The organism is Pelagibacterium sediminicola, assembly GCF_003390885.1.
GTDB classification, from domain to species: Bacteria; Pseudomonadota; Alphaproteobacteria; order Rhizobiales; family Devosiaceae; genus Pelagibacterium; species Pelagibacterium sediminicola.
The window spans coordinates 1-54,806 of sequence record NZ_QMEL01000012.1 but is presented as its reverse complement, the minus strand read 5'-3'; the positions used below and the strand labels follow the sequence as shown (position 1 = coordinate 54,806).

Genomic DNA, 54,806 nt, shown 5'->3' with positions numbered 1-54,806 from the left:
ACCATCGCGGCGCTGGCCGAATTCACCGGGCTCGATACGGACGGACTGGCCGCGATATTGCGCCGGCTCGAGGACAAGGGATTGCTGCTGCGCCTTGCCGTGGGGCCAGAGATGGAGCCCGGCGCACGGCTCTCCCAACAGGGGCACCTGATGCGGCAATCGATCGAGGAGCACTGGCGGCACCTCGAAACCGTGCTGGCCGAGGACCTCGGCGATAAACGGCACAAGCATCTGCGCAAGGGCCTCAAGCGCATCATCGGCCTGTTGCGGTTTTAAGAGCGCCTATCGCATTTCATGTCAGTGCGCGTGGCTTCACCCCACCCCAGCCCTCCCCATCAAGGGGAGGGTGTTTCCTTTGCTTGGCTATCTCCTTACGCACAATGGTCAGCATGGGCGGCAACCCTGCGGTGAAACGGGTGATATCGGCATCTGCAATCCGCCTTGGTCATAGGTTGGACGTGTTCTAAAAATACGGTTGCGCATCGGGGGCGGCTCCCATAGGTTCCGCCCCCCAAATCCGGACATCCGCCATGACGCCCTTCCATCGAATTCTCGGCAACAACCTCGTTGCCAACATCACCAATTTCACCGTCTGGTTCGCCATAACCTTCTGGATCTTCATCGAGACCCAATCGGTGTTCGCCACGGGCATGGTAGCGGGTATCTATCTGGTGTTCACCGCCGGGCTGGGCTTCTGGCTGGGTTCCATCGTCGACCACAACGGCAAGAAGATCTCGATGCTGGGCTCGAGCCTCGTTTCGTTCATTTTCTATGCCGCCGCTTTCGTGATGGTCCTCGCAGCGCCCGAAGGCGCCTTTGCCGACCCCTACGGAATTTATCTCTGGACCTTCGTGCTGCTGGTGATGCTGGGGGTGATCGCGGGTAACATCCGCGCGATTGCGCTCCCTACCCTCGTCACCATCCTCATCCCCGCCGAAGAGCGCGACAAGGCCAACGGGCTGGTGGGCATGGTGAGCGGCATCGGCTTTCTCATCACCTCGGCCATTTCGGGCTTTCTGGTTGCCTGGGGCGGCATGTACCTCACGCTAATCATCGCGCTTGGCGCCACGGGACTGGTTTTCTTCCATCTTCTGGGCATCCGGATCGACGAGGACCGCCCCGTTCCGGCCCAGAACGCGCCGCAGGAACCCAAAAGGGTGGACATAGCCGGCACCATCGCCGTCATCGCCGCCGTGCCGGGGCTGTTCGCGCTGATCTTTTTTTCGACCTTCAACAATTTCCTGGGCGGCATCTTCATGGCGCTGCTCGATGCCTATGGGCTATCGCTGGTTTCGGTCGAGATCTGGGGCCTGACCTTCGCGGTGCTGTCGACCGGCTTTATCATTTCCGGACTCGTCATCTCGCGCTACGGGCTGGGCAGGAACCCGCTCAAGACGCTTCTGATGGTCAACCTCATCACCTGGAGCGTGTGCTGCGTCTTTACCATCCAGCCCAATTTCTGGCTGCTGGTCGCCGGGTGTTTCGTCTGGATGCTGCTCGGCCCGGCCGCCGAAGCGGCCGAGCACACGACGCTGCAAAAAGTGGTCCCGCTCGAGCGGCAGGGGCGGGTCTTCGGCTTTGCCCAGTCGATCGAACAGGCCGCCTCCCCGCTGACGGCCTTTCTCATCGGGCCCTACACCCAGTTCATCGTCATCCCCTTCATGACCGACGGGGCGGGCGCGCGGACCATCGGGGGCTGGTTCGGCACCGGGCCCGATCGCGGCATGGCGCTGGTCTTTACCGTTGCGGGCCTGATTGGCGTTGCCGTGACGTTGTTGGCCTTTGCCTCCAAAGCCTATCGCCGGCTGTCGGCCTTTTATCTCGGGGTGCCCGACAGTGGAGAACTGAGGGACGATACGAGGCCGGCTTAGCGTATATAGGGGGCACCGCAGCCCCCTCACCCCCCACCCCTCTCCCACGAGGGGAGAGGGGGCAAAGATGGCCACCCCACGGTTCCCCTTCTCCCCTCGTGGGAGAAGGTGGCCCGGCAAAGCCGGGTCGGATGAGGGGGGACTGGCCCTAAGGCCCAAGCCTGCTTGCCCGGCGGTCGGCGCCCATGGTGAGGGCCAGGGTGAAGAACGCAAAGATCAGCATGCCGAACGCAACGATATGGGCTTCGGTCCAGCGCAATTGCTCGACATAGTCGAAGATGGCAATCGAGAGCACCTTGGTGCGGCCCGGAATATTGCCGCCGATCATCATCACGACGCCGAACTCGCCCACCGTATGGGCAAAGCCCAGCACTGCCGCCGTCAGATAACCGGGCCGGGCCAGCGGCAGGATGACGAGCACGAATGCCTTCCTGAAGTCGAACCCGAGCGAAAACGCCGCTTCGAGCGGCTCCTTGCCGATGGCGGCGAACGTATTGCGCAGCGGCTGGACGACGAAGGGCAGCGAATAAAAGACCGATCCGATGACCAGTCCCGTGAAGGTGAAGGCCAGCGTGCGCGCGCCCCAGAACGAGGCCAGCCATCCGCCCGGCCCACTGGGACCGAGCAGGATGAGCATGTAAAACCCCAGTACCGTAGGGGGCAGCACCAGCGGCAGCGCCACCAACGCGTTGACCACCACCGTCCAGCGCGATTTCGAGCGCGCCAGCCACCACGCGATGGGCGTACCGAGGACAAGCAGGATGACGGTCGTGACGAACGCCAGCGATACCGTCAGCCGGACGGCGGGCCAGATATCCCAGAAAAGCTGCATCTACTCCGCCACCGCGTACCCATAGCTTTCGATGATCGCGGTCCCCGTCCCGCTTCTCAAAAAGTCGAGAAAAGCGGCGGCGGCTTCATTATCCGTCGAGAGCAGAATCGCATCCTGGGTGATGGGGCTGTAAAGCGTCTCATCGACCAGCCATTGCGAACCGTCCTCGCGCCCGATGACCTGTGAGTAGGCGACGAAGCCCAGTTCGGCATTGCCGGTATCGACGAACTGATGAGTCTGCGAAATATTCTGCCCGATGACGAATTTGGACCGCAGCGTCTCGGTCAGCCCCAGCGCATCGAGCGTTTCGATGGCGGCGGCGCCATAGGGCGCGGCGGCCGGTTCGGCGATCGCGATGTTGGCGAACTCGCCTTCAAGACTCTCAGGGCCGGTGACCAGCCCTTCGATAGTCGAGAACAGCACCAGCTTGCCGATGGCATAGGAAAAAATGCTTTTGCCATCGCTATGCCCCTCATCGGCCAGCCGGGCGGGGGTTGCAGCGTCGGCGGAAAGCAGCGCATCGAAGGGCGCCCCTTGGATGATCTGGGTGTAGAGCGCGCCGGTCGCCCCGAAGCTGAACCCGATCGTCTGCCCGGTTTCCTCGGCAAAGGCCGCGCCCAGCTCTTCGGCCGCGGCGGTGAAATTGGCGGCGACCGCGATCTGCGCATCCTGCGCAAAGGCGGGAACGGCAAGAAGGGCAACAAGGGCGGAAAGGATGAGGGGCTTTGCGCTGGTCATGGGGCCGCACCGATATGTTTTGTTGAACATATCGATTTGTTACCGCGCGGCGGCACGCAAGGCAATGCGCTATTTCTTTTCGGCAATATCGCTCTTGAGCGCGCGGAGCGCGGCGACGTCCTCGGCGATCGCCGCTGCGGTCTTGTCCTGCATGGCGCGGTAATGGGCCAGCACTTTATGCCCGAGCGCGGTCAGTTCCGCCCCGCCCTGCGCTGCCCCGCCGCGTACGGTCTCGACCAGCGGCGCGCCGAATCCTGCATTGAGGGCCTGCACCAGTCCCCAGGCGCGCTTGTAGCTCATGCCCATCGCCTTGCCCGCCGCCGAGATCGAGCCGGTCTTCTCGATAAGCTCGAGAAGATCGGCCCGTCCCGGCCCGACATAGGCATCCTCATCGAGCGTCACCCGCAAGTGACCGAGGCCGGATGCAGGAACCGGGCGCTTCATCGCGCTAGCGGGCGAGCCCGGCGGCTTCCGCTGCAAGACGGCGGACGGACTCGAAATCCCCAGCCTTGATCGCCGCCTCGGGCACTACCCACGAACCGCCCACGCAGATGACGTTGGGGAGGCCAAGATAGGTCGGCGCATTCGCTATGGTGATGCCCCCGGTCGGGCAGAAAATGAGGTCCGGGAGCGGCGAGGCAAAGGATTTGAGCACCGGCGCCCCGCCCATCGCCTCGGCGGGGAAGAATTTGAGATAGGTATAGCCCATGAGGGAAGCGGCCATCGCCTCGGTGGGCGACGCAATGCCGGGCAACAGCGGGATCGAGACGTGTTCGGCGGCTTCCAGTAAAGCCACCGGCGCGCCGGGCGAGACCATGAACTGGCAGCCTGCATCCTGGGAGGCCTTGAGGTCTTCGAGCGTACGGCAGGTGCCCGAGCCGACCACGGCGCCGGGAACCTTTGCCATTTCCGCCATCACCTTGAGCGCGTTGGGCGTCCTCAGCGTCACTTCGAGATTGACGAGCCCACCCGCCACCAGCGCCTCGGCCAGCGCGCGGGCGCTCGAAACGTCGTCATGGATGATGACCGGCACGACGGGGGCCGCCGAAAGGATGGTCTTGAGCTTGTTTACGTCCTGCGCCATGCGATCCGTCTCCAACGAAAGTCGAACTCCATGGGGCTCCCTCTAACATGCGTTTTATTGAATTGGGAACCGAAACTGCCTAAGTACAGGGCCGGTCGCGTGGGCGGCTGCTCTTTTCTCTCATTGAGGGGCCAGCAATGATCCAGCAAATCAACGCGATCACACCGATGGAGGACGCGCGCGCCGTCCTTGCCGACACCTTCGATCTCAAATTCTCAAAGGCGATTGAAAAGGCGACCCGCCCGATCTTCGAGAAGGTCCGCGACCGCATCCCCAAAGTCGAGTGGCCGTTTTTCGCGCCGCTGATTTTCGAGATCAACCGGCTCAAGAAAGAAAAGAACGCCGTCATCCTCGCCCATAATTACCAGACCCCGCAAATCTATTACGGGGTCGCGGACGTGGTGGGCGACAGCCTCCAGTTGGCGATCGAGGCAACGCGGGTCGAGGCCGACATCATCGTCCAGTGCGGCGTACACTTCATGGCCGAGACCTCCAAACTGCTCAACCCGCAAAAGACGGTACTTATCCCCGACAGCCGCGCCGGGTGCTCGCTCGCCGCCTCGATCACCGCCGACGACGTGCGCGCCATGCGCGCCAGCTATCCCGGCGTGCCGGTGGTGACCTATGTCAACTCCTCCGCCGCCGTGAAGGCCGAGACCGATGTGTGCTGCACCTCATCGAACGCCCTCCAGATCGTCGAGGCGGTCAAGGGCGACACGGTCATCATGATCCCCGACCAGTATCTGGCGCAGAACACCGCCAAAAAGACCAAAAAGAAGATCATCACCTGGGCGGGCGCCTGCGAGGTGCACGAAACCTTCACCGCCGGCGACATCGCCGAATTGCGCGCCGCCTATCCGGGCGCAAAGATCATTGCCCACCCCGAATGCCCCCCCGAAGTGATCGATGCGGTGGATTTCGCCGGATCGACCTCGGGCATGATCAACTGGGTCAAGACCGAAAAGCCCGCCAAGGTGGTGATGGTCACCGAATGCTCGATGAGCGATAACGTCGCCGCCGAGACGGAAGGCGTATCGTTCCTGCGCGGCTGCAACATCTGCCCGCACATGAAGCGCATCAATCTCGAAAACATCCTCTGGAGCCTGCATACGGGCACCGAGGAGGTGACCATTGCCGAGGAATTGATGGAGCCCGCACGGGCCTCGGTGGAGCGGATGATCGAGATGTCGGCGCAGAAAGAGTGAGAGGTCCGGCGGTTGTCGCTAAAATCGCTCTGGTCCCCGGGAATAAATCCCGGGGTGACAAGCGGGCATGGGGCGGGTATCGGCCAAGATCACCAATGTCATTCCGGGGCTCGTTCCCGGAGTCCAGCGCGATCCAGCCCTGATCGCCGGAACAGGCCGCCCCCTTCAAAACTCCCTAAACCACGTCCTGCCATTCCTTGTGCCGCGCGATCTGGGCCTTGGCGAAGGGACAGAGGGGAATGATTTTTATCCCTTCCGCACGTGCGTCCTCGACCCCGCGTTCAACCAGCGCCTGCCCGATCCGCATGCCGCGCAGCGCGTCGGGGACGCTTGTGTGGTCGATGATGATCTGGCGGGTTCCGACCCGGGTGTAGGTCATCTCCGCCTCATGGCCATCGACACGTACGACATAGCGGCCCTTGGACGGGCCGTCCTCGCGCTCGACGGTGAAATTCCGGTCCGGATCGCTCATCGGCTTTCTCCTGTTGCGAGCCAAGTCTAGCAGCAGCATGACCCGGCACAAGCCTCGCCCCCATGCTTGCCAAGCCGGTTTGACGCGCCTAAACCCGTCCCTCCTGATGCCGGGGGACGCATATGGAAATCTTTGACAATACGTTCAACGCCGAAGGCGTCGTGATCGTCGGGGCGGGGCTTGCGGGGCTGTTTTGCGCATTGAAGCTCAGCCCCCGGCCCGTCACCGTTCTGTCTCCCATGCCGCTGGGCAATGGCGCCTCTTCGAGCTGGGCGCAGGGCGGGGTCGCCGCTGCCGTGGGCAAGGGCGATACCGCTACGGCCCACGCCCGCGACACCGAAATGGCGGGCGCGGGGATCGTCGACCACGGCATCGCCGAATCGGTGACCGCCGAAGCCGCCGCGCGCATCGACGATCTTGCCCGCTGGGGCACCCCGTTCGACAGGGACGCGCTGGGCCAGTTCGTCCTTTCCCGCGAGGCGGCCCATTCGGCCAACCGCGTGGTGCGCGTTTCCGGCGACCGGGCGGGGCACGCCATCATGCAGGCGATCATCGCCCAGGTGCGGAAAACCCCCTCGATCCGCGTGGTCGAGGGCATCACCGCCGTCGACCTCGCCCGCGCCGAAGGGCGCGTGGTGGGAGTTTTCTGCCGCAAGCTGGGGGATCGCTATGTCGAGCCGGTCTTCATCCGCGCCCGCGCCACGGTGCTGGCCGCCGGCGGTCTGGGCGGGCTTTATGCCGTCACCACCAATCCGCCCTCGGTGCGCGGGCACGCCATGGGCATGGCGGCGCGGGCGGGCGCCATCATCGCCGACCCCGAATTCGTACAGTTCCACCCCACCGCGATTCTGACCGGCGAGGACCCCGCCCCGCTCGCCACCGAAGCCCTGCGCGGGGAAGGCGCGACCCTCGTCAACGAACGCGGCGAACGGTTCATGATGGACGAGCACCCCGACGCCGAACTGGCCCCGCGCGATATCGTCGCCCGCGCCAGCTTCCGGCAGATCAGGAACGGCCACAGGGTTTACCTCGATACACGCGCGGCGCTGGGCGCACGTATCCTCGATGCCTATCCCACCGTCGTCCAGTATTGCGCCAGGGCCGGGATCGATCCAATGATCGATCCCATCCCAGTCACCCCGGCAGCCCACTATCATATGGGCGGGGTGAAGGTGGATGCCGACGGGCGCTCCTCGCTTCCAGGCCTGTGGGTGTGCGGCGAAGCCTCATGCACGGGGCTTCACGGCGCCAACCGGCTGGCCTCCAATTCACTCCTCGAAGCCATCGTTTACGGCGCGCGCATCGCACAAGACATTTCCGGCCTCGAACCGGCAAGGGCCGCCCTACCCCCTTTCGACGGCATCGCATGGGACGCGGCGAAGGGCGCGGAGGCGGAAACGATCCTGCGCAACCTCAAGGCCGTGCGCGATCTGCGCGAAACGATGAGCGATTTCGTGGGCGTCGAGCGCAATGGGGAGGGGCTGAAGACGGCGCTGCGCACCATCCTCGAACTGGAAGAAACCGCGCAGGGCGTCACCCGCGCCTATCTCAACATGACAACCGCCGCCACGCTGGTCGCCGCCGGCGCGCTCCGGCGCACCGAAAGCCGGGGCGGCCATTTCAGGACCGATTTCCCGCAAACCGACGCCAACTGGCAGACACATACGGAAATGACGCTCGATGAGGCGCTCAGCATAAGGGCCCGGGCCTGAGGGGAATTTTGACGAAAGCAGCCTCACACCCTCCCCTCTCTTTCCCGGCGAACGCCGGGATCCAGAGCGAATTCTCCACGCAACCCGAATGTCAAGAAGTGGACTCCGGCTTTCGCCGGAGAAGCAAGAGGGAGGCGATTTAAACGGCCAGCACCGCCTCGACCTCGGCCCGCCTGGGCGGGTTGCAGCCATGGTGGCCGCAGTTGAGTCCCGCCGTAACCGAACCGAATCGCAACACCGCTTCGAGCGCCTTCGCATCGAGCGCGCCGAGCCGGCCCGCCGCCAGCGCATCGCGGTCGGCCAGCGCGGTGAGGACCCCCGCCATCAGGCTGTCCCCGGCCCCCACCGTATCCCCGAAAACCGGCGGAGCATGAATGGGCGCTCGGGCCGACGCGTTGCGCGTAAAGGCGCGCGAGCCGTTTTCCCCCAGCGTTACGACGACCAGTTCGGCATTGGGCCGCGCCAGGAGCGCCTCGGCGTGCTGCTCGATCGTGAGCGATGTATCGAGATGGTCAAGATCCTCGTCGGAAACCTTGATGATATGGGCAAGGTCGAGAAAAGCCGAAAGCCGGGATTTATAGCCCGCAAAATCGGAAATGAGGCTCGGGCGCACATTGGGATCGATCGAGATGATCGTTCCCGCCGCGGCAACCGCCCCTATCACTGCGGACCAGACGGTAAAATCCTCGGGCTCGATGGGCAGAAATCCCCCGATCTGGAAAAGATCGATCTTTTGGGGCAGCGAGGCGTTGAGCTTTGCAACCGATATGTCGCGCTCGGCCGTCCCCTGCCGATAAAAGGCGTAGGCCGGAAGACCCTTGGTGTTGCGCGTCACCACGGCGAGCGTCGTATTGGCGGACGAACGCTCGGCGACCAGTTGCCTCACGCCCGCCGCTTCGAGCGGCCCCAAAAGCAGGTCCCCGAACGTGTCGGTCGAGATCGGGCATAGATACCCTGTCTCATTTCCCAGCCGTGCCAGCGCAATCGCGCAGTTATAGGGCGATCCGCCCGCATGGGCGCCCATCGTCAATGGTTCGCCCGCCGCCTGTGGCTGTGCCACCAGATCGACCAGACTTTCCCCCGCCACAACCAGCATCGTCAAAATCCCTCTATCCGCTGCGCGATCTATAGAATTGGCTTGGCCGATTGGCAACTTTGTGCGGGCGCCGATCCACGCTTTGCGCTAGGTGATGGGAAAAGACCGAATCTTACCGGAAAGGAGCCGCGATGACCGGGCTTGAAGACCGCATCGAGGCGCTGGAGATTCGCGCCGCCCATCAGGACCGCACAATCGACGATCTTAATACGGTGATCGCCGATCAATGGCGCGAGATCGACCGCCTCAAACGCCTCATCGCACGGATCGACGACCAGATGGCGGCGGTCGAGCTTCTGGCGCGAACCGGCGAAAAAGAACCGCCCCCGCCCCATTATTGAACTAAACGCACCAGTCGCGCCGGGCGCCGTCCCATGCCCGGGCCAGCCCTTCGCTAACCAGCACCATGCCCAGCGATTGGCCGTCCCGTTCGAGGATGCGCAGCTTGCGGCCATAGACGTCCTCGTCGCGCGAATAAGGCGTGGCAATGAACGGGCCCTGGTTGAGCAGCGCAACGAGGCGCACCGTTGCCGCCTGCCCCAGCGCCAGTTCCTGCGGGCAGCCGTAATTGCGCACTTCCGGGGTATCGATATCGGCGATGCGGATCGAGACGCCCTCCACCCGGATGGTATCGCCATCGATGACGCAGGTGCCGCCCGCCCCGCTGCACGGAGCAAAGTGCCGATCGATCGCCTCGCCGCGCGGCGCGGCGCTGGCAAGGGGCGCCCTGTCGAACGGGATGGACACGAATCCGCGTTCGAGCGCCACATAGGCAAGCGCCCCGACCGCGAGGGCGGCGAGAAGGAATTCGGGCACCGGCCAACGGACCGGCTGATGAGTCCGGCCCGCCCCCCTTGCCCGCTGCCGCCCGAATTGCGTCGATTTGTTCACCCCGGCCTCCAGATTGCGCCCAAGGAACGGTATCGGGGGTGTCCTAAGATCGGGTAAGCGCAATCGGGAGGGCTACGGACCGGTAGCGTTGCGTACGGCTTTACCTGCCGATAACGGGACCGCATGGGCATGGCGAACCGGGCCCGCCATGCTATAAGCGAGGCGAAGCAGTATGTTCCATAGCGTCCTGTTAGGTTGAGTTGGGGGGACTCATGAAGGGGAATGCGGCTCCCTATGATTTCCTGGTCCGTCCTGCGCATATGCCGCGAGGATCGCTGGCCAGACACGTCGCCGACCAGTTCCGGGACGCCATCGTATCGCTGAAGCTCCCGCCCGGCACCGTGCTCAACAAGTCCGAGATCTGCACCCGGCTCGGAGTATCACGTTCGCCGGTCGCCGAGGCCATGGCGCGGCTCAAATCCGAAGGGCTGATCGATATCCTGCCCCAGCGGGGCACGGTGGTCTCGCTGGTTTCGATCGGCGATGCCGAGGAATCGATCTTCGTGCGCAAGGGACTCGAATGCGAGGCGGTGCGCCTGCTGACCCAGACCCCTCCCGATGGCCTGTTCGATGCATTAAGGGAGAATCTCGATCGCCAGCGCCACGTCGTCGAGGCCATGGATGCGGCCCTGTTTCATACGCTCGACCTTGGATTTCATGCCCTCATCGTCGATGCGATCGGGCACAGCCGCATAAAATCGATGGTCGAATCGGCCCGCAACAATCTCAACCGCGCAAGGCAGCTCACCAATTCGATCCGCCGGCTTACCGTCGGACTCGACGAACACATTCGGATTGTCCAGGCCATGGAAACAGGTGACCCCGATCACGCCGCCGCCGTCATGCGCCAGCACCTCAATGGGGTGCTGATGGAAATCCAGCAATTCGCCCGGAACTATCCTCACCTGTTTGCCGACGGCGTCATCCTGCCCGCCTCCGGTCTGGACAGGGCGCTCTGACGCAAGGGCGTTTCCGGCGCGAAAAGTGGCGAGGTTGCATTTCCTCATGTGATAGCCTGCGGGCATCGCGCCAAAGGCGAGCGGGAGCATTGCAATGAATGACGAGCACATCATCGAGCGGACCGATACCCCGGCCGGGGGACGATACGAGATCGATCTGGGCGATGGCTACAAGGCCGAGATGACCTATCGCTGGCGCGACGGGGTCATGGTGATCAACCACACCGGCGTTCCCCGCCCCTTCGAGGGGCGGGGCATCGCGCTCAAGCTCGTCAAGCGCGCTATCGCCGACGCCCGCGAGGACGGATTCCGGATCGACCCCGTCTGCCCCTATGTCGACGTCCAGTTCCGCCGCCACGCCGATTGGGGTGATCTGCGGGCGGGGTAGGGTATCCCGGGTTTCCGGCCAGCACCGCAGCCCCCTCACCCCCAACCCCTCTCCCACGGGGGGAGAGGGGGGCTCAAGTGGTAGCCCCACGGTTCCCCTTCTCCCCCCGTGGGATTGAGGAATGTCCCAAAGGGCAAATCGCTCCAGTGGAGCGATTTGAATGACGAAAGTGGGCTTTCGCGAAGCGAAAGGTCGGATGAGGGGGGCGCGATGCTAACGGCCCCGCCAAGCCCGCTTCCTACCGATCGAACCTATTCAACGTCGCCCACAAACCGGGCGATGGCCTGCAACTCCTCGTTGCGGACTTCGTGCCCGCCGCCGTGCCAGAAGGTCTGGGTGCGGGCGTCCTGGGCGGCGAAATAATCGGCCAGTGCACGGGTTTGCGGCGCGGGGCAGATCGGATCGTGCTCGCCGGCGGTGATGAGGATGTCGCGGCCCGCAAGCCCGGCCACGGGCGCCGGCGCCCACGGGATCAGCGGGTGCATCAGCACCGCCGCGTCGAAAAGGCCGGGCGCTTCGAGCATCACCGAGGCAAGGATATTGGCCCCGTTGGAATAGCCGAGCCCGAGAACCTTGCCCTCGCCCTTCGCCTCGGCGACAAAATCGGCCATCGCCTTTGTGCGTTGCGCAAGGTCGTCCATATCGTAGCGGCCCTCACCGGTGCGCCGGAAATAGCGCAGCGCACCGCCTTCCGAGACGTCCCCGCGCGGAGCGATGACCCTCGCATCGGGCCGCAATTGCCGGGCGAGCTCGAAGAACTGGTTCTCATCGCCCCCAGTGCCGTGAAAGACAAAGAAGGTTAGCGCCCCGGCATCGGGCTGCTCGTGGCGCTTGTGAATGTAGTTTTGCGTGCTCATGCCACATCCTTTATCTCGGGCAGATGGGATTGGAGCCAGGACCGCAGATGCTCGTGCTGGCTGGGGAGTTTCAGCGCCTCGCCCAGATGCGCGCTGTCCTCGTCCCGGTCGAACCCCGGCTCATTGGTCGCGATCTCGAACAGCACCCCGCCGGGGGTCCTGAAATAGATCGCATAGAAATAATCCCGGTCGATCACCGGCGTGACGTTATGGCCCGCATCGACCAGCGCCTGCCGGACCGCGAGCTGGTCGGCCCGATTGTCGACGGCAAAGGCGATATGGTGCACCGAGCCGGCCCCCAATTCGCCACGCGGCATGTTGGGCAGGGTCTCGATATCGATGACATCGGCACCATTGCCGCCCGCAAGCGCGAACCGCTTGATGCCCTTGTTCGTATCGGCGTGGTGATAGCCCATGAACTTCAGAAGCTCCTCGGTCGCCCCGCTGTCGCGCAGGCGTAGGGACGCGCCCTGAAAGCCTCGGATCGCCTCGTCGCCCGCCACCGTGCCGCCGGTCCAGGGCGCGCGCGGATCGTTTTCGATTTCGGCCAGCGCGAACATGTCGCCATCCACCGCCTTGAAACGCAGGCGCTTTTCGCCGAACCGTTCATCGGCGGCAACGCCTTCAACGCCTTGGGCAACGAGCCGGTCCTGCCAGAATTTGAGGCTCCCCTCGGGCACCGAGAACATCGTCTCGCCCACTTCGCCGGTGCCGGGGCGGCCCCTTATGATGTGGGGAAAGGGGAAATAGGTCATCACCGAACCGGGCGAGCCCGCCTCGTCGCCATAGTAGAGGTGATAGACGGAAGGCTCGTCGAAATTGACGGTTTTCTTCACCCGGCGCAGGCCGAGCGTTGCGGTGAAAAAGTGGTTGTTGGCGTTGGCATCGCGCGACATGGAGGTGACGTGATGCAGGCCCCTGATCTGTCCGGTCATGGGATCGCTCCTTGCTTGGCCCCCTCGGGGGGCGTTTCATGGAGCAATATAACACCGCTGCCCGGCCCGATAATCGGTGCCCGATCTCATTGTTTATTCGATTTTAGCGAACAATGGGCCGGATGCGATAGGCGCAGCGCCGCGCGCCCGCCACGATATGCTCGATCCGCTCGACGTGGGCATCGGGGCCGAGTACCTCGCGGAACACGGAAAGCTCGGCGCGGCAGAATTTCTGGCAGGCGCTGGCCGCCGCGCAGATCGGGCAATGGTTCTCATAGAGCATGTAGCCCTCGTCGTCCTCGGCCCAGTCGGCCATATAGCCCTCGACGCTGCGCAGCCGGGCGAGCCGTTCGACGCGCTCGCCCAGATCCCTGGCATCGGCCATTTCGGCAAGATAGGCCGCCCGCGTCCGCGCCTCGCGCGTATCGATGAGCTTTTCGAGCATGGCTTCGCCCAATTCGTCGCGCACCATGTCCAAAAGATCGACGGCAAGCGCGGCGTGGGTATCGGGAAAACGGGCCTGTGCCCCGGCGGTCAGCCGCCAGAATTGCGAGGGGCGCCCGACCCCGCTGGCCCGCGACCAGCTTTCGACCAGCCCCTCCTCCGCAAGCCGCACCAATTGCTGGCGGGCCGCTTCGCCCGAGGTGCCCAGAACCCGGCCAAGCCCGGCTGCCGTCTGCTCGCCGTGCATCTTGAGCTGGAACAGGATGCGCTCGGCGGCGCTGCGCGGGGTCCATCCGGTATTGAGTGTCGCGCTGCTTGACATGGCTCCGACGCGAGATTTAGAAAGCACTGACTTGGAAAATACAGTGGCCGAAAGGCAAGATCAAGCCGTTGGCCCGGAAAGCCGAACCCATGCCCCCCAAAAAAGTCCGCACCTTGGGCGCGGACGCCGCTCCGGCGTCCCGTAGCGTCAGCATGTCTCCGGCCTCCGCCGGGGTCGATGACGCGCTCGATCTTGCCCATTTCACCGATACGATGTCGCGGCTTGCCGCAACCGTATGCATCGCCGCGTCGGCAGACGAAAGCGAGCGCCATGCCCGCACCGTCACCGCCGTCACCTCGCTCTCAGCCCAGCCGCCCTCGCTTCTGGTCTCGATCACCAAGGGCAGCGATCTGGCGCACCTGATCGCAAGGACCAACCGCTTCTCGCTCAACCTTCTGGCCGAGGACCAGCAGGAGGTGGGCGACGCCTTTGCCGGAAAGCTCAGGGTCGAGGATCGTTTCTCCGTGGGGCACTGGACGCAATGGCCCTCGGGCCAGCCGCGCCTCGAAGGAGCGGCGACCGCCATCGAATGCCGCGTGGCGGGCAGCATCGATCTGGACACCCATTGCCTATTCGTGGGCGTGCTCACCGGCGCTCAGACGAGCGAGAAAAAACCCCTCGTGTGGTATCGGCGCGGCTATCATACGCTCGAAGGGTAAGGCTGCCGGACCTGTCGGATTTTGTTGGAAACACCAATTCTCAGTCATCCTGACAGCGTGCTGGACCCCGGCTCAGGGCCAGAGTAGCGAAAGGAGCGAGAGACTGGTTCAGATGGTCTCCGCCATCAGCCACTCGCGATAGGGGCCGTGGACGGCGTCGGTGGGGAGCGAGATGATCTCGGGCACATCGTAGGGATGCAATTCCACGATGGCCGCCTGGAGAGCGGGAAATATGCCCGCGCGGGCCTTGGCCAGCAACAGCACCTCCCCGGCGGTTTCGATTTTTTCCTTCCAGCGATAGGTGCTGGTGACCGGCAGGGCCTGCACGCACGCCGCGAGCCGCTTTTCGACCAGCATGCGCGCGATGCGGGCGCCATCCTCCTGGGAGGGCACCGCAATCATCACGACGACGGGGTTGTCTTCCATGGTCCCTACCCCTTTTTCACCTCGGCCCAGCCCCCGCTGCGCTCGCTTTCAAAGATCGCATCGAGCACCCGCATCGAGGCGATGGCATCCTCGATGCCATAAGGCAGTTCGGCCTTGCCCAGCACCGCCAGCGCGAACGCCTCGGCCATTTCGGTATACTGGTCCTGCGCGGGGACGATCTCGCGCCGCGCGAAATGACCATCGGGGGAAAGACCCTCGTCGACGAGCAGCGCGGTCGGCTGGCCCTGCGGGGCGTTGAACGGCACGACGATCTCGACACGGCCCCTGGCGCCCATGATCTCGATCGACTGGGTATTGGCCATCTGGGTCGAGACGAGGAACTGAAGCTGCCGCCCGCCGCCGAAATCGGCGATGACGCTGGCCTGCCGGTCGGTCCTGAAACCCGGATCGCGGTCGATCAGCGCCACGACACGCTCGGGCTCGCCCTCAAAAAAGAACCGTCCCGCCGTTACCGGGTAACACCCGATATCGAGAATGGCGCCCCCGCCGATATCGGCCATGTTGCGCACATTGTTGGGATCGACATTGTAGTAGCAAAAGACCCCGCGCACCGCGCGGATCTCGCCCAGTTCGCCCGATCGCGCAATCTCGCGCGCCCGTAGCCACTGGCCGTGGAAGCGCACCATGAACGCTTCCATCACCAGAAGGTCGGGGCGGCAGGCGCGCAGCCTTTCAGCATCCGCCACATCGAGCGCGATGGGCTTTTCGCACAGCACGTGCTTGCCCGCCGCGTTGGCGGCCAGCGTCATTTCGACGTGGAGATGATTGGGCAGCGGGTTGTAGATCGCATCGATTTCCGGATCGGCCAGCATCTGCTCATAGCTGCCATAGGCCTTTTCGATCCCCAGTGCGTCCGCAGCCGTCCGCGCGCGGTCCGCATCGCGCGAGGCGATGGCGGTGACCTTGGAATGGGGCGAGCCCATGATGGCGGGCGTCACCTTCGTCATGCCGATGTCCGCCGTCGACAATATCCCCCACCGCACCTTGTCGCGCGCCATATCCAACCCCTCCATATCTCAAAATCCTTCCAGAGCGCGGGCTGCTACGTGTCCGGCACGGCCAGAAGCACGATGGTGAGAAGCAGCCGGGAGGCTCTGGCACCATAAACCGAATGCGGCACGCCCCCGCCAAGGTAAAGCCACTGGCCTGCCACGAGGGTGACCGGTCCGTCCGGCAGCCCGATTCTGGCCTCGCCTTCGAGGCAGAAAAGCGTGATCGGCCCCTCGACGGCATGTTCGGCAATCTCGCGGCCCTCGGGCACGACAAGATGAATGGCCTCGAAATGATCGGCCTTGACCAGCGCCGCCGTTTGCGCCGCCAGCGGGCCGTCCGGGGGATCGAGCGTTACCGCCCGCCCCGATGCGGCGCGAGGAAGAGCCATTGATATCCCCCCATGCGTGAGAATGCGGGCGGCCCCGATGGAGCCGCCCGCAGAAAAAAATTATGCCTCTTCGGGGGCGTTGAAGATCTCGGGATTCTCCTCGCCCTCGACGATGAGATAGCCCGCAAGGCCCTTTTCCGCCCGCGAGAGCGCATGGTCGACAAGCACGTAGCGGCCCGGCACTTCGCAGGTGATCTCGACCGCCACAGCGCCCCCCGCCGGCACCATTACCGTCTGGACGCTTTCGAGCGGAGGGCTGACGAGCGAGCCGTAGACATAGGCCTTGTCGAAGATCTCGCCGATGACGTGGAACGAGGACGAGAAGTTCGGTCCGCCTACACCATAATAGATGCGGACCTTCTCACCCACCCGCGCGTGCATGGGATAGTGGTCGGTCAGCGCGCCCACATGGCCATTGAGCACGAAATATTCGGGCTGCTCGGCCAGAAGCTTGTCGTAGCTCTCGGTCAGCAGTCCGCTCGTGCCGAACGGCTCGTTGGTGTAGATCTCGCCCTGCATGACGTAGAATTCGCGGTCGACCGGCGGCAGGCCCTCTTCGGGTTCGACGAGAATCATGCCGTACATGCCGTTGGCAATGTGCAAGGCAACGGGTGGCACAGCGCAGTGATAGACGAAGATGCCCGGATGCACCGCTTTGAAGGAAAAGCTGCGCTCCTCACCGGGGGCGGCAGTGGTCGCCTCGGCGCCACCGCCCGGACCGGTCGCTGCATGAAAGTCGACGTTGTGCATCATCCAGCTATCGGGAGCGTTCTTCAGCGTCACATTGACCGTATCGCCCACCCGCACCCGGATGAACGGGCCCGGAACCGTGCCGTTGAACGTCCAGAATCGGAAGGAGCTGTTATGCGCCAGATGGGCTTCCACCTCGATGGTTTCGAGCTCGACCTCGACGGTGGTGGGCTCGGTCCGCGTGATCGGAGGGGGAATGTTGACGGGGTTCTCGGCGATATCGGCCATGTCCGGGTGCACCGGGTTGACCGAATATATGCGGTCGCTGAGGACGCCCCCGTGCTCGTGGTCGGCGACCAGCAGCCGCTGGTTGTTCTGGGCCAGCGCCGGAGGAGCGCCCAGGATGGCGCCGAGCCCCAGCCCGGCCGTTCCCGCAAGGATCGTCCGCCGGGACAGATTGGGCTGGCCGCTGGCGGGTGTTTCAGGAGAGGTGGGCTTGTCTGGAGAGTTTGGCATTGCATCCATCCGTTTGAAAAAGGTGCGCATCGTCGCGATATAAGTGTACCCGACAATATGGCTTTGGCAACTCGTCAACTGCCGCACGCCCTTTGAGTTCCCCGATATTGACCGGTTGAAATCCAAGCCTTTTCTTGCAAAAATCGGTGGCCGGCCCAAGGCGCCCATCGTTGCCGCCCCGCCGCCCGCGACAGTACGGGAACCAAATGCACTTTGTCGGCTTCCACCCCGTAATGCCAAACTCACCCAAGGAGAAAAAGATGAGAACCACTCTCGCCACCCTAGCTGCCGCAACGTGCCTGCTCGTTGCAATGCCCGCATTTGCCGCCGACCATGAGGTGCAGATGCTCAATCGCGGAGAGGCCGGGGCGATGGTTTTCGAGCCTGCCGCGCTGAAGATCGAGCCGGGCGACACGGTCACCTTCGTATCGGTGGATCCGGGCCATAACGCCGAGACCATCAACGGCATGTTCCCCGAAGGCGCCGAGACCTTCCGCACCGCCATCAGCCAGACCGAAACCGTAACCTTCGACGTCGAGGGCGTTTACGGCATCAAGTGCACGCCCCATTTCGGCATGGGCATGGTCATGCTGGTCCAGGTGGGCGACGACCCCCAGAACCTCGAAGAGGCAAAGAGCGTGACCCTGCCCCCCAAGGCGTCCGAACGCCTTGACGCAGCTTACGCCGAGCTTGGCCTCTAAGAGGGTTTCCAGAATAAGTGGACACCACTTATTCGGTTCGGAAACGCGACAAAACAAAGACTTAGAGCTTTCTCGGGCAGGCCCTCGCAAGGGCCTGCCTTGCTCTTCGGACCCGTTCCGGTTTGCCCCCGATAGTGGTAGACACGTCGACAACGTAACGCTGGACGTGATCGGGGCGCGCATTGGACAGGCTGGAAGCGGACAGGATGTTCGCGGCGGTCATGGAAACGGGCAGTTTCACCGCCGCTGCCGAACGGCTTGGCACCAGTTCCGGCCAAGCCTCCAAACTGGTGTCGCGGCTGGAAACCCGGTTGGGCGTACGCCTGCTCAGCCGCACGACGCGCGCCGTCTCCCCGACCGAGGCGGGGCAGGCCTATTTCGACCGGCTGCGCCCGCTCCTTGACGAATTCGACAATCTGGACGCCTCCATCCGCGATGCCTCGCACGCCCCGCGCGGGCGGCTGCGCCTCACCGCCCCGCTGACCTTCGGGACCATGGAAATCGCTCCCGCGCTCAATAAATTCGCGGGCCAATTCCCCGAAATCGAACTCGATGTCGCTTTCACCGACCGCGTGGTCAACCTCGTTGACGAGGGTTTCGACCTTGCCGTCCGGGTCGGACGTCCCTCCGATTCTTCCATGATCGCGCGCAAGCTGTGCACCGTACGCCTCGTGGTGGTCGGCGCGCCCGATTATCTCGAACGGCACGGCACTCCGGAAACTCCGGAAGATATTTCGGGGTTCGATTGCATCCTCGATGCCAATTTCAGGGAGCCGGGCCGCTGGCCGTTCCGCGCCCCCGATGGCGAGGCGCTGAGCGTTCCCGTCGCGGGCCGGATCCGCTATTCCAACGCCGAGGCCTGCCTTGAAGCGGCCAGGGCGGGGCTTGGGCTGGCGTGCCTGCCCGCCTTCATCGCCGGCGGCGCCCTGCGTGCCGGGGGCGTGAAACGCGTGCTCGAACCTTTCGAGACCGAACCCTATATGGTGCACGCGCTTTATCCCCATAGCCGCCATCTGGCCGGAAAGGTCCGGGTTCTGGTCGATTTCCTCATCGAGCACTATCGCGGCACGCCGCACTGGGAAGCTGGCTGGTAATTTCTTCCTATATGGATGAAATCATCTTCTAAGTGCCCTGATTATCATCCTTTCCGAAAAGGGTCATGTTTCTCCTCGAACGCAGCGCCATTGCGTCATCACATCAAGGAGAACCGACATGAACATTTCCATTTTCGGCACCGGCAACATGGCAAGCGGCCTCGCCGTCCTGTTCGCCAAGGCCGGGCACGCCGTCACCGTCTCATCGCGCGATGAAGCCAAGGCACAGGCCGTAGCGGCTGAACTGGGCAACGGCATCAGCGCAGCCTCGTTCATCGATGCGGCAGGCGCCGCCGAGGCGGTCGTCCTCGCCGTCCCCTATGAGGCCGCAGCCGAGGTCATCAAGGCCGCTGGCGGGCTCGAGGGCAAGATCGTCATCGACATCACCAACCCGCTGTCCGCCGATTTTTCCGGCCTGACCATCGGCCACTCGACCAGCGCGGCCGAAGAAATCCAGAAGAACGCCCCGGCGGCCAAGGTCGTGAAGGCCTTCAACACGGTCTTTGCCTCCGTACTGCAAAATGAGGGCAAGGCCGGCGGCCAGCCCGCAACCGTTTTTGTCGCAAGCGATGACGAAAACGCCCGCAATGCCGTTGCAAACCTTGCCCGCAACGCCGGGTTCAAAAGCGTCGATGCGGGCGGACTTGCCTCGGCCCGTTATCTCGAGCCGGTTGCCGGGTTCAATATCGCGCTCGGCTATGGCCTGGGCCACGGCACCGACATCGCCCCCACCTGGCAGGGCATCGCCTGAGGCTTTAGAAAAGGAAAAACGATCATGACCACCGTAACCTCGACCAACCCCGCCCGCCCTCACCTTCTGGCCGGCGTCTCCAATGCCGATCTCGCCGCCACGCTCCTGCGCGTGACGACCGGCGGGCTGTTTCTGGCCCATGCCTGGCTCAAGCTCGTGATCTACACACCCGCCGGCACGGTCGGCTTTTTCGAGAGCCTCGGCTTTCCGGGCTTTCTGGCCTATCTCGTCATCGCAGCCGAGCTTGTCGGTGGCGTGGCGCTGATCGCGGGCGTCTGGACCCGCTGGGCCGCGCTCGCCCTCGTGCCGGTATTGCTGGGCTCGATCTATGCCCCGCACGGCGCGGCAGGTTTTTACTTCGACAGCCAGGGCGGCGGCTGGGAATTTCCCGCGTTCTGGGCCATTGTGCTTATCGCCCAGGCCCTGCTCGGGGACGGCGCCTTCGCCCTCAAGCGCAATCGCGCCTGACACTTTTGCGCGGCCGCGGTATCAAAAATTGCGGCCGCATCCTTCCTGGGAGCAACCACCATGACCAATGCCACTGAATTTTTCGATATGAACGCCGCCCCGTTGCGGGTCGGCAAGGTCCGGCTCAAGGTCCGCGACCTCGAGACCGTCTCAAGCTTTTACCAGAGTGTTCTGGGACTGGCCCGGATCGGCGGGAGCGAGCAAGAGGCGATCCTGGGTACGGGCGAAAAACCCCTGCTGGTCCTTGAGGCCGACCCGGCGCTGGCCCCCGGCGACCGGCGGCAGGCCGGACTGTTCCACACCGCCTTCCTCATGCCCACCCGCGCCGATCTGGCGCACTGGGTCGCCCATGTCGCCGAAGCGCGCGTGCGGTTGCAGGGAGCATCCGACCATATCGTGAGCGAGGCCTTCTATCTCGCCGACCCCGAAGGCAACGGCATCGAGGTCTATGCCGACCGCCCCGTCGCGCGCTGGCGCGGCGCGGATGGCAACATCGCAATGACCACCGAACCGCTCGACGTGCAGGACCTGCTCGCCGCCGCCGAGGGCCCCGGCTGGGCCGGTTATCCCGAAAACGGCAGCATCGGCCACGTCCATCTGCAGGTCGGGGACACGACGGCAGCCGATGGCTTTTACCGCGACGTGCTGGGTTTCGACATCGCCGCCGATTACCCCGGCGCCAGCTTTTACGGCAGCGGCGGCTATCACCACCAGCTTGCCGGCAATATCTGGAACAGCCGGGGCGCCGCCCAACGGCCCGACAACATGGCCGGGCTCGACATGGTCGAAATCATCGCCCGCGGTCCCGCCGACATCGAAAGGATCGTCGAACGCGCCAAAGCCGCCGGGCTCGAACCGGCCACCGGCCCCGAGGGCACCACGCTCAGGGACCCGTGGGGCACCACCATAGCGCTGAGGGTCTGACAAAAGACCGCAGGGAGGCGGAAGGCGACCCGCATTGAGCCGCCCTGCCCTTGCCGGGAAATCGGCGTTCAAATGCGGCGGGTCGTCGTCTCGTCGAAAAGATGGACATTGTCCATGATCGGCTGCACGAAGATGCGTGACCCGGCGGAGATATCGACGCGCTGCCGGATATTGACGACGATCGGCGTGCTGCCCAAAGTGCCGAAGATCACCGTGTCGGACCCCGTGGGTTCGATCACGTCGGCGGTGACCGGGAGCCCGCTGTCGGCCAAGACCAGATGCTCGGGCCTGATGCCGTAGCGCACGGCCTGGATATCGCCAGCGCGCTGGCGCAGGGCGTCGGGCACCGGAAGGACGATGTCGCCGTGCTGGACGCCGTCCGGGGTCAGCCTGCCCTCGAGGATATTCATGGCCGGGCTGCCGATGAACTGGGCGACAAAGATGTTGGCTGGTGCGTCGTAAAGGTCAAGCGGCGGCCCGACCTGCTCGACCAGACCGTCCTTCATCACGACGATCTTGTCGGCCATGGTCATGGCTTCGATCTGGTCGTGGGTCACGTAGATGGTGGTCGTGCGCAGGCGCTGGTGCAGGGCCTTGATTTCGACCCGCATCTGCACGCGCAGCTTGGCATCGAGATTGGAGAGCGGTTCGTCGAACAGGAACACCTTGGGGTCGCGCACGATGGCCCGGCCCATGGCGACGCGCTGGCGCTGCCCGCCCGAAAGCTGGCGCGGATAGCGGTCGAGCAGATGCTCAAGCCCAAGCGTCGCGGCGGCGGCATTGACGCGCTGGTCGGTCTCGGCCTTGGGCGCTTTGCGCAGGGAGAGCGAAAAACCCATATTGTCGCGCACCGTCAGGTGCGGATAGAGCGCATAGCTCTGGAACACCATGGCGATGTCGCGTTCCTTGGAGGGGATGGCGTTGACCACGCGATCCCCGATGAGCACGTCGCCGGAGCTGATCTCCTCGAGCCCTGCGATCATGCGCAGCAAGGTGGACTTGCCGCATCCCGACGGCCCGATGAGGATGACGAACTCGCCATCGGCGATGTCCACATCGACGCCCTTGATCACCTGGACGGAGCCGAAGGACTTGGTGACGTTCCTGAGCGAAACGGAAGACATGGCAAACTCCGTGGCCAAGCTAGGCGATGAGATGGTGACGCAGGACCTGCTGGTCGAGACTGACGCCAAGGCCGGGCGACTGGGGCACGCGGACGTGACCCTCGACCAGTTGCGTAGAATCCCCCACCAGCGGCTGACACAGCGCGGTGCGCAGCGGATTGTCGAACACCATGCATTCAAACGTGCGGAAGCTTTCCGCCGCCGCCGCCAGATGCAGGCTCGCCGCGACGCAAATGCCGCCCGACCAGCCCACATGGGGCGCATAGGCAACGTTATGGGAAGCGGCCAGTTCGGCGATCCGCCAGGTTTCGGTAATGCCGCCCGACCGGGTGACGTCCGGCTGGATCATGCCAAGACTGCGATCGGAAAGTGAAACCAGAGCCTCGCTGGCAACGAAATCGCTTTCGCCAGCCGCGATACGGATCGGCAGGTGACGGGCCAACTGGCGGTAACCTTCCCGGTCCTCCGGCACGATCGGCTCCTCGAAGAAATCATAGCCGAGATCGGCGAGCGCCCGGCCGATCTGCATCGCCTCGGGCACGTCATAGGCCCAGTTGGCATCGACCCCGAGCAGCGCGTCGGGCGCCAACCGGCGGACCAGACGCGCCCGCGCGATGGCCTCGGGCACATCGCGGCCCAGTTTCACCTTGATCTCACGAAAACCCAGCGCGAGCACATGGGCGACTTCCGCCTCCACGGTCGCATCGTCCAGCCAGTTGATGGAGGAAGCATAGGCCCGCACGCGCTCGCGCCCCATGCCGCCCAAGAGCTTATGCACCGGCACGCCGGCCGCCTTGCCCGCAATGTCCCACAGCGCGATGTCGATGGCGGCGATGGCCTCGATGATCTGCCCGCCGGGCCGTCCGGTGAGGGTGGAGCGCATGAGCTTCCACAGGCGCCGCCGGTCCTGCGCGTCCTGACCGACAAGGCGCGGCACCAGCGCATCGGTGATGAAGCGCGCATAGCCCACAGCTCCGCGCCGTGCCAGCGCCTCCCCGATCCCGACGATGCCATCATTGGTTTCCACCTCGACCACGACGATTTCGAGCGCGTCCCAGAGCGCCTGCGAGGTCTTCTGGGCCTTGGGCAAGCGCACACGCAGCGGATGGACCCGGATTTCGCGGATGACGAGGGGATCGGAAGCGGTGGTCATCGGTCAGCTCTTGAGATGGAGGGTGACGAGGACCCGCACGGAACTGCCCTCCTCGAAATCACACGCGAGGCGCAGCCAGTTGCCGAACTGGCTGACCCGGGCAAAGGTGATGGCATCGCGTTCGGCCGGAAGATCGAAACTGGTGCCCTCGCGAACCCAGCGCATGCCGTCGGGCGAGATCTCCACATGGGCGCGGCCGGGCTTGCCGACTGCCGGCCTTAACGCCCGCACGAAGATCAGGGCGGTTTCGGCCCAGCCGGCCTCGTAAGGCTCGCTCGTTGCGGCGTCGGACCAGTCCAGATTCCGCGTCACAATCGCGGTCGTGCTCATGCGCATCAGAAATCTCCCGAAAGGCAGACCGAGTCGAGATAGAGAAAGGCACGCTTGTCGGTATCGGTCTCGGCGAAAAAGGCGATGTTGAGCATGCACCAGAGGTTCTTCATCGCCGGGATGCGAAGAGAATCGAAGCCCGAGACGTCAAAGACACGGTCGTTGCACTGGAAATGGGTGCACTGCATCGCCGCCAGGTCGAAGTCGAAGCGGAGATAGTGCCAGTTTATCTTGGTCGGAATCTCGTTGTAGCACAGGCGCTGCTCGCCGCCCTCGAGGTCCTCCCAGCCATCCGGCGCCAGATGATAATGCGAGATGGTCTTGTTGTCGGTGCCGATGGGGACGATGGGCACCGCCTGGCGCTTGAACTGCCATTTCTGGACATGCTTGCCATCGCTGGCATTGAGAAAGCGCACATGGGGCATGACGCGCTCGCTGCCCGGCCCGGCCTGATCGCTGCCCTGCAGGTCGAACAGGAAGCCGAACGAGCGGATATCGGTCTCGGACAGCCTGAGTTCGCTCGCCTCGGGCTTAAACGTCACATAGGCTTCAAGCCGGATGGGACCGGGCTGGCGGAACGTCAGCCGCTTGATCGCGACGTTCTGCGCGCCGGCCCTCGGGGGCGTTGCGATCTTGAGGACATAATCGCCATCGACCCCGCCATGCGAACCCGAGTCCCAGTTGCCGATGGTGGAAAGCATGGGCGAGCTGTGCTGGGCATAGCCGGGCAGCATGGCATCAAGGTCGTCCTCGTAATTGCCCACGAGCTGCGTCCATCCGCAAAAGCCACGGTCGAAATCGTCAAGGCAGATGATGCGGGACAACGGATCGAACCGGCTCAGGGTCGCATGGTCATGAGAGCCGATACGCGGATTGGGAGGCATGTAACAGGTCTCCTTGGTCGGATTGGTGGCCTAGCCCTTGGTCGCGCCGGCGGTGAGGCCGGCGACCAGGTGCTTTTGAGCCAGAATGACGAAGATCAGCACGGGCAGCAGTTGCAGGGTGGAGGCGGCGAACAGCACGCCCCATTCCACCCCTTCGACCGCGCCATACATTTCGGAAATCACCAGCGGCGCCGTCTTGGCGTTGGTGGTGGTGAAGATGAAGGCAAAAAGGAACTCGTTCCACGCAAAGACGATGACGAAAACGGCCACCGCCACCATGCCCTGCGCCGAGAGCGGGAAGATGACCTTGCGCAGAATTTGCAGGCGGGACGCCCCGTCGATATGGGCGGCCTCGTCCAGCTCACGCGGAATCTGATCCATGAAGGTGCGCATGACGAGCGTACCCAGCGACACAAAGAAGGTGGCGTAGAGCACGATCATCAGGATGTGCGTGTCGTTGAGGCGCAAGACGTTGACCGCCGGAAACAGCGGCAGGGTGATGACGATGGGCGGAATCAGGCGGATGAAGATGAGAAAGAAGGCGCTGAAGGCCAGCGTGGGACTGCGGAAGCGCGAATAGGCGTAGCCCGCCAGCGCGCTGGTGACAACTGCCAGCAATGTTGCGCCGATGGTGATGATGGCGCTGTTGACGAGGCCATGGAAGAAGTCGCCCCAGTTGTTCCAGAGCGTCAGGTAATTGTTGAAGGTCGGCTCGAACAGCAGGCGTGGCGGAGCGGCGAAGATATCGCGGTCGGCCTTGAACGATGAGACGACGATCATCAGGATCGGCACCAGCGACCAGACAAGCACCAGGGCCACGCAAACGGCCTTGAGCAGTTTTGTAACGGGCTTAGGCATTTGCGGCAAACATCTCCTTGTAGAGACGGCGCAGGTAGAAGACGGCAAGGCCGAGCGATGCCAGAACGAGCAGCCAGCCGGTGGCGGCGGCCTCCCCGAACGCGTTGTAGCGGAAGGCTTCGAGATAGAGGTAGACGGCCAGAACCTCGGTCTGCCGGGCCGGCCCGCCCCCTGTCATCAGCCACACTTCCGAGAACAGGCGAAAGGCAAAGATGTAGCGGAACAGCATGGCGATCAGCATGGCCGGCATCAGCAGCGGCAGGGTGATGCGCCGGAACTTCTGGAAGGCGGAGGCCCCATCGACGCCCGCCGCCTCGTAAAGATCGTTGGGAATGGCAAGGCGCGCGGCATAGAGGATGACGAAGGTAAAGGGCAGATGCAGCCAGATGCTGAGCAGCGCGATGAGGACCAGGCCGTGGAACGGGTTGATCGACCATTCGAGCGCCGGCAGGCCCAGCGCCGTGAGCAACTGGGTGGCAAAGCCCACATCGAGATCGAAAAGATAGCGCCACATCACGACGGCGCTGATTTCACTCACGGCATAGGGCGCCAGCACAGCCGCAAGCAGCAGCGGGCGCATGGGCACGCCGCTGGCGAACAGCAGGGCGACGCCCAGCCCCAGCAGCAGTTCCACATGCACCACGATCAGCACGACAAGGATCGTGTTGCCCATGGCGCGCCAGAAATAGGGGTCGCTCAGCACCTGCACGTAATTCTGCAGACCGACAAAGACCGGCGCCTGACCAAACGAGGATTCGTTAAAGCTCAGCCAGGCCACGAACAGGACCGGCACGAAGATCATGGATATGACCATGAGCTGCACCGGGCCGACCATGAACAGGGCTGGCAGGGCCGACTTGACGCGAGACTGACGACGCAGGTCCAGGCTGGACATGGCACCCCCTTGGGAAATTCGTCCGGCTGAGCCGGTGACTTGTAGTAAAATTAAACTATCAACTCTGTCAACGCGCAAATCTGGTTGATTTTCGCCAGATTATGTAATTATGCTACGAATGTCACCCAGGGAGCAGCGCGCGCAAGGCCAAAGCCATTGCGCCGCGCAACAAGGAGAACCTCAATGCGTATATCGAGACGACATTTTCTTGCCGGTACGGCGGCAGGCTGCGCGCTGCCCATGTTCGGCGGCATCAGCTTTGCCCAGGGCGCGGACCTCAACGTCTTCGCCCACCGGGTCATGCAGAACGTATCGCTGGGCTCGGTCGGCGGGGATGTGACCGCCCCGTTCACGGCGGCCACGGGCAGCGCGGTCAACTGGGTCACCTTTGAAACAGGCCCCTTGCACGATCGCGTCTTCCGCGAGGCATCGCTCGGCCAGTCGACGGTCGATGTCGCTTTCCTGCTCAACACCTACGCCACGCCGCGCGTGACCACGCTGTTCGAGCCGCTGGACGCCTATCTCGAAAGCGATCCGGTGGAAGATTTCGACGACATCTTCCCCGGTCTGGTGGACGCAATGACCTTTGATGGCCAGCTCTTTGCCGTGCCGTTCCGGCACGCCTCGACGGGCCTCCACTACAACGAGGCGATCTTTGAGGAGAACGGCGTCGATGCGCCGCCCCAGACCATCGAAGAGTTCATCGATATCGCCAAGCGCTGCACCGGCACGCGCCCCGACGGCACCCCCGCCGTGGGCTTCATCCTGCCGGGCGTCGCTTATCCGGAGGTCATCGCCTTTGCGCGCGCATGGGACGCCGATTTCATCACGCAGGACTTCAGGGTGGTCGCCAATTCGCCGGCCATGATCAAGGCGCTCACCGCCATCAAGGAACTCTATGACGCCGGCGCGGTGCCGCGGAATCTGGTCGGCATGAAGGCCGAGGACGCCAACACCTGGATGCAGACCGGCCGCGCCGCCATGGCCATGAGCTCGATGAGCCGCAACGGCCTTTATAACGATCCGGAAAAGTCGCAGACCGCCGGGCAGATCAAGACCACCTATTTCCCGGTGGCCGAGGAACTGCTGGGCAAATACGAGGTCGCCCCGGCCAAGGTCGAGTTCTGGAGCATGGCCATCCCCAAGAACAGCCAGAACAAGGAGCTGGCCTGGCAGTTCATCAAGGCCATGTCCTCCAAGGAAGCAACGGTGGCCGCAGCGCTCAACGGCAACGGTCCGATCCGCAACTCGACCTATGACGATGCGCGCATCGTCGAGGCCCTGCCCTATGCCGAAGCCGAGCGGCAGGTGCTGGCCGTATCGCGGGTGCCGCTGCCGGCCTTCGACGAGGCCGCCCGCGCCGCGGACTATTTCAAGGAAGAAGCCGAAACAGTGGTGCTCGGCATGAAGACGCCCGAGCAGGCGATGAACGATCTGGTCGCCCGGGTCGAACCCTTGCTGCCAACGGCCTGATCCACAAAAAAGGGGGGCGAAAGCCTCCCTTTTTCATATGCTGAGCAATTGATCCGGCGTCGCGGGCTCGGCCAGATGCAGCAGCACATCGGCCCTTGCGCAGTTAGCCGGAACCCGCCGGCACACGACGATGCCATCGGCTGGAAGATGCAGCACTTCGGGCGCGCATTCGGGGCGCTCGGCGTTCCACAGCCAGCCCGCAACCTGTCCGGCCTTGACCGTCTCGCCAAGCATCACTGCCGGCTCGAACAACCCCCTGCCCGGTGCGCGCAGGAAATGGTTGGGCCCGACGCCAAGCAGCCGGGTCGGCACGGCCTCGTCATCGGCCCGCTCCAGCATGCCCAGATGCGCAAGGACATTGCCCAGACCCTGCCGCGCCAGGGCGACGCTGGCAGCGGTTACCCCTCCCCCGCCCGCAAGTTCGGTCGCCATCGCAACGATCCCCCTGTCGAGCGCAGCCGATACGAGCGTGGCGCTGGCCTCGGGCCGGGTCATGACAATGGTATGGGGCGCACCGAATGCCGTCATCATCTCAAGCGTAAGCGATGCAAGACCTGCATCGGCGGGCAGGCGCCCGAAGGCGCAAGACAGATAATCAAGCGTCGAGCCGCCACTGTGAAAATCCAGCAGCGCATCGGCCAGAGGCAGCAACAAACGATGGATGCCCTCGGCCAGTTGCTCGGTGAGGCTGCCATCGGCGCGGCCGGGAAAGCAGCGCGCCAGATTGCCGCCATCTATGGGAGACGTGCGCCGTCCCGCTTCGGCGGCGGGCGGATTGGCCACCGGCACGAGGATGACCCGGCCGAAAAGGCGCGCCGGGTCCAACTCGCGGGCGGCGCGCAACAGGGCCATCTGCCCCTCATATTCGTCGCCATGAATGCCCGCCGTGGCAAGAAGGGTCGGCCCCGCGCCGCCCTTGACCACGATGACCGGCACGCTGAGGCGGCCATAAGCCGACCGGTCATGCGAATGGGGGATGAAGAGCTCTCCGAAATGCCGCCCCGGACGGTCGAGCTCCACTGCCAGCCGGGCCGGTCCCGATCGCGCGGTCCCGGTCAAGGACGCAAATCCGTATCAAAGGATGCGGCGTGGGTAAAAAGACCCGGCGTGCCGCCCGAATGGAGGAAAACAACGCTCCTGCCGCTCAACATGCCCCCATCGCCTTCCGCGAGCAGGGCCGCCATGCCCTTGCCGGTATAGATCGGATCGAGCACCAGCCCCGCCAGCCGCCCCGCCAGCCGCACGGCCTCAATGCTCTCCGGCGAGGGTATGCCGTAGCCCGGCCCGATCCTGTCGTCGATAATATCGAAATCCTGATCGGCAAGGCGCGTGGAAAAGCCCAGGTCCGCCGCCGCCTCATTGGTTGTGTCCAATATCCATTGCCGCAGCCGCGCTTCGGGCTGCTGGGCGCTGACGCCGACAACGCGTGTGGTGGCGCCCAGATGCTTGAGGCCCAGTGCCAGCCCTCCGGCGGTGAGGCCCGACCCGCAAACCACTACAACGGCATCGGGCTGGTGGCCGAGCCGGGAAAAATCGTCCAGCAGTTCCGCCGCGCCCGAAACCCAGCCTGCGATGCCCAGCGTGGCGCTGCTGCCGGTCAACTGCGCGATATAGGGCTTGCGGCCAGCCTTCTCGTAGCGCCGGCCGATCTCGTCCAGTTCCGCGCGGATGGTCGGGTCCCAGGGGTCGGTCTTTTCGGTGAAGGTGACCTCGGCGCCCAAAATGCCGTCCAGCAGGAGATTGCCGACCCGCTCGGTGCCCATCTTGGCCCGCAGGTGAAGGTGGCAGCCAAGACCGAGCTTGGCCGCCGCGCCCGCCAGCGAACGGCAGAAATTGGACTGGCTCCCAGCCGTGCTGATGACCATGTCGGCGCCCTGCTCCAGCGCTTCGGCCAGGATGAAATCGATCTGCCGCAGCTTGTTGCCGCCAAGGGCATAGCCGCTCATGTCTTCGCGCTTGATATGAAGCGCGCCCAGCCCCGCATGGGCGGCCAGCCGCGGGGCGGCCTCGAGGGGCGTGGGGAAAGACGCCAGTTCGAGCCTTTTCTGCCCGGTGATCCTGTCGATCGAAACCGGGATGGAATGGGTTGAAGACATCTGATCTATCCACCGATGTTCGGGAAATCCTGGGGCGCGGCATTGCCAAGCCACAGATATGTAGATAAACTACATAAACTAACGCGTCAACGCCGGAGACACCCGCTCGCACACCTCCGGCGCCCGCGATCCCGGTCCATATGAAGGCAGATCGTCACGTCCATGCTCCCTGTCCACGACATCGAATCCCGCATCCGCGAACTCGGATATGAATTGCCCGAAGTATCTGTATCGCAAGGAAATTACGTTCCCTTCAGGATCGAGGGAAAGCTGCTCTACATATCCGGACAGCTTTGCGTGGGTCCGGACGGAAAGCTGGCAGACGCCTATCGCGGCAAGCTAGGGAGTAAAATTACCGAAACGGACGGCTATGCTGCGGCCAAGCTCTGCCTGCTGCAGATTCTGGCCCAGGCGCGCATGGCGTTGGGCTCGCTCGACCGGCTGCGATCCTGCATCCGGCTGGGCGGTTTCGTCAATGCGGAGCCCGATTTCGTCACACCGGGCGCGGCAATGAACGGCGCTTCTGATATGATCGTTGCGATCATGGGAGAGGCGGGGCGCCACAGCCGGACCACGATCGGTGTGGCGACCTTGCCATTGGGGGCCTGCATCGAGGTGGAAGCTCTCTTTGCGATCGATTGAAACGGAGGACGCCAATGCTGGAACTGGACACCCCGGACAACGGCGAGGAGCCCTTTCTCGAAGTGCTTGCCGCGCGCAAGTCGGAACTGTCGCCCTCCGAGCGGCGCGTGGCCGATTTCGTGCTGCAGGAGCCCGACAAGATCATCCGCATGTCCATCGCTTCGCTCGCCGAGACGGTGGGGGTGAGCCAGCCGACGGTCCTGCGCTTCGTGCGCGCCATGGGGCTTGCGAGCTATCCCGAACTCAAGCTGCGCACCGGACAGAGCATCGTCTCGGGCACGCCCTATGTGCATAGCAATGTGGACTCCGACGATCCGCTCGAACGGATCATCGACAAGGTGGTGGATTCCAGCATCTATACGCTGACCGCGATGCGCCGCTCCATCGATCAGGTCACGCTCGAGCGGGTGGTCGACATTCTGACCAACGCGCCCCGGATCGACTGCTACGGCACCGGCGCGGCGCGAATTCTTGCCATGGAAGCCCAGCACAAGCTGATGCGCTTCGGCATTCCCGTGGTTTCCTATGACGATACCCACCTGCAGCGGCTGGCCGCAGCCAGCCTGCGGCCGGGCGACGTGGCCTTGTGCTTTTCCCACACCGGCATGGTGCGCGATACCGAAGCCATGGCGCTCAAGGCGCGCGAATGCGGTGCAGTCGTCGTGAGCGTCACGCGGCCGGATACGGCGCTGTCGGCTGCATCCGACATCGTTCTGGCCATCGATGCCCACGAGAACACCGAAATCTATGCGCCCATGCTGTCGCGGGTGGCGCATGCGGTGCTGCTCGACATCATCACCACCGCCATAGCGCTGCGCGGCGGACCGCAAATGCACGAAAAGCTGCGGGCCGCAAAGAACAGCCTTGCCGATTTGCGCATCCAGTCCAAGGGCGCCAAAGGATAAAAACCATGACCGGTCTGCGCGTCTTCGTGGCTTCGCTCGCCACGGAAACCAATACGTTCTCGCCCATCCGGATCGACAAAAGTGCCTTTGAAGACAGCTTTTACGCCCCGCCCGGCCAGCATCCCGAAACCCCCACATTGTGCTCGGCCGCCTTTGTCGCGGCGCGCCGCCGGGCACGGACGGACGGCTTCACCCTGATCGAGGGCACGGCGACCTGGGCCGAACCGGCGGGGCTGGTTTCCAGGGCTGCTTATGAACACCTGCGCGACGAAATCCTCGATCAACTGGCGCGCGCCCTGCCGGTGCAGGTGGCCCTCTTCGGGCTGCATGGCGCGATGATGGCCGAGGGCTATGACGATTGCGAGGGCGACCTGCTGGCGCGCGCGCGGGCGATCGTCGGGCCCGATACGGTGATCGGAGTGGAGCTCGACCCCCACTGCCACCTGACGCACGCCATGATCGAAGCCAGCACGGTGATCGTGACTTTCAAGGAAGTGCCCCATAGCGACTTCGCCGAGCGGGCCGAGAACATGGTGGACCTTGCCTTGCGCGCGGCGCGTGGCGAAATCGATCCCGTCATGAGCGTGCTCGATTGCCGCGCCATCGCCAATTTTATGACCAGCCGCAGCCCGGGCCGGGAACTGGTCGACGACATGCTGGCCATGGAACAGCGCGGCGAGGTGCTGAGCGTTTCCGTGGTGCACGGGTTTCCGGCAGCGGACATGGCCGATGTCGGCACCAAGATCCTCGTCATCACCGATGGCGACCGGGACACTGGCAGGCGCATCGCCGAAACGCTCGGCCAACGGGTTCTCGGTTTCGGCGCCAATCGCATGCCCTACATGCCCGGCCCGGCCGAGGCCGTGGACATGGCGCTGGCGGCGCCACGCGGGCCCGTCGTCTTGGCGGACCGCTGGGACAATCCCGGCGGCGGCGTTGCGGGCGACAGCACCTTCCTTTTGCACGCCCTGCTCGCCCGGCCCGAGGCATCCTCGGCGCTGGGAGCCCTTTGGGATCCGGTGGCCGTCTCGTTCTGCACTGCGGCGGGCGTCGGCGCCCGTCTCGAAATGCGCCTCGGCGGCAAGGCGGCCCCCAGTTCGGGCCAGCCCGTGGATGCCGAAGTCGAGGTGACGGCGCTGACCGATGATCTCGTCGTGCCCTTTCAGGACAGCCTCGTGTCGCTCGGCGCGGCGGCGGCGGTGAGGATCGGCAATCTCGATCTGGTCCTCGCCAGCAAGCGCGCCCAGACCTTTCATCCACAGGTGTTCTCCAATATGGGCATAAACCTGACGGCCAAGCAGGTTGTGGTGGTGAAATCGGCCAGCCACTTCCACACCGCCTTCGCGCCCCTTGCAGCCGAGATCATCTACGTCAATTGCGGCGGCCCCTACCCCCCCGACCCGTCGAACATCCCCTACCGCAAGATCCGCCGCCCGATCGCCCCGCTCGATCCGGCAGAGCCCGTCTGGATGACGTGAGCGGTGGTGCCGCCTGGTGAGACAGCTTGGCGGTTTGGCTAAGGTGGATCGGGTTCGTTTTTACGCCGCCAACTGCTTCGTCATTTCCACCATAGCATAGACCTCGACAGCGACGGGAGGTGATACCGATGGGGGCGAGGCTTCCCAAACATTATCAGATCACACAAATATCCCCGATACTGTTCAATAGCCTCTATGTCTTCAAGAAGCGCGGCTCCCTTCATACGGATTCAGGCGTGAAGGGGGCCGCAACGTTTGCCGTTATCTCAGAACCTCAACGAATCCAAGCCTTTGATAGCGCGGAAACTGACACGCTAACCTGGTTGGATTGTGGCCCATTGCGGCTAGTCCCCCGAATCTGAAGTTCGGTTCATTGTTTTCTGGCAGAAGCGTTTGACCGACGAAAGGATTTCGTCGGCGGATTTGATCCATTTATAGGGTTTGGGGTTCTCGTTGTGCGCATCCATGAAGGCAGCGATATCGGCTTCCAGTTCGGCGGTAGAGCGGTGGGCACCCCGTTGCAGTTGCTTGCGCGTCAGTTCCGCGAACCCGCGCTCTACCTGATTGATCCAGCTGGCCGATGTGGGGGTGAAGTGAACATGCCAATGCGGGCGGCGCGCTAGCCAGGCCTTGATCTTCGGGTCTTGTGCGTGGCGTAGTTGTCCATCATCAGGTGCACGTCCGGTCCTTTGGGCATGGCCGCGTCGATCTTCTTGAGAAAATCCAGGAACTCGGTCGCTCGGTGGCGTTTGTAGCATTTGCCGATCACTGCCCCCGTCGCGATATCGAGCGCCCCAAACAGCGCGGTCGTGCCATGACGGATGTAGCTGTGGGTTCTGCGCGCGGCCACGCCGGTCGCCATCGGCAGCACCGGCTGCCCGCGATCCAGCGCCTGGATCTGTGATTTCTCGTCCACGCACAACACGATGGCCCGGTTCGGCGGTGACATGTAAAGGCCGACGATATCCTGCACCTTGTCAACGAACAGCGAATCGGTGGAAAGCTTGAACGTCTCTGAGCGATGCGGCTGCAGGCCAAACGCGGTCCAGATCCGGCGGATGGTGGTATGCGACAGCCCCATCGCTGCGGCCATCGAACGGATTGACCAATGGGTAGCGTCCTTCGGCGTGCTATTCAGCGTTCGCTCGATCACCTCGGCCACCCGATCACCCGATACCGTGCGGGGCCGACCGGGTCGATATTCGTCGGCCAGCCCCTCGATCCGGTCCTTCACCAACCGTCTGCGCAACTTGCCCACTGTGTGCTCATGCACCCCGAGCCGCGTGCCGACCTCCTTGCTTTGAAACCCCTCTGCACAGAGCAGGATCATCCGGCACCGGTCCGACAGTGAGCGTGCCGCCTTGTGCCGTCGAACCTGGCTTCCAGAAAGTCTCGCTCCTCGACTGAACCGCCCCGGGTTTGCCGGCAACTGTATTCAGGCTGGCTGAGCTTCTGCGCCATGCCTGGAAGGAGGGCGAGGTCAGACCAACATCACGACGGAAGCCTCCTGTCCCGCGGGGCCGGCGGCGTCCCGACCCGCTCGCGGCAGTGACGCATGAGCTCAGAGCATGGTTCGATGACGACCGCTCCCAGACGGGACGTGAACTGCTCTCCAGACTTCAAGCAGCCCACCCTGGCGAATATCCCGACAAGCTCCTTCGCACCCTTCAGCGGCGCCTGAAGGGTTGGAGAGCCGAAATCGCTACAGAGCTGGTGTTCGGAAACGCCCCAGGTGCTTCAGAAAGGATGGCCGTTGATCCGCTGCGCTACGGGGAGGCTTCGCAGATCAACGTCCACACATCAGCCCTGTCGACCCGAATTCGTCAGGAACAATCGGTTGAGGCAACGGCTCAATCATTCAGGAACATTATGGGATGAGGCAATACGAGTCTCACCTTGATTGCCGCCGCGCATCCTGTTTTGATTCCATCAAACAGGAATTGCTCTAGGCACCTCGGGGCTTACAGAAAAGACCGCCGACCCGGCAAGCCCCATCACATAAACGCGCCCGACCCGTGGGGAGGTCCTTGCAGGGCCGGGCGCGGCTGCGACGTAGTAGGGGGATGTGTCGCAGCACGGTTCACATAGCAGTAACCTTACCGATGTGTGGTCAGACGCTGTAAATGGGTTAGCGAGCGGTTAATTTCCACGTAGCTGGACGGACTCGACCGATCGGGGCTGGCCAAGTCCGTCCGAGGGCTGAGAGAGCAGGGACGAGGGACCCTCCCATCACAACATCCGTCGGCAGGGGCGGCTACCGACATACAACTACTCTCCAATAGAATAAATTGGCAGGTTGTAGGTTCGTTCCGGGGCGGGCGAACTTGTGATCTTGTGCAGGCGAAACCTGCTGCGCTATGAATCCAGCGATGATCAAACCGGCGGAAATGCTGATTGTCGAGGCACCCGAAGATTGCGGTAACGCGCCCCGCAAGCGTATTATTCGTGACTTGATCGTTGCCCTCTATGGGGGCGAGGTGTCCAAAGCGCTTAGTTATCTCAGCGAGAACGTGAACTGGCAAATGATCGGTTCGTGGGGTGCCTCAGACAAAGCCGAGGTTGGTCATCATTTAAGCCAGCAATCCAGGGTCGTTCACCTGCGGATAGGTACGATCATTACACACGGAACCGACTGCGGGATCGATGGTGAGATTACGTTTGAAGATGGGCGGCAGGCTGCCTTTTGCCACGTGTTGATATTTACTGGCGGCGCCAAGTCCGCGACCATTAAAACCGTCAGATCATACCAAATAGCTCGTGCGAATTAGGCGGGCCTGATATTGCGCTGAGCCCACCATGCCCCCTGGGGCGGCTCTTTGCCACCGCCTGGGCTGTCATCGGTTCTACGCGATCAACATCGAACACGTTCTTAGCCAATCCTGTTGCCCTCATCCTTGCCGACCACGCGGAATCGGGGAGCCACTATTTCTGCGACCTTGTTGAGCCCGTCGCGCAACGGGGTGTCGAATAGGTGGGCATAGCGCTGGGTCGTTTTGAACTGCGTATGTTCGAGGATATGGGCATGGCCAGGCTCGATGGTAGATTCCCCCGTCTCGTCGACAAACTCGCCCGCGTCCAGCTCCTGGTGCTCGACGACTGGGGCACCCATACCCTCACCGATCAGCAGCGCCTTGATCTGCTCGAACTCTTCGAAGAGCGCTACCAGCGCAGATCCACAATCATCACCGCCCAGCTTCCGGTCTCGGGATGGCATCAGATGATCGGAGAACCCACCATCGCCGACGCCATCCTCGACAGGATCATCCACAATGCGCATCGCATCGAACTCAAAGGAGACAGCATGAGACGAAAAACAAACCGAGCCGACTTGACCCCGGAAACAAACACCGAAACCATGGCCAACAACACTTAACCGCAGGACGAAGATCAACCCTGCCCAGACTGTCCGGGAATTACTGAAACCGGTGTCCGGGAATTTGCGAAATCACTGTCCCGTATTTCTGAAATCCGCACCAGCGTCCCGCACCAGACCAACAAGACCGTCTGGACCTTTCCTGAAGTCCACGGGCTGGCTGGCCAGATAAACCTTTACACCCGCAGGGATCATGCCGACCGCACAGCGCGGATCACGCGCTGCAGATGGTCTTCCCCGATATCGAGGCCAACCCGGATCACCGCGTCTTTGACCTCGATCTCGATCATCGATCTGGCCCGAGACGTGGGCACCGCGTCCGCAGCTTCATCACGTTTTTCCACCTCGCCCCGTTTGATGGCTTCGGTGCTGTCATTGGTCCTGCAATTCTCCCTAAAAGTGGGCTTTGAAAATTCCCTGGTTGGCGGCCCATCTGCTCCATTGTGCTGGGGTTAACCCCAGCACAATGGAGCCAGCCGATATCGGCCCTGTGCTCGCTGTGGCGAGGGGATGGGCTGATGATCCGACTTGGAGAACTCATGATGATTTTGGAACTGCATCGACAGGGGCTGACGATCACTGCCATTGCGCGGCGAACCGGTCGCGACCCCAAAACGGTTCGTAAATATATCGAACGTGGAATTGAAGCGCCTGTCTATGGCCCGCGCTCTGTGGGTCGGCCGAGCAAGCTGGCGCCGTTTCGGGATTTCCTGAGCGAACGCATCACGGCTTTTCCCGAGTTGAGCGCGGCGCGCCTGACCCGGGAAATTCGCGAGCTGGGCTACACCGGTGCTTATACGGCGGTGAAGCGCTATCTCGCCGCCATCCGACCCGAAGGACAGCCCAAGCCCTATGAGGTCCGCTTCGAGACGCCGCCCGGCGTGCAGGCGCAGGTGGACTTCGCTCGCTTTGTCGTGGAGTTCGCCGACGAGCCGGGCGTCAACAGGATCGTGTGGCTGTTCAGCCTGGTGCTCGGGCACTCCCGCTTTCTGTTCGCCCGCTATGTGCTGCACCAGGACCTGCAGACCCTGCTACGCTGCCACATGCAGGCATTCGACGCTCTGGGCGGCGTGCCGCTCGAGATCCTTTATGATCGTATGAAAACCGCGGTGACCGGTGAGGATGGCTCCGGGCACATCATCTACAACCGCGCCCTTCTGGCGCTGGCAACCCATTACCGCTTTCAGCCCCGCGCCTGTCGTCCCTATCGAGCCAAGACGAAGGGCAAGGTTGAGCGGCCATTCAGCTACATTCGTCAGGACTTTTTCCTGGCCCGCAGCTTCCGCAACCTCGAGGACATGAACGATCAACTGGTCGACTGGCTCGGCACCGTGGCCAATGCCCGGATCCATGGCACCACCCAGAGGATCGTCGCCGAGGCCTTCGCCGTCGAACAGCCCGAACTCCAGACCTTGCCCGAACACCCCTACGGGGCCGTTCTCAAGCTCGAGCGGCGGGTCAGCCATGACGGGCTCGTCTCGATCGGTGGAAACTATTACAGCGTTCCGGACCGAACCCGCCGGGTAGTCGAGGTCCAGCAGATGCCCGACAAGGTTCGCATCCTCGACCAGGGCAAACTGGTGGCTGAACATCGGGTGCTCGAGGGCCGCAAGCAGTATCTTATCGACCGCAGCCACCGGACCGGCGGCAGCATCAGGAGCAAGACGAGCTCGGCATCCGACATCACCTTGGGCCGCATCGGAGAACATGTTCCGGCAAGGTCGCTGGAAATCTATCAGACAATCGGGTCCCACCTGGCGCACGGAGAAAGGCCATGACGCTATCCACATCCTCCGCGCGCGTCGACAATATCCGTCACAGTCTGGTGGGCCTTAAAATGCCCCGTGCCCTGGAAATGCTCGACGCTACTCTGCGTCAGATCGAGCAGGGTCAGATCGATGGCATCGAGGCCATCGACGTTCTGCTCACCGAGGAGCTTTTCCTTCGAGAAAACCGCAGGATCAAGGCCGCTCTGCGCATGGCCCGGCTGCCGGTGGTCAAAACCATTGCAGGGTTCGACTTCTCCTTCCAGCCTTCGCTCGACCGCAACCGCATCATGGCGCTCGCGGGGCTGGACTTCATCGATCGCGCCGAGGTGGTTCATCTGCTCGGTCCACCAGGCACGGGAAAAAGCCATCTGGCCACGGCGCTGGCTGTCGAGGCCGTGCGCGCCGGCAAGAGCGTCTACTTCATACCTCTGGCCGACCTGGTCGCCATCCTGGCCAAGGCCGAGCGCGAAGGCACATTGCGCGAAAAGATCCGCTTCCTGTGTCGGTGTTCACTGCTCGTGGTCGATGAAATCGGCTATCTCCCGGTGACGCCCGGCGGCGGCAATCTGTTCTTCCAACTGGTCAATGCCAGATACGAAAAGGGCGCCATGATCCTCACCTCCAACCGCGGATTCGCCGAATGGGGTGAAGTCTTCGGCGACCCGGTCGTGGCCACGGCGCTCCTCGACCGGCTGCTCCATCATGCCGTCGTGGTTCAGATCGAAGGGTCAAGCTATCGCATGCGTCAGCACGCCAGCCTGCTTCCCGACACCATGAGAACCACCTCTCACATCACCCCTAACCCGCCGAAACGGCGCGGTCGGCCATCAGCCAAAGAGAAACACGATCAAGATCAGGGCTGATGACCCGTCCCTCTCACCGCTGCAAACCAGGGATTTTTAAACGCCCACTTTTGCGGAAACTTCGGCGCCCGTTGACAGGTGCGCCAGCCAAACAACTGCGACGGCGAAATCCCGATCTCGCGCGCAAGGGCCGACACATTGGTCCCAGGCTCCAGACAGCGTGCAACCATCTCGGCTTTGAACGCATCGGACCACCGACGTCGCTGCGCAACCGGCGCACCCTCCATCCGATCGGACACTGCCTCGATCAGATGGAAACTTCTATCCCCAGGCATAGTCGCAGACATAGAACATGACACCCATCACTAACACTGGGATGTCGATATCGCTCACAGGCAGCCGTCACCAGACGGGGTGGGCTTGGCGGTTACGAAGCGGCGGCGATTGGCGCATTGTACATCGTGCTACTAGGTGTCTTCTTCTACCGTAACCTGACCATCAAGGCGCTCTACGAGACTGCAGTGCAGACTGGAGTTTTGAGTGCGGCCGTCATGCTTTGCGTCGGCGCCGCAACGATCTTTGGCTGGCTGTTGACGTACTACGATATTTTGGGTGCCGTCAGCGCCGCGATCAACACCTTCTCGGTAAATCCGACGGCGTTCATGTTCCTTGTAGCAGCCATTTTTCTCATACTAGGCACATTCCTCGATCCGGCGCCAGCCATGCTTATCTTCGTCCCTGTCCTCAGCCCGATTGCACTGAGCCTCGGTATTGACCCGGTCAAGCTTGGTCTGTTGGTGGTCATGACACTGTCGATTGGCAAGATCACGCCGCCCTATGGGATATCGCTGATGCTGGCTTGCTCGATTGCCAAAATACCTCTCGAGCGTAGCCTTGGCTGGACCGGAGTTTTCCTGGCCGCCTATTGCATCCTGCTGTCGCTGATCATTCTAGTCTGAGCGGATCCAACAAAGTCCTCCGCGCGGCGGTCTACCTGACCCGCCGCGCAGGAGGCCGAATCGTTCTTCTCGAGAATGCGGCGAGCCGAGATCGGCGTCTATCATCACATCGCCGATAAATACCTGGATCGTTACGCCGCCGAGATGGCTTGGCGGGAAGACGCCCGCCGCATTCCAAACGGGCACCAGTTCATGCTCCTGCTTGCCTATGCGGCGTGGAGTACCTTCTCTGGCATCTGGAGGGGATACTGGCAGCGAGGTGGCAAGGTCATTGAATCCGGACGAGCCATCCTCAGGACTGATAATACTTGATTTTTATGATTTTTGTAATACTATGTATTCTCATTGTCAGGAGAAGAACGATGTCCAAACAGCAGCTTTCTGATCCCATCACCCTGCGTCTTCCCGTGGAGATTCTGGAGTCGATCGAGCGAATTGCAACGATTTCGGACCGCACCCGGAGTTGGGTGATGGTTCGTGCCATGCGCCTGTACCTCGCCGGTGAAGGACAAGAAATCCTGAACGTGGCCGAAGGTCTCGAACAGTTAGACAAGGGCGAATACGAGGACATGGACGACGTCATCGCTCAAGTCGAGCAGATCGTTCGCGGTAGCGCCGCTTGATGAAGGTTCGTCTTTCCACAAAAGCTTCCGATTACGTGCGTCAGGAAGCGGCTTATCTCAGGCAACACAGTCAAGGAGCCTCTCAGCGTTTCCTGATGGGGGTGAGGGCGGTCAAGCGCGACCTCGCAAGGTTTCCAGAAGCTGGCTTCCCCGATGAAGCCTTGCCAATTCCGGGGCTGCGTCGGCTCATACGAAACGGCTACCGCTACGATTATCGGATACTCGAGGAAGAAGTTCAGGTCGCTGAAATCTCGAGTTCGGTCAATACACCCTTATTGAACCCGTCCGACGACGAGGATTTCGATTTCGAAGATCCTCCCAAAGACGCTTTCGAGCCATAGATGACAGAGTGGGCGGGAAACCGATCACTCAGGTTTCATGTGGTTTTCCATTTCGCCGCAGTATTTCCCAATAGAGGTTCCCTCGGTTGTCGGGGGATGAATGCACCACGCCCTCCTGCTTGAGGTTGCGAAGCGCCTTACTGACCCGCCGCGTCAGTTCAGTCAGGTACTTCCGGTCCCTGGCGTCGTCGCAGCGTAGGGTAATCAGCCCGCGGGCTACATCGCGGCTGCCCATTGGCTCCTCGGCGTGTCGAAGTTCGGTCAGTATGCCGTTCGTCAACTCGCCGCGCCCGAAAACGACCTCCCGTTTCTGCCGCGGCATAGCAGCATCCAGATCGCCGCTGTATCCAAGTGCACTAAGCGTCCGGTCCAAAGCACCGATGTCGTTCTTGATCTCGGCCAGGCGATCACGGATGCGTTCCGCCTCGCAAAATAATTCGGCCCTTTTGGACAGTAACCCAGTGATTGTGTGTTGATAGGTATCGGTGGCGCCGGGTCAGGCGCGAGCTTTGGCGGCGATACAAGGCCGGCGAGTAGGAATAGGACGAAGACGCTTCAGTGCCCAGCCGGCCTGCGGGCAAGCCCCTACGCCAGGCGGGTGATCGGGCCGGAAAATCCCGGCCCGATCTGGTTCGTGGGTTATACGAGCGTCCGCCCTTCTTTCCTGGCTTTGCGCCATTCGCGACTGAAAGCGCGAACCAGTACAAACAGGACGCCTGCCACAAGGACGGGCCACATCAGGACGTATACAGTCAGAAACATGGGCGACATTTAAGGTCTCCTTCAGGTGGTGGCTGGCCTGTCATCGAAGTTGCTAGCCTTCTGTTTGATGGTCGAAAAGTCGAACAGCTTTGTGTTCGTGAACGACAAGGCAACACACAGAATGGCGCTTACGGCGTAAGCCAGCAGCGAGGCGCTCAGAATTGGATAGGTGTGTAGAAAGCCAAGGCCGAACGGCAGCACGGCAATTGCGACGACGATGCCGACAGTGCGGCCAATGATTGCCCCGAAAAACCCGAACGCCATCAGGCCCGCAATCACACCGACGCCGACCGACGCCAGCAGATCGCTCACCAGCGCGGTCCACCCTTGCAGTTCGATAAATTCAAAGCGGACAGGGAAAAAGATCGCAAGGGCTGCGAGGACTGACACCGTAAAGGCCATGTTCGTGACCTTGTTCCAGTAGAAGCTGGCAATCACCGGGAAGACGAGCGCGCCCCAGATGGCCCCAACGAGGACCAGCAGTTCGAGGATGTCGAACTGGTTGCTGGCAAAAAACATCGCAAGTCCAGTCGCGGCAACCATGGTGAGCCGACCAATTAGGAGCATCAGCCGCGGGTTTGCATCCCCATCGGCGACATTTCGCCCGTAGATGTCGGTCATGACGATGGAGGACAGGGCGGAAAGATCGGAATCCGCGGTTGAGGCCAACGAGCCGATGATCATCAGAAAGAAGATGCAAAGCAGCCCGATGCTGAGGTAGCTCGACGCCAATTGCGGGACGAGATTGTTAGCGTCCCCTCCCACTGGTTCGATGCCCAGATAGAGGGCCAGAACCCCAAGCATCCCGACGCCGATCACAGTAGCGCCATAGCCCACTGTCGCAGTGATAAAGGTAGGTTTGATCATGTCCTGGCGAACCGCGAACAGGCGCTGGGCGATCGTCTGGTTGCCGATTGCATAGGCCAGAACCGCCGCGATGTACGGTGCGCCCTGGTTGAAGAACGCGTCCGACGAAAAGAAACTTTGCTGCTGGGGGGTCAGGTTGACCGCGCCGGTCTCGAAGATGGCCGGTCCGCCTGCCAGGAAAAATACCGCAGGAACGATGATCATGACCGCACCGAGCATGGCACAAACCTGAACAAAGTCAGTGAGTATCGAAGCGCGAAGTCCGGACCACAGGGTATAGAGCAGAATGCCCGTCGCAATGATCGCGATGCCGGTCGAAAAGGACAGCGGCGACAGCATGGCGATCAGCGCGCCCCCTGCGATAAAGTTTGAGGTCAGACTCAGTACGCTTCCGAGCACGTTTGAACCGGCCAGGATGAGTTGGCTTGATCGTCCGTGGCGGGCATGGAGGATTTCAGCAAGAGAGTGCGCCTCGGGGGCGAGGGACCGGATGCGCTTCCCGAACGGATAGATGAACAGGATCATGAGCGCGCCCCATAGCCCATAATGTATCGGGCCGGAAACGCCATAGGTGTAGCCCGACGTCGCCGAGGCGTAGAGCGAAGAAGCCCAAATCCAGGTGGCAGTCATGGAGGCGGCCGAGACGCCGAACCCGACGCGGTTGCCGGCGGTCATATAGTTGTCGGCGTTCTCGCGCTTTTTACCGATCGAGAGCGAGATGATGAACGTCACCCCGAAGAAAAGCAAAAGAAGGAAAAGGGTGAGCGGAGTTCCTAGTTGCTGAAGATGCATGTGCCTATTCATATTCAATGCCGCGCAGTGGGACACAAGATGACAAGGCCGGCGTCCAAGCTATGCTGCCAGCTGTCCAGACTATGCGGTCGTTATTACGGCAATAAATGCCGATATAGGGCGCGCCGATTATCGAATCTGATTTAGAGCGAAGCACGGCATGCGCTGCGGGAAGCTGTGAAAGCTGCGCGCTCCTTATAGGCCATTTAGATATTTATTCAACCAGCGGCCATTAATGCTGTGTGTTTCGACCCCGCACAGAGCGTGGGGCGCGGCTGGCGTTATCGCCGATCCTCAACGATTCCAAGCCTCAGAGGGAGCCGCATCCGACACGCGAAAGTTCACCCAAAGTCGTTTCGGCACTCTCTACAGTATTACATACTACGTGAAAGCAGATAAAAGCGAGAGCCCATCGTTAACCATGCGGCTACAAAATAAAATCCACATATTGAACTTGCAGATCACTTAGGCTATTTGATTGCCATGTCGCTTAATTGTGGGCGATAGGCCTCCCCTTGAATGGGGGCGGCCGTTGCGGGTGTTACGAGCACCCACACCGGCCTGGCCACAGCAAGCTTGAAAGGTGCAAGCATACTATGGTTGATTCTATTTTTAACTGCGCGCAGTCGCAGCACAAGTCCTTCGCCGAATCTTTTTCCCTCGGCACCTCCTCTACCCACCCCGCGATCATTAATGGCGTCGTTCAGCACGAGCGTGTCTCTGCTGCCATCCAGATCGCAATTCTCGAAATTGTCGACGAGACGGGCAGCGCAACGATCGGCGATCTCGTCCGCGCCATCCCGTACCACATCGACGTTCCGGGTGCTGTCCTCGCCCTAGCTGGCGCCGGCCTTCTGACTCTGGATCTCAATGGCGGTATTCTTGATACTCATTCAATCGTGCGCCGGAACGCGTTTCCTGCCCCTCGTGGATCGGATTCCACGAATGGCGCACCCAGTGGACCTCTCTCCCCCGCCCCCACGGGGAGTGGCAGCAATGCGGGTGATCGTAAGATCTTCAGCCTGCCGGTGCCGGCCTTCCACCCCGCGATCCTGGTTGCTGCGGCAAGCGAAAGGCGGATGCTGGCAAAAAACCCGGAATTGCAAAAACCTGGGGTCTATATTTTGTTCAACCGTGACGAATTTTACGTCGGCTACGGCGGCAATACAGGCGCCCGGGTTGGGCAGGGCAACCAGCCGATTGAAAATGTAACCTCGATTGTCGCGATCACCGACAGAAACAATCAGCTCGAACCGCGCGATGCCAAAGCGCTCGAGCGCATCCTGTGGTCGCGCGTCGCACTTTCGGGGCTGACCTCAACAAACAGCGAAGCGCCTGAAGGTCCTGCGGTCGACCCGCAGCGCTATTCTGAACTTGAAGCGCTCGCCGGTCAGGTCTGTCTCGCGCTTTGGCACAATGACATGCTGTTTGACCAAATCAGCCCGCGGCTGGCGCTTGCCGGGCCGCAGACCGAGCCCGGCACCAGAGCGCCCAAGCGCGCTTTCAACGAAGTTCCGGACGGTGACGTTCTCGAACTCCAGTTTTGCGGTATGACCGCATTGGCAGCAAGGCAAGCTGATGATCGCTGGGTTCTATTGCGGGGATCGGATGTCAGGCTCGAGACAGCGCCAAGCGCCGACCCTTCGGTCCTGTTCAAGCGCGCAGCATTCCTTCACTCCGGGCATCTCGGTCTGGCACCAGATGGCAAGAGCTATATCGCTTTGAAAGACATTCTCTTCTCAAGTGGCACCGCGATAGCGCAGTTCTGTTCGGGTTCCAAAGGCCGGCGTTTGTCGTCTTGGACGCCCGTCGAAGGCGAGCACGATCCGGATATGTCGGCACTGATCGCCGCTTAGCGCCACGACTTCTCTTATTCCCATTCATCTCGCGCTCCGAACCGGCTTTGTCGGTTCGGGCCAAGAGGAGCATTGTCTCATGTCGAAGTTTTTTGATCTTTATAGCGGTGATCTGGATGACGACCCGCAAGCCGAAAACGAGGCGCAAAAAAGCGCCGCGCGCATTCTCGCCGAGGTTGCGTTGCAGCAAGCACTCGATGCACCAGCGCGCAAAACGCTGAAGACGCACCCCGGTCTGTTCATTTTTGCTGTTCCCACCGAACCGTGGATTTCGCCGATCGCAAAAGAGCTGAAGTCGATGGACCGGGCGCCGCTCATTGTTGAAGCGAGCGAGCAGAGGAAGTCGGGTGGCAAATATGAACGCGTGGGGCTCGATGCGCTCGATATTATCCAACAAGGGCGGAGCGTACTGTTTGTCAGTCAGAATCCTGATGACTTTTTGAGAGAAGAAGTGCTTGCAAGCGCTGATATTTTTGTCCGCATCCCGGCGCTTACCGCTGAATTGTTGCGCGCGGTGATTGGTCAGCTCACGCGGGGCGTTGCTCGTGGCGTCACACAAGAGCATGCCAATCTTGATCTCAATATCGTCCTTGCTTGCCTGCGTCCCGGCACGAGCTCGCGGCAGTGCGTTGATAATCTCAAGCGTGCCGTCGCACGGCTCGAAAATCCGAAAGCTGGCACCGTGCCCACGCTCGACACGCTGCCGCTGACACAAGACGTCCGAGCATGGACAGACAACATGCTAGCCGACCTTGCTGCTGTTCAGGCGGGCGCGCTGTCGCCTGATCGTCTTGCCCACGGCATTCTCGAGGGTCCTCCAGGGACCGGCAAGACGTTGATCGCCAATAGCCTTGCAGTCACCTCGGGCTGGAATTTTGTCGAAAGCTCTGTAGGTTCGTGGTTCACCAGCGGCGACGGTTACCTCGGAGGTGTCGTCAAGAATCTGAAGCGGTTTTTTGACGACGTGCTCGCGGCTGCTCCGGCAATCGGGTTCCTTGACGAGATCGACGCAATCCCCGATCGCGCAGCGCTTGATGATCGCGCACGGGAGTGGTGGACACCCGTTATTACGATGTTTCTGACGCAAATCGACCAGATCAGGAAGTCAGATCGCAAGGTATTGCTGCTTGGAGCAACCAATTACTACACGCGGCTTGATAGCGCCTTGGTGCGGCCGGGTCGCTTGGAGCAGAGGCTCAGCGTCTTTCCGCCGGAAAGCGAGGCCGATGCGCTCTCGCTGCTCGACTATTTTGCGGGCAGCATGATCCCGCGCGACGAGTTGTCCCGCATTGCCAGGCTGGGGATTGGCGCAACACCGGCGACGATTGAGGGGTCATGGAAAGAGGCGCAGCGTCTTGCCAGAACCCAAGACCGTGAACCGCTCCTGCATGATCTTATCGATGCACTGACACCAGCGGAAACGCGGTCAGAGAGCGATCTGCGCGCCATCGCTATTCACGAGATCGGCCACGCCGTCGTTGCGCTTCGCCTTGGTCACAAGCTCGAACGTGTCACGATCTTGCCGGAGGGGAGGAGCGGGGGACAAACCCTAACGCACCTGCCCACAATTATTCCCAATCGGGCGGTCATCGAGGAAATCGTGATGATCGGGCTTGGGGGACGGGCTGCCGACACTATCATCGGCAGCGGCCCCCACGCGGGTGCACAGAATGATCTCGCACGCGCAACGGAATTGTTGCTCGACGCCCGTCTGGCGCAGGGTCTGGGAGAAGCACTCGTTTCCCATGCTGCAGTATCCTCGCGGATCCATCCAACTTTGCTCAACGAGATCGACCGGGAACTGCGGTCATTGCTCGAAAAGGCTATCGCCATCGTCGAGTCGGACCAAGCTATCGTGCTCAGCCTCACAGAGAAACTGCTGAAAGATCGGATCCTCACGGGTGATGAGATCGCAGCGGAATTGGGCTTGAAGCCGGCTGAAAAAGACACGGCAAGGAGTACACCCTCTTCTGACCCCAAACCCCTTGCCGGCGAGGACGACAAGCAGCCGGAAGGCAGCGATGCCGGTCGAGGGGCCAGAGCACCGCATCGGGGAGGCAAGCATGGCCAGCTTTGAGAGCCTTTTTCAAAAGATGGAAGGCGCTTATGCGCCCTCAACAATCTCTGGCTACCGCACTGATTTCTATGATTTTGCTAAATGGGCAAGGCGCAGGCGTTTGCGGGCGCTCCCCGCACAGCCGGAAACAGTCGCAGCTTATATCGACGACGTAATCGAACGGTGTTCACCAGCCACCGTCAAACACCGGCTTGTCGCGATCGCGAAGCTTCATCGCCTGGCTGGCGAAGAATCGCCGACCACGGATGAAGTTGTTGCCCTCGCGATGCGCCGCGCCCGGCGCAAAAAGCCAGCCCGGCCGAATCAGGCGCTCGGCATCACCGCGGAGCGTCGTGATCAATTGATGGCGGTCTGCAGTGATGACCTCGCTGGCCTGCGCGACAAGGTTCTGCTTGCGGTGGGATTCGACAGCTTGTGCCGCCGGTCCGAGTTGGTGGCATTGCGGGTGGAAGACTTCACGCTTGAAGCGAACGGCACCTACACAGTCCTCGTTCGCCGCGCCAAAAATGACCAATTCGGAGAGGGCCGCATCGCTCGACTTTCACTTGCCACCAGCCGACTGGTCGATGAATGGATTGATGCGGCAAGCCTCGAACGCGGCCCCCTGCTCCGCCCCGTTTATAAAGGAAAAATCCGCACGCGGTACCTACATCCCGCGTTCGTGGGCGCGACGTTAAAACGCCTGAGCAAGCTCGCCGGCTATTCAGAACCCGAAATGCAATCGGTGAGCGGTCACTCCCTGCGCGTTGGGGCTGCCCAGACATTAACGGTGATGGGCTATGGCCTCCTTCCGATCATGGCCGCAGGCGGTTGGAGGTCGAGTAACGTCGTGGCTCGCTACGTCGAAAAAGTTGAAATGAACGTATGGGAACGGTAATCGACCGTCCGAATTTACTTGGTCGCGTCAGCCACGCCTGTTCTGCCGGTCGGTAACTTGAAAGACAGTGGCGATGAGCAACCTCGTTATCGGGCGCCAGATCCCAGCAATACCGTCTTTATCGTCCTGACGAGGATTTGAAGGTCCAGATCTAATGAAAGGTGCTTTATATAGTATAGGTCGTATGAGAGTTTCACGCGAGCTTCGCTCGGGTTACTTGTGTAACCGCTGTTAACCTGAGCCCAACCGGTAATCCCCGGCAGCAGAAGCATGCGATAGTCCCACTGGGGAATTTCCCGACGATACCATCTTACGAGATCTAAAGCCTCGGGTCGCGGTCCGATGAGGCTCATATCTCCGATCAATACATTAAAGAGCTGTGGCAACTCGTCGATACGCGTACGACGAAGCACACCGCATCCAGGAATTACCCTCTTGTCGTCCGCGCTTGTTGCACCCCCGCTCTTACCCGAATACATGGTCCGGAACTTGTATAGTCGGAAGGGTCGACCTCCAAAACCACGTCTGTGCTGAACGAACAAGACCGGTCCACCATCACGAAGAAAAATATAGGCGCCCGTGAGCGCAGCAAGGGGGATGGAGAGAGGAAGAGTTACTACGACAAAAGCGAGGTCCAGAATGCGTTTGAAGCGAGCATAAATAAGCTGGCTGGGGCTATAGGAGAGGTGGGAGAGGTCGAAGGTGGCGATGTCGACACGACCCAATCGGATTTCCACAAATCGAGCCCATGGCATGATATCCACGCCGGAGAGGTAGCTGCGGGTCAACATCCCGGACCATTGAGTCGTATGGTGATGGCGCGGCTCGATCAGGATTGCGTCGAACTCCCCAACGTCCGCATCGGGACTATCAATGAGCGCAACGCCGGTGCCGAGCAACTCCAAAACGGTGGCAGCATTTTTGAATCTGATGAGGCCGACCCGTGCGTTAATCGAGCGGTGAAAACGAACATTTGCAAAGGCCATGATGGCCATCGCAATCGGTGCCGCTGCGGCCAGCGCCGTATAGCTAAGTGGAATTCTTATTGCAGACAAAAAACTTACGGCAAAACTGAAATATACGGATACAACAGCAACAGCAGCAAGGATGGGCGCCTCGTGGCGACGGAATGCACTAAGCGTAAAGGCGGATAGCACCGGCACAATGCCGAGGACAATAGCTGCAATCACACCCGAACCCATCGGGATTTGGCCGGCCCGCGTATAGATTAAGATATAGACGAGGGTTTGGATGACAATGGTGAGCAAAACGGGGAGGAGGAAGGTGGCGGCGTCTCGGAGATAGCGCATGCGCCGGGTTCTGGCACCCAGCGTAGCAAGGTGTGTCAGGTCGTTTAATAACGGGTTCTTTTTCGACTTACCTTGCACAAAGCCGGTCCTAGGTTGGTCAGCCATTACTAGTCTTCCTATCACCCGCCTCACCCTGCCGAGAGGGGTGTCCCATGGTTGAAGAAAAGTCAACGCTTAGCCTCGGAATGCGATCACGACCCTCTTCACAGCCCCATTGCGCGCTGGTCATGGCGGCCTTGAGGATGAGTTCGCAGGAATGGCCATAGAGAAACAGCGCCGCGTTGCCGATCCGGTAGTCGGCATGGTGTATATAAACGATTTCACTGTAGCACTGGAAGGTTGATCACATAGCCTTCCCGGCGCAACTGCACATGCAGGCGCCGATACCTCACGCAGCCTGCGTCGAAGATATCGATATGCGCAGCCCGGACGGCATCGATGCAGCTGGACGCCCGTAAAAACCTTCGCTTGATTGCTGCGATCATGATTCAGTGCTGTTGCCTAATCATGGAGTGCTCTCATGGACCCGCATTCGCTTTTCAGCCTGAACGACCATCTCGAAGCCGTCAGCCAGCATCCGCTCGAGGTTTTGGAGCGCACGGTGGATTTCGAGTATTTTCGGCCCTGGTGGTCGAAGGGTTGAGCTATGGCGATGGCAGCAAGGACGGGCGTCCGTCCTTCGATCCGGTGGCCATGTTCAAGATTCTGATCCTGCAGGCCCAACACAATCTGTCTGATGCCCACACCGAGTTCATGATCCGAGATCGGCTCAGCTGGATGCGGTTCCTGGGCTTTTCTCTGGGCGACCGCACACCTGATGAGAACACCATTCGTCATTTCCGCAACCGGATGACCGAGACTGGCACGCTCAAGCGGGTGATGAAGGCCTTTGACTGGCAACTGCACAGGAAGGGCTACATCCCCATGTCGGGGCAGATTGTCGATGCCTCGTTGGTGCCAGCGCCCAAGCAGCGCAATACCGATAGTGAGCGGGACGCCATCAAGTCGGGCAAGACAGCGCAGGCGCAAACCTCCAACCGTTTGCGATGGTGAATCACGACAAACTCAAGCCAGAAACCCCTCGTGAGTCAGATTCCACAGGTTTTGGTATGAGCCCCACCTTCCCAAGAACCAGCCTGGAGCCCGACGGGTTGATGACCGGCGGGTGATTTCGGGGATCATTCACATGCTCAAATGCGGCGGGCGCTGGGCTGATTGCCCTGGCGAGTATGGTCCTTCGACCACCATCTACAATCGTTGGAACCGTTGGAGCCGCCGCGGTATATGGGCACGCATTCTTGCGGCTCTGACCGAACAGGGCTGGATTACCGAAACCGCCCAGATCGACAGCAGCTATATCAAGGCCCATCGTTGTGCAGGTGGGGGAAAAGGGGGGCGCGAGCCAATGCCATTGGCATCTCGCGTGGTGGCCGGACCACCAAGGTCCATGCGCTTGTCGACGTTATCGGCAGACCACTCTGCCTCGTCCTGACACCCGGCAATGCCTCGGACATGAAGGGAGCAGATCTGCTCATCGCCCACACAACGGGTATGAAGAGGATTATCGCGGACCGGGGCTATGATGCGAACCGTCTTCGCTCCACTCTTCGAAGTCAAAACACCATCCCGGTGATCCCCGGCCGCAAGAACCGCAAGCGCAAAATCCGATACGATGAGAAGCGCTACAAGGACCGCTGGCGCGTCGAGGCAATGTTCTGCCGCCTCAAGGATTTCCGCCGCGTCGCCACACGGTACGACAAGCTCGCTCGGAATTATCTATCTGCCGTCATGCTCGCTGCAGCGTAAGCCTCCGCTGAGGGCCGCGGTTATTTCGCTTTCGGCTTGGGTTTCCATCGCCGGGCGTAGCGCTTGAGTTCATCTTCGATGGCTTCCACATCGACCAGACGTGGATCGAAGCCGTCCTTGAGATACCATTCACGCATTTCGGCATGTTCTTCATGGCTGGGGTCGTTGATCGCTTCGAGGAAGCGTTCGTAGCCGGGCGGCCCGCCGATGTCCTCAGGCGGGGTCCGCCCCTCGGCCAGGATCAACTGGGGATACAGCGCGCCGGGCTCGGGCTCGGAGATAAAGTTGATCCGAATGGTGTGTTCCCAACCATCGCCGAAGTCATAGAGATAGGTGATCGCGCGAGCATTTGTTTCCTGAAGGACTTTAAGCAGAGTCTCCTTGGAGGCGTCGCGAAGATCAGTGCCAAAGTCATGATCGGGAACGCCCCACCCGATATCCTGATAGCGGAATTCGTAAAGGTGGCTGTCGGTCCAGCCGAAGGCAATCTGCAAGACAATGTGGAGCCGATCCATACGCAGGTTGAGCGGTACGATCAGTTTGCGCCTGACCTGCGGCTCGACATCCTCGAGGATGACAGTGATGGTGGCGACGAAGTGCGATGCTGAGCTCATGCAACGAGCTTAACGGCATCCTTGTTGGCGTTCCAGTTCCAAGGAAGCAGTTCCCCCAGCCTGTTCTGCGGCATGTCGGCAATGCGGGCGAGCACGTCGGCGAGCCAGGCCTGGGGATCGATATCGTTGAGCTTGGCCGAGACGATGAGGGTGTACATGAACGCGGCCCGGCGGGCACCGCGGTCCGAACCGGCGAACAGCCACGCTTTTCTGCCAAGGGCAATTCCGCGCAGCGCACGCTCGGCTGCGTTGTTCGAGAGGCAGATGCGACCATCCTCAAGGAATGCGGCAAACCCGACCCAGCGCGCGAGCATGTAGTTCATGGCCTTGGCCACAGGAGCGTGACGCGAGAGCTTTTCGCGCTCGGTGATCATGTAAGTGTGCAGCTCATCAACCAGAGGCGCGCACAATCGTTGACGTTCGGCAAGGCGCTGATCGGGCGGCAGGCTATGAAGGTCGCGCTCGATGGCAAAGATTTCATCGATACGGCGCACCGCCTCGAGCGCAACCGGGGAGATGGCGCCGCCCTTACCCTGTTTCTTTCGCACCCTATCGATATCGGCAAGCTCGAACAAGGGTCGTCGTCCGTGCGCCCAGCAAAAGGCGGGGAGAATGGGTTCGCTGCGACGCTCGGGATCGAACAGGCCGTTGTAACCGGCAAAAGCGTCGACCTGCAGAATGCCGGCATAGTCGGCCAGATGAGCCCGTGGATGCTCGCCCCTGCGGTCGGGAGAGGCAAAGAACAGAGCTGCCGGACCATCGGTGCCGCCAAAGGGCCGATCGTCGCGTACGTAAGTCCACACCCGACCTGTTCGGGTCTGTCCCTTGGCCAGGATCGGCACGGTGGTGTCGTCCCCGTGCAGTCGATCGGCGGCCATCACGTGACCGGCGATCAGATCATGGAGGGGCTTGAGCGCCACCGTTGCGGCGCCAACCTGGTCGGCCAGCGTCGAGAGACTAATGGGCACGCCCTCGCGGGCGAACCGTTCCGATTGGCGATTGAGCGGCTGATGCTGACCGAACTTCTCGAACAGGATCGTTGCCAGAAGGTTGGGTCCGGCAAAGCCGCGCGGCGTGGGATGGAAAGGCGCCGGTGGTTGGCTGATCTTCTCACAATCCCGGCAGGTGAACTTCTCCCGCACCGTCTGGACCACCTTCCACTGACGCGGGATCACTTCGAGCGTTTCGGTCACATCCTCGCCCAGCTTGACCAGGTGATCGGATCCGCAGCATTCACAGGCTTGCGGCGCGGGCACCACGACGCGCTCGCGCGGCAGGTGGTCGGGAAAGGCACGCCGTTGTGCCCGCTTGCGGGTAAAGGCTCTGACCGGTGCAGCCTTGGCTGCGGCCATTTCGGCGGCAAACTCGTCTTCGGTGGCCGCCGCTTCAAGATCCTCGAGTTCGAACTCGAGCTGGTCGAGCAGCTTGGCCTTCCTCTCGGAGCGCTGTCCATAAAGACTACGCTTGAGCTTTTCGATTTCGAGCTTGAGGCGGGCGATCTCGGTGTCGCCATCGGTCTTTTCTGCAACAACCCGCGCCGCTTCGGCTTCCGCCAGATCGGCACGCTGTTCGGCTGCGGCAAGTGCAGCGCGAAGGGCAGCAATCTCGGCGTTTCCGGCAGGCTCGACCATGCCATGACCTTACCAGAATCTGATCCTCGCCACGAGCCGATATGCCCCGTTTTGCACCAGATGAGTCACCGTGTCGCGGTGCAAAATGGTCATCCCGCCGAGAGTGGCCGCCAGGTCTTTTGCGGCATTCGCCAGTCGATCCCCTCAAGCAGATATCCGAGCTGGGCGGACGAGATCGTCACAACGCCATCGGCGGGCGAGGGCCACAGGAAGCGCCCGCGCTCGAGCCGCTTTGTAAAAACGCATGCCCCCTGGCCATCGTGCCAGATGATGCGAACCAGATTGCCCTTGCGCCCCCGGAACACGAACAAATGCCCACAATGGGGATCACGCTTGAGCACCTCCTGGACCACCAGGGCCAAAGAGTTGAACCCCTTTCGCATGTCTGTGTGGCCGGCCGCCAGCCATACACGGGTCCCGCTTGGAACCGGGATCATCGGTCCACCACATCGAGCAGGCGTCCCAGCGCAATCGGGGCAATATCGGAGCGTACAATCATCCGGCGATCGTTGCGCAGCACGATTTCGACCGGACTGGCTGACCAGTTCTCGGGCGGCTCGGGTGGAACTCCGCCCTTGTCGGCATGGGCCCCAACCTCATCAACTCGCACTGGGTAGAACGAAGGCGCCTCGCCGCCCAGCCGGCCTTCGCGATATGCCCTGCGCCAGGCAAAAAGTAATGGCACCGCAATTCCATGACGTCGTGCAGTCACCGAACCCATGCGCGGCGCCGACAAGCTTTCTTCAACGATCCGGAGCTTCTCCGCATCACTGAAACGACGGCGCCGACCAGTGTCTACGATCTCGAGCCGTTCGACACGGCTTCTATCTGTAAGGATATCCATACCGACAGTTTGCTACCAGATCGGCGGCTCAAACCAAGGCGGCTCTCAACGGAGGCTTACGCTGCAGCCGTCGCATACTGGCTATGATTGAGTCTCAACCCTAGTCACCCGAATCTGAAGTTCGGTTCATTGTTTTCTGGCAGAAGCGTTTGACGGAGGCGAGGATTTCGTCTGCGGATTTGACCCATTTATAGGGTTTGGGGTTCTCGTTGTGGGCATCGATGAAT

58 protein-coding genes and 5 pseudogenes (1 of these 63 running past the window's edge) are annotated in these 54,806 nt (G+C 61.9%); 30 read left to right on the top strand and 33 right to left on the bottom strand.

Going from position 1 to position 54,806, the window contains the following annotated elements; genetic code table 11:
- On the top strand, positions 1-276 hold the 3' portion of the coding sequence (locus DQG18_RS14840; RefSeq protein ID WP_116655025.1) for a MarR family winged helix-turn-helix transcriptional regulator. Its footprint begins 150 nt before the window's first position; the window shows 276 of its 426 coding nt (coding positions 151-426); its start codon lies off the left edge, out of view; the stop codon is at positions 274-276.
- Between the two features lie 254 nt (positions 277-530).
- Entirely contained in the window at positions 531-1,871 is a 1,341-nt protein-coding gene (locus tag DQG18_RS14835; protein WP_116655024.1) for an MFS transporter, read from the top strand.
- 148 nt (positions 1,872-2,019) lie between these two features.
- On the opposite strand, the gene modB is transcribed toward DQG18_RS14835, so the two are convergent.
- From modB to eda, 4 genes are all read right to left on the bottom strand, one after another.
- Positions 2,020-2,703, bottom strand: coding sequence for a molybdate ABC transporter permease subunit (gene modB / locus DQG18_RS14830; RefSeq protein ID WP_116655023.1), 684 nt, complete (start codon positions 2,701-2,703; stop codon positions 2,020-2,022).
- Positions 2,704-3,441, bottom strand: a complete 738-nt coding sequence (gene modA / locus DQG18_RS14825; protein WP_116655035.1) for a molybdate ABC transporter substrate-binding protein — start codon at positions 3,439-3,441, stop codon at positions 2,704-2,706.
- A gap of 69 nt (positions 3,442-3,510) precedes the next feature.
- Positions 3,511-3,885: a winged helix-turn-helix domain-containing protein gene (locus DQG18_RS14820; protein ID WP_116655022.1), complete on the bottom strand. Its 375-nt coding sequence runs from the start codon at positions 3,883-3,885 to the stop codon at positions 3,511-3,513.
- Between the two features lie 4 nt (positions 3,886-3,889).
- On the bottom strand, positions 3,890-4,525 hold the full coding sequence (gene eda, locus DQG18_RS14815; RefSeq protein WP_116655021.1) for a bifunctional 4-hydroxy-2-oxoglutarate aldolase/2-dehydro-3-deoxy-phosphogluconate aldolase: 636 nt from the start codon (positions 4,523-4,525) through the stop codon (positions 3,890-3,892).
- A 137-nt stretch (positions 4,526-4,662) separates the two neighbouring features.
- Between eda and nadA the strand changes: the two genes are divergently transcribed.
- Complete coding sequence (gene nadA, locus DQG18_RS14810; protein WP_116655020.1) at positions 4,663-5,730, top strand: quinolinate synthase NadA; 1,068 nt, start codon at positions 4,663-4,665, stop codon at positions 5,728-5,730.
- 175 nt (positions 5,731-5,905) lie between these two features.
- On the opposite strand, the gene DQG18_RS14805 is transcribed toward nadA, so the two are convergent.
- Positions 5,906-6,202, bottom strand: a complete 297-nt coding sequence (locus DQG18_RS14805) for a GNAT family N-acetyltransferase (RefSeq protein ID WP_116655019.1) — start codon at positions 6,200-6,202, stop codon at positions 5,906-5,908.
- A gap of 122 nt (positions 6,203-6,324) precedes the next feature.
- Here DQG18_RS14805 and DQG18_RS14800 point away from each other — a divergent pair, with 122 nt between their 5' ends.
- The gene (locus DQG18_RS14800) at positions 6,325-7,914 is read left to right on the top strand and encodes an L-aspartate oxidase (RefSeq protein ID WP_116655018.1); all 1,590 of its coding nucleotides are present in this window, start codon (positions 6,325-6,327) and stop codon (positions 7,912-7,914) included.
- A 139-nt stretch (positions 7,915-8,053) separates the two neighbouring features.
- Here the strand turns inward: DQG18_RS14800 and DQG18_RS14795 are convergent, their stop codons facing one another.
- Positions 8,054-9,010 carry a PfkB family carbohydrate kinase gene (locus DQG18_RS14795; protein WP_116655017.1) on the bottom strand — a complete coding sequence of 319 codons (957 nt, stop codon included), beginning with the start codon at positions 9,008-9,010 and terminating at the stop codon, positions 8,054-8,056.
- A 131-nt stretch (positions 9,011-9,141) separates the two neighbouring features.
- Here DQG18_RS14795 and DQG18_RS14790 point away from each other — a divergent pair, with 131 nt between their 5' ends.
- Positions 9,142-9,351, top strand: a complete 210-nt coding sequence (locus DQG18_RS14790) for a SlyX family protein (protein WP_116655016.1) — start codon at positions 9,142-9,144, stop codon at positions 9,349-9,351.
- A 1-nt stretch (position 9,352) separates the two neighbouring features.
- Here the strand turns inward: DQG18_RS14790 and DQG18_RS14785 are convergent, their stop codons facing one another.
- Entirely contained in the window at positions 9,353-9,901 is a 549-nt protein-coding gene (locus DQG18_RS14785) for a thermonuclease family protein (protein ID WP_245958483.1), read from the bottom strand.
- A 212-nt stretch (positions 9,902-10,113) separates the two neighbouring features.
- On the opposite strand from DQG18_RS14785, the gene DQG18_RS14780 reads away from it, so the two are divergent.
- Both DQG18_RS14780 and DQG18_RS14775 read left to right on the top strand, forming a co-directional pair.
- The gene (locus tag DQG18_RS14780) at positions 10,114-10,860 is read left to right on the top strand and encodes a GntR family transcriptional regulator (RefSeq protein ID WP_116655014.1); all 747 of its coding nucleotides are present in this window, start codon (positions 10,114-10,116) and stop codon (positions 10,858-10,860) included.
- A gap of 94 nt (positions 10,861-10,954) precedes the next feature.
- On the top strand, positions 10,955-11,248 hold the full coding sequence (locus DQG18_RS14775) for a GNAT family N-acetyltransferase (RefSeq protein ID WP_116655013.1): 294 nt from the start codon (positions 10,955-10,957) through the stop codon (positions 11,246-11,248).
- A 251-nt stretch (positions 11,249-11,499) separates the two neighbouring features.
- On the opposite strand, the gene DQG18_RS14770 is transcribed toward DQG18_RS14775, so the two are convergent.
- The 3 genes from DQG18_RS14770 to DQG18_RS14760 all read right to left on the bottom strand — a co-directional run bounded on the left by DQG18_RS14770 (position 11,500) and on the right by DQG18_RS14760 (position 13,806).
- Positions 11,500-12,105, bottom strand: a complete 606-nt coding sequence (locus DQG18_RS14770; RefSeq protein ID WP_116655012.1) for an alpha/beta hydrolase — start codon at positions 12,103-12,105, stop codon at positions 11,500-11,502.
- A complete protein-coding gene (locus DQG18_RS14765; RefSeq protein ID WP_116655011.1) occupies positions 12,102-13,040 on the bottom strand; it encodes a VOC family protein in 939 nt (312 codons plus the stop codon). Before DQG18_RS14765 ends, DQG18_RS14770 begins: the two co-directional genes overlap by 4 nt.
- A gap of 103 nt (positions 13,041-13,143) precedes the next feature.
- Positions 13,144-13,806 (bottom strand): helix-turn-helix transcriptional regulator, encoded by a 663-nt coding sequence (locus DQG18_RS14760; protein ID WP_116655010.1) that lies wholly within the window; start codon positions 13,804-13,806, stop codon positions 13,144-13,146.
- An 89-nt stretch (positions 13,807-13,895) separates the two neighbouring features.
- On the opposite strand from DQG18_RS14760, the gene DQG18_RS14755 reads away from it, so the two are divergent.
- Positions 13,896-14,465 (top strand): flavin reductase family protein, encoded by a 570-nt coding sequence (locus tag DQG18_RS14755; protein ID WP_116655009.1) that lies wholly within the window; start codon positions 13,896-13,898, stop codon positions 14,463-14,465.
- Between the two features lie 108 nt (positions 14,466-14,573).
- On the opposite strand, the gene cutA is transcribed toward DQG18_RS14755, so the two are convergent.
- Genes cutA through nirK form a run of 4 tightly spaced genes read right to left on the bottom strand, consistent with a single transcriptional unit; the run spans position 14,574 to position 17,499 of the window.
- A complete protein-coding gene (gene cutA / locus DQG18_RS14750) occupies positions 14,574-14,891 on the bottom strand; it encodes a divalent-cation tolerance protein CutA (RefSeq protein ID WP_116655008.1) in 318 nt (105 codons plus the stop codon).
- A gap of 5 nt (positions 14,892-14,896) precedes the next feature.
- Positions 14,897-15,910 carry a Gfo/Idh/MocA family protein gene (locus DQG18_RS14745; protein WP_116655034.1) on the bottom strand — a complete coding sequence of 338 codons (1,014 nt, stop codon included), beginning with the start codon at positions 15,908-15,910 and terminating at the stop codon, positions 14,897-14,899.
- 44 nt (positions 15,911-15,954) lie between these two features.
- On the bottom strand, positions 15,955-16,293 hold the full coding sequence (locus DQG18_RS14740; RefSeq protein WP_116655007.1) for a cupin domain-containing protein: 339 nt from the start codon (positions 16,291-16,293) through the stop codon (positions 15,955-15,957).
- A gap of 60 nt (positions 16,294-16,353) precedes the next feature.
- The gene (gene nirK / locus DQG18_RS14735; RefSeq protein ID WP_245958482.1) at positions 16,354-17,499 is read right to left on the bottom strand and encodes a copper-containing nitrite reductase; all 1,146 of its coding nucleotides are present in this window, start codon (positions 17,497-17,499) and stop codon (positions 16,354-16,356) included.
- Positions 17,500-17,759: 260 nt separating this feature from the next.
- Here nirK and DQG18_RS14730 point away from each other — a divergent pair, with 260 nt between their 5' ends.
- The 5 genes from DQG18_RS14730 (at position 17,760) to DQG18_RS14710 (ending at position 21,437) form a co-directional block, all read left to right on the top strand.
- Positions 17,760-18,200 (top strand): pseudoazurin, encoded by a 441-nt coding sequence (locus DQG18_RS14730; protein WP_116655033.1) that lies wholly within the window; start codon positions 17,760-17,762, stop codon positions 18,198-18,200.
- 182 nt (positions 18,201-18,382) lie between these two features.
- The gene (locus DQG18_RS14725; RefSeq protein WP_116655005.1) at positions 18,383-19,294 is read left to right on the top strand and encodes a LysR family transcriptional regulator; all 912 of its coding nucleotides are present in this window, start codon (positions 18,383-18,385) and stop codon (positions 19,292-19,294) included.
- 118 nt (positions 19,295-19,412) lie between these two features.
- Positions 19,413-20,045 (top strand): NADPH-dependent F420 reductase, encoded by a 633-nt coding sequence (locus DQG18_RS14720; protein ID WP_116655004.1) that lies wholly within the window; start codon positions 19,413-19,415, stop codon positions 20,043-20,045.
- Positions 20,046-20,069: 24 nt separating this feature from the next.
- On the top strand, positions 20,070-20,513 hold the full coding sequence (locus tag DQG18_RS14715; protein WP_116655003.1) for a DoxX family protein: 444 nt from the start codon (positions 20,070-20,072) through the stop codon (positions 20,511-20,513).
- Positions 20,514-20,573: 60 nt separating this feature from the next.
- A complete protein-coding gene (locus DQG18_RS14710) occupies positions 20,574-21,437 on the top strand; it encodes a VOC family protein (RefSeq protein WP_116655002.1) in 864 nt (287 codons plus the stop codon).
- Positions 21,438-21,505: 68 nt separating this feature from the next.
- Here DQG18_RS14710 and DQG18_RS14705 read toward each other — a convergent pair whose 3' ends face one another.
- From DQG18_RS14705 to DQG18_RS14680, 6 genes are read right to left on the bottom strand one after another with little or no spacing between them, the layout of a single operon-like run.
- Positions 21,506-22,561 (bottom strand): ABC transporter ATP-binding protein, encoded by a 1,056-nt coding sequence (locus DQG18_RS14705; RefSeq protein WP_116655001.1) that lies wholly within the window; start codon positions 22,559-22,561, stop codon positions 21,506-21,508.
- A gap of 19 nt (positions 22,562-22,580) precedes the next feature.
- Positions 22,581-23,714, bottom strand: a complete 1,134-nt coding sequence (locus DQG18_RS14700) for a mandelate racemase/muconate lactonizing enzyme family protein (RefSeq protein ID WP_116655000.1) — start codon at positions 23,712-23,714, stop codon at positions 22,581-22,583.
- Positions 23,715-23,717: 3 nt separating this feature from the next.
- A complete protein-coding gene (locus tag DQG18_RS14695) occupies positions 23,718-24,044 on the bottom strand; it encodes a hypothetical protein (RefSeq protein ID WP_245958481.1) in 327 nt (108 codons plus the stop codon).
- 5 nt (positions 24,045-24,049) lie between these two features.
- Positions 24,050-24,928 (bottom strand): DUF6772 family protein, encoded by an 879-nt coding sequence (locus tag DQG18_RS14690; RefSeq protein ID WP_116654999.1) that lies wholly within the window; start codon positions 24,926-24,928, stop codon positions 24,050-24,052.
- Between the two features lie 30 nt (positions 24,929-24,958).
- Positions 24,959-25,786, bottom strand: coding sequence for a carbohydrate ABC transporter permease (locus tag DQG18_RS14685; protein ID WP_116654998.1), 828 nt, complete (start codon positions 25,784-25,786; stop codon positions 24,959-24,961).
- The gene (locus tag DQG18_RS14680; protein WP_245958480.1) at positions 25,779-26,681 is read right to left on the bottom strand and encodes a carbohydrate ABC transporter permease; all 903 of its coding nucleotides are present in this window, start codon (positions 26,679-26,681) and stop codon (positions 25,779-25,781) included. Before DQG18_RS14680 ends, DQG18_RS14685 begins: the two co-directional genes overlap by 8 nt.
- Positions 26,682-26,864: 183 nt before the next feature.
- On the opposite strand from DQG18_RS14680, the gene DQG18_RS14675 reads away from it, so the two are divergent.
- Entirely contained in the window at positions 26,865-28,154 is a 1,290-nt protein-coding gene (locus DQG18_RS14675) for an ABC transporter substrate-binding protein (protein WP_116654997.1), read from the top strand.
- Between the two features lie 33 nt (positions 28,155-28,187).
- Here DQG18_RS14675 and DQG18_RS14670 read toward each other — a convergent pair whose 3' ends face one another.
- Positions 28,188-29,213 carry a succinylglutamate desuccinylase/aspartoacylase family protein gene (locus DQG18_RS14670; protein WP_116654996.1) on the bottom strand — a complete coding sequence of 342 codons (1,026 nt, stop codon included), beginning with the start codon at positions 29,211-29,213 and terminating at the stop codon, positions 28,188-28,190.
- A complete protein-coding gene (locus tag DQG18_RS14665) occupies positions 29,210-30,250 on the bottom strand; it encodes a pyridoxal-phosphate dependent enzyme (RefSeq protein WP_116654995.1) in 1,041 nt (346 codons plus the stop codon). The genes DQG18_RS14670 and DQG18_RS14665 overlap by 4 nt, the downstream gene beginning before the upstream one ends.
- Before the next feature lie 162 nt (positions 30,251-30,412).
- Here DQG18_RS14665 and DQG18_RS14660 point away from each other — a divergent pair, with 162 nt between their 5' ends.
- The 3 genes from DQG18_RS14660 to DQG18_RS14650 are packed head-to-tail and all read left to right on the top strand — an operon-like array spanning position 30,413 to position 33,275.
- Positions 30,413-30,892, top strand: coding sequence for a RidA family protein (locus tag DQG18_RS14660; protein ID WP_116654994.1), 480 nt, complete (start codon positions 30,413-30,415; stop codon positions 30,890-30,892).
- 14 nt (positions 30,893-30,906) lie between these two features.
- A complete protein-coding gene (locus DQG18_RS14655) occupies positions 30,907-31,797 on the top strand; it encodes an SIS domain-containing protein (RefSeq protein ID WP_116654993.1) in 891 nt (296 codons plus the stop codon).
- Between the two features lie 14 nt (positions 31,798-31,811).
- Positions 31,812-33,275: a M81 family metallopeptidase gene (locus DQG18_RS14650; protein WP_116655030.1), complete on the top strand. Its 1,464-nt coding sequence runs from the start codon at positions 31,812-31,814 to the stop codon at positions 33,273-33,275.
- Positions 33,276-33,619: 344 nt separating this feature from the next.
- Here the strand turns inward: DQG18_RS14650 and DQG18_RS14645 are convergent.
- Positions 33,620-34,736 (bottom strand): annotated as a pseudogene (locus DQG18_RS14645) (IS630 family transposase).
- A 908-nt stretch (positions 34,737-35,644) separates the two neighbouring features.
- Between DQG18_RS14645 and DQG18_RS14635 the strand changes: the two are divergent.
- From DQG18_RS14635 to istB, 4 genes and pseudogenes are all read left to right on the top strand, one after another.
- Complete coding sequence (locus DQG18_RS14635) at positions 35,645-36,043, top strand: nuclear transport factor 2 family protein (RefSeq protein ID WP_116654992.1); 399 nt, start codon at positions 35,645-35,647, stop codon at positions 36,041-36,043.
- A gap of 233 nt (positions 36,044-36,276) precedes the next feature.
- A pseudogene (locus DQG18_RS14630) lies at positions 36,277-36,648 on the top strand (ATP-binding protein); the annotation flags it as partial.
- A gap of 518 nt (positions 36,649-37,166) precedes the next feature.
- A complete protein-coding gene (istA, locus tag DQG18_RS14620) occupies positions 37,167-38,426 on the top strand; it encodes an IS21 family transposase (RefSeq protein ID WP_116654990.1) in 1,260 nt (419 codons plus the stop codon).
- A complete protein-coding gene (gene istB, locus DQG18_RS14615; RefSeq protein ID WP_116654989.1) occupies positions 38,423-39,280 on the top strand; it encodes an IS21-like element helper ATPase IstB in 858 nt (285 codons plus the stop codon). The genes istA and istB overlap by 4 nt, the downstream gene beginning before the upstream one ends.
- On the opposite strand, the gene DQG18_RS16585 is transcribed toward istB, so the two are convergent.
- On the bottom strand, positions 39,271-39,507 hold the full coding sequence (locus DQG18_RS16585; RefSeq protein ID WP_281270423.1) for a transposase: 237 nt from the start codon (positions 39,505-39,507) through the stop codon (positions 39,271-39,273). The genes istB and DQG18_RS16585 overlap by 10 nt on opposite strands.
- 84 nt (positions 39,508-39,591) lie before the next feature.
- On the opposite strand from DQG18_RS16585, the gene DQG18_RS14605 reads away from it, so the two are divergent.
- The 4 genes and pseudogenes from DQG18_RS14605 (at position 39,592) to DQG18_RS14590 (ending at position 41,143) form a co-directional block, all read left to right on the top strand.
- Complete coding sequence (locus DQG18_RS14605; protein WP_116654987.1) at positions 39,592-40,179, top strand: TRAP transporter large permease subunit; 588 nt, start codon at positions 39,592-39,594, stop codon at positions 40,177-40,179.
- Between the two features lie 54 nt (positions 40,180-40,233).
- A pseudogene (locus tag DQG18_RS16775) lies at positions 40,234-40,491 on the top strand (transposase); the annotation flags it as partial.
- A gap of 50 nt (positions 40,492-40,541) precedes the next feature.
- A complete protein-coding gene (locus tag DQG18_RS14595) occupies positions 40,542-40,802 on the top strand; it encodes a CopG family ribbon-helix-helix protein (protein ID WP_116655029.1) in 261 nt (86 codons plus the stop codon).
- Positions 40,802-41,143 carry a type II toxin-antitoxin system RelE/ParE family toxin gene (locus tag DQG18_RS14590; RefSeq protein ID WP_116654986.1) on the top strand — a complete coding sequence of 114 codons (342 nt, stop codon included), beginning with the start codon at positions 40,802-40,804 and terminating at the stop codon, positions 41,141-41,143. Before DQG18_RS14595 ends, DQG18_RS14590 begins: the two co-directional genes overlap by 1 nt.
- A 28-nt stretch (positions 41,144-41,171) precedes the next feature.
- Here DQG18_RS14590 and DQG18_RS14585 read toward each other — a convergent pair whose 3' ends face one another.
- From DQG18_RS14585 to DQG18_RS14580, 3 genes are all read right to left on the bottom strand, one after another.
- Positions 41,172-41,465: a hypothetical protein gene (locus DQG18_RS14585; RefSeq protein WP_245958478.1), complete on the bottom strand. Its 294-nt coding sequence runs from the start codon at positions 41,463-41,465 to the stop codon at positions 41,172-41,174.
- A gap of 317 nt (positions 41,466-41,782) precedes the next feature.
- Positions 41,783-41,905, bottom strand: a complete 123-nt coding sequence (locus DQG18_RS16405; protein ID WP_281270422.1) for a putative transporter small subunit — start codon at positions 41,903-41,905, stop codon at positions 41,783-41,785.
- A 21-nt stretch (positions 41,906-41,926) separates the two neighbouring features.
- Complete coding sequence (locus DQG18_RS14580) at positions 41,927-43,564, bottom strand: sodium:solute symporter family transporter (RefSeq protein ID WP_116654984.1); 1,638 nt, start codon at positions 43,562-43,564, stop codon at positions 41,927-41,929.
- Between the two features lie 596 nt (positions 43,565-44,160).
- Here DQG18_RS14580 and DQG18_RS14575 point away from each other — a divergent pair.
- The 3 genes from DQG18_RS14575 (at position 44,161) to DQG18_RS14565 (ending at position 48,374) form a co-directional block, all read left to right on the top strand.
- Positions 44,161-45,420 carry a GIY-YIG nuclease family protein gene (locus DQG18_RS14575; protein WP_116654983.1) on the top strand — a complete coding sequence of 420 codons (1,260 nt, stop codon included), beginning with the start codon at positions 44,161-44,163 and terminating at the stop codon, positions 45,418-45,420.
- A gap of 79 nt (positions 45,421-45,499) precedes the next feature.
- Positions 45,500-47,497 carry an AAA family ATPase gene (locus tag DQG18_RS14570; RefSeq protein WP_116654982.1) on the top strand — a complete coding sequence of 666 codons (1,998 nt, stop codon included), beginning with the start codon at positions 45,500-45,502 and terminating at the stop codon, positions 47,495-47,497.
- Positions 47,484-48,374 (top strand): tyrosine-type recombinase/integrase, encoded by an 891-nt coding sequence (locus tag DQG18_RS14565; protein WP_198669788.1) that lies wholly within the window; start codon positions 47,484-47,486, stop codon positions 48,372-48,374. Before DQG18_RS14570 ends, DQG18_RS14565 begins: the two co-directional genes overlap by 14 nt.
- Before the next feature lie 86 nt (positions 48,375-48,460).
- Here DQG18_RS14565 and DQG18_RS14560 read toward each other — a convergent pair whose 3' ends face one another.
- Positions 48,461-49,789, bottom strand: a complete 1,329-nt coding sequence (locus tag DQG18_RS14560) for a sugar transferase (RefSeq protein WP_116654980.1) — start codon at positions 49,787-49,789, stop codon at positions 48,461-48,463.
- A 333-nt stretch (positions 49,790-50,122) separates the two neighbouring features.
- Here DQG18_RS14560 and DQG18_RS14555 point away from each other — a divergent pair, with 333 nt between their 5' ends.
- Both DQG18_RS14555 and DQG18_RS14550 read left to right on the top strand, forming a co-directional pair.
- Positions 50,123-50,737 (top strand): transposase, encoded by a 615-nt coding sequence (locus DQG18_RS14555; RefSeq protein WP_198669787.1) that lies wholly within the window; start codon positions 50,123-50,125, stop codon positions 50,735-50,737.
- Between the two features lie 58 nt (positions 50,738-50,795).
- Positions 50,796-51,490: pseudogene (locus DQG18_RS14550) on the top strand (IS5 family transposase); the annotation flags it as partial.
- Positions 51,491-51,510: 20 nt separating this feature from the next.
- Here the strand turns inward: DQG18_RS14550 and DQG18_RS14545 are convergent.
- The 5 genes and pseudogenes from DQG18_RS14545 to DQG18_RS16695 all read right to left on the bottom strand — a co-directional run.
- Positions 51,511-52,104: a plasmid pRiA4b ORF-3 family protein gene (locus DQG18_RS14545; protein WP_116654979.1), complete on the bottom strand. Its 594-nt coding sequence runs from the start codon at positions 52,102-52,104 to the stop codon at positions 51,511-51,513.
- Positions 52,101-53,735 carry an IS66 family transposase gene (tnpC, locus tag DQG18_RS14540; RefSeq protein WP_116654978.1) on the bottom strand — a complete coding sequence of 545 codons (1,635 nt, stop codon included), beginning with the start codon at positions 53,733-53,735 and terminating at the stop codon, positions 52,101-52,103. The genes DQG18_RS14545 and tnpC overlap by 4 nt, the downstream gene beginning before the upstream one ends.
- Positions 53,736-53,824: 89 nt before the next feature.
- Positions 53,825-54,172: an IS66 family insertion sequence element accessory protein TnpB gene (tnpB, locus tag DQG18_RS14535; RefSeq protein WP_116654977.1), complete on the bottom strand. Its 348-nt coding sequence runs from the start codon at positions 54,170-54,172 to the stop codon at positions 53,825-53,827.
- Entirely contained in the window at positions 54,169-54,579 is a 411-nt protein-coding gene (tnpA, locus tag DQG18_RS14530) for an IS66-like element accessory protein TnpA (RefSeq protein WP_116654976.1), read from the bottom strand. Before tnpA ends, tnpB begins: the two co-directional genes overlap by 4 nt.
- Before the next feature lie 100 nt (positions 54,580-54,679).
- Positions 54,680-54,806, bottom strand: a pseudogene (locus DQG18_RS16695) (IS630 family transposase); the annotation flags it as partial.

Bases quoted from the DNA above. Each gene is read 5' to 3' on its own strand.
- DQG18_RS14835 (WP_116655024.1), top strand. From the start codon at position 531: ATGACGCCCTTCCATCGAATTCTCGGCAACAACCTCGTTGCCAACATC.
- modB (WP_116655023.1), bottom strand. From the start codon at position 2,703: ATGCAGCTTTTCTGGGATATCTGGCCCGCCGTCCGGCTGACGGTATCG.
- modA (WP_116655035.1), bottom strand. From the start codon at position 3,441: ATGACCAGCGCAAAGCCCCTCATCCTTTCCGCCCTTGTTGCCCTTCTT.
- DQG18_RS14820 (WP_116655022.1), bottom strand. From the start codon at position 3,885: ATGAAGCGCCCGGTTCCTGCATCCGGCCTCGGTCACTTGCGGGTGACG.
- eda (WP_116655021.1), bottom strand. From the start codon at position 4,525: ATGGCGCAGGACGTAAACAAGCTCAAGACCATCCTTTCGGCGGCCCCC.
- nadA (WP_116655020.1), top strand. From the start codon at position 4,663: ATGATCCAGCAAATCAACGCGATCACACCGATGGAGGACGCGCGCGCC.
- DQG18_RS14805 (WP_116655019.1), bottom strand. From the start codon at position 6,202: ATGAGCGATCCGGACCGGAATTTCACCGTCGAGCGCGAGGACGGCCCG.
- DQG18_RS14800 (WP_116655018.1), top strand. From the start codon at position 6,325: ATGGAAATCTTTGACAATACGTTCAACGCCGAAGGCGTCGTGATCGTC.
- DQG18_RS14795 (WP_116655017.1), bottom strand. From the start codon at position 9,010: ATGCTGGTTGTGGCGGGGGAAAGTCTGGTCGATCTGGTGGCACAGCCA.
- DQG18_RS14790 (WP_116655016.1), top strand. From the start codon at position 9,142: ATGACCGGGCTTGAAGACCGCATCGAGGCGCTGGAGATTCGCGCCGCC.
- DQG18_RS14780 (WP_116655014.1), top strand. From the start codon at position 10,114: ATGAAGGGGAATGCGGCTCCCTATGATTTCCTGGTCCGTCCTGCGCAT.
- DQG18_RS14775 (WP_116655013.1), top strand. From the start codon at position 10,955: ATGAATGACGAGCACATCATCGAGCGGACCGATACCCCGGCCGGGGGA.
- DQG18_RS14770 (WP_116655012.1), bottom strand. From the start codon at position 12,105: ATGAGCACGCAAAACTACATTCACAAGCGCCACGAGCAGCCCGATGCC.
- DQG18_RS14765 (WP_116655011.1), bottom strand. From the start codon at position 13,040: ATGACCGGACAGATCAGGGGCCTGCATCACGTCACCTCCATGTCGCGC.
- DQG18_RS14760 (WP_116655010.1), bottom strand. From the start codon at position 13,806: ATGTCAAGCAGCGCGACACTCAATACCGGATGGACCCCGCGCAGCGCC.
- DQG18_RS14755 (WP_116655009.1), top strand. From the start codon at position 13,896: ATGCCCCCCAAAAAAGTCCGCACCTTGGGCGCGGACGCCGCTCCGGCG.
- cutA (WP_116655008.1), bottom strand. From the start codon at position 14,891: ATGGAAGACAACCCCGTCGTCGTGATGATTGCGGTGCCCTCCCAGGAG.
- DQG18_RS14745 (WP_116655034.1), bottom strand. From the start codon at position 15,910: ATGGCGCGCGACAAGGTGCGGTGGGGGATATTGTCGACGGCGGACATC.
- DQG18_RS14740 (WP_116655007.1), bottom strand. From the start codon at position 16,293: ATGGCTCTTCCTCGCGCCGCATCGGGGCGGGCGGTAACGCTCGATCCC.
- nirK (WP_245958482.1), bottom strand. From the start codon at position 17,499: ATGCCAAACTCTCCAGACAAGCCCACCTCTCCTGAAACACCCGCCAGC.
- DQG18_RS14730 (WP_116655033.1), top strand. From the start codon at position 17,760: ATGAGAACCACTCTCGCCACCCTAGCTGCCGCAACGTGCCTGCTCGTT.
- DQG18_RS14720 (WP_116655004.1), top strand. From the start codon at position 19,413: ATGAACATTTCCATTTTCGGCACCGGCAACATGGCAAGCGGCCTCGCC.
- DQG18_RS14715 (WP_116655003.1), top strand. From the start codon at position 20,070: ATGACCACCGTAACCTCGACCAACCCCGCCCGCCCTCACCTTCTGGCC.
- DQG18_RS14710 (WP_116655002.1), top strand. From the start codon at position 20,574: ATGACCAATGCCACTGAATTTTTCGATATGAACGCCGCCCCGTTGCGG.
- DQG18_RS14705 (WP_116655001.1), bottom strand. From the start codon at position 22,561: ATGTCTTCCGTTTCGCTCAGGAACGTCACCAAGTCCTTCGGCTCCGTC.
- DQG18_RS14700 (WP_116655000.1), bottom strand. From the start codon at position 23,714: ATGACCACCGCTTCCGATCCCCTCGTCATCCGCGAAATCCGGGTCCAT.
- DQG18_RS14695 (WP_245958481.1), bottom strand. From the start codon at position 24,044: ATGAGCACGACCGCGATTGTGACGCGGAATCTGGACTGGTCCGACGCC.
- DQG18_RS14690 (WP_116654999.1), bottom strand. From the start codon at position 24,928: ATGCCTCCCAATCCGCGTATCGGCTCTCATGACCATGCGACCCTGAGC.
- DQG18_RS14685 (WP_116654998.1), bottom strand. From the start codon at position 25,786: ATGCCTAAGCCCGTTACAAAACTGCTCAAGGCCGTTTGCGTGGCCCTG.
- DQG18_RS14680 (WP_245958480.1), bottom strand. From the start codon at position 26,681: ATGTCCAGCCTGGACCTGCGTCGTCAGTCTCGCGTCAAGTCGGCCCTG.
- DQG18_RS14675 (WP_116654997.1), top strand. From the start codon at position 26,865: ATGCGTATATCGAGACGACATTTTCTTGCCGGTACGGCGGCAGGCTGC.
- DQG18_RS14665 (WP_116654995.1), bottom strand. From the start codon at position 30,250: ATGTCTTCAACCCATTCCATCCCGGTTTCGATCGACAGGATCACCGGG.
- DQG18_RS14660 (WP_116654994.1), top strand. From the start codon at position 30,413: ATGCTCCCTGTCCACGACATCGAATCCCGCATCCGCGAACTCGGATAT.
- DQG18_RS14655 (WP_116654993.1), top strand. From the start codon at position 30,907: ATGCTGGAACTGGACACCCCGGACAACGGCGAGGAGCCCTTTCTCGAA.
- DQG18_RS14635 (WP_116654992.1), top strand. From the start codon at position 35,645: ATGATCAAACCGGCGGAAATGCTGATTGTCGAGGCACCCGAAGATTGC.
- istA (WP_116654990.1), top strand. From the start codon at position 37,167: ATGATCCGACTTGGAGAACTCATGATGATTTTGGAACTGCATCGACAG.
- istB (WP_116654989.1), top strand. From the start codon at position 38,423: ATGACGCTATCCACATCCTCCGCGCGCGTCGACAATATCCGTCACAGT.
- DQG18_RS16585 (WP_281270423.1), bottom strand. From the start codon at position 39,507: ATGGAGGGTGCGCCGGTTGCGCAGCGACGTCGGTGGTCCGATGCGTTC.
- DQG18_RS14595 (WP_116655029.1), top strand. From the start codon at position 40,542: ATGTCCAAACAGCAGCTTTCTGATCCCATCACCCTGCGTCTTCCCGTG.
- DQG18_RS14590 (WP_116654986.1), top strand. From the start codon at position 40,802: ATGAAGGTTCGTCTTTCCACAAAAGCTTCCGATTACGTGCGTCAGGAA.
- DQG18_RS14585 (WP_245958478.1), bottom strand. From the start codon at position 41,465: ATGCCGCGGCAGAAACGGGAGGTCGTTTTCGGGCGCGGCGAGTTGACG.
- DQG18_RS16405 (WP_281270422.1), bottom strand. From the start codon at position 41,905: ATGTTTCTGACTGTATACGTCCTGATGTGGCCCGTCCTTGTGGCAGGC.
- DQG18_RS14580 (WP_116654984.1), bottom strand. From the start codon at position 43,564: ATGCATCTTCAGCAACTAGGAACTCCGCTCACCCTTTTCCTTCTTTTG.
- DQG18_RS14575 (WP_116654983.1), top strand. From the start codon at position 44,161: ATGGTTGATTCTATTTTTAACTGCGCGCAGTCGCAGCACAAGTCCTTC.
- DQG18_RS14570 (WP_116654982.1), top strand. From the start codon at position 45,500: ATGTCGAAGTTTTTTGATCTTTATAGCGGTGATCTGGATGACGACCCG.
- DQG18_RS14565 (WP_198669788.1), top strand. From the start codon at position 47,484: ATGGCCAGCTTTGAGAGCCTTTTTCAAAAGATGGAAGGCGCTTATGCG.
- DQG18_RS14560 (WP_116654980.1), bottom strand. From the start codon at position 49,789: ATGGCTGACCAACCTAGGACCGGCTTTGTGCAAGGTAAGTCGAAAAAG.
- DQG18_RS14555 (WP_198669787.1), top strand. From the start codon at position 50,123: ATGCAGCTGGACGCCCGTAAAAACCTTCGCTTGATTGCTGCGATCATG.
- DQG18_RS14545 (WP_116654979.1), bottom strand. From the start codon at position 52,104: ATGAGCTCAGCATCGCACTTCGTCGCCACCATCACTGTCATCCTCGAG.
- tnpC (WP_116654978.1), bottom strand. From the start codon at position 53,735: ATGGTCGAGCCTGCCGGAAACGCCGAGATTGCTGCCCTTCGCGCTGCA.
- tnpB (WP_116654977.1), bottom strand. From the start codon at position 54,172: ATGATCCCGGTTCCAAGCGGGACCCGTGTATGGCTGGCGGCCGGCCAC.
- tnpA (WP_116654976.1), bottom strand. From the start codon at position 54,579: ATGGATATCCTTACAGATAGAAGCCGTGTCGAACGGCTCGAGATCGTA.